Origin of the sequence: Bradyrhizobium cajani, assembly GCF_009759665.1 — a bacterium.
GTDB lineage: Bacteria > Pseudomonadota > Alphaproteobacteria > Rhizobiales > Xanthobacteraceae > Bradyrhizobium > Bradyrhizobium cajani.
In genome coordinates this window covers 168,871-213,122 of the sequence record NZ_WQNE01000008.1, presented here as the reverse complement: position 1 = coordinate 213,122, position 44,252 = coordinate 168,871, and the positions used below count along the sequence as shown (strand labels likewise).

The 44,252-nt window shown below is 64.7% G+C and carries 43 protein-coding genes, 1 tRNA gene, 3 pseudogenes and 1 riboswitch; of the genes and pseudogenes, 21 read left to right on the top strand and 26 right to left on the bottom strand.

Features of this window, described 5'->3' with window-relative positions:
- Positions 1-155: 155 nt before the first annotated feature.
- Both crcB and GPL20_RS13250 read right to left on the bottom strand, forming a co-directional pair.
- Positions 156-542, bottom strand: a complete 387-nt coding sequence (gene crcB, locus GPL20_RS13255; RefSeq protein ID WP_157329902.1) for a fluoride efflux transporter CrcB — start codon at positions 540-542, stop codon at positions 156-158.
- 19 nt (positions 543-561) lie between these two features.
- Positions 562-1,773, bottom strand: coding sequence for an MFS transporter (locus GPL20_RS13250; RefSeq protein ID WP_254125447.1), 1,212 nt, complete (start codon positions 1,771-1,773; stop codon positions 562-564).
- A gap of 96 nt (positions 1,774-1,869) precedes the next feature.
- Positions 1,870-1,947, bottom strand: a riboswitch (Fluoride riboswitch).
- A 314-nt stretch (positions 1,948-2,261) separates the two neighbouring features.
- Here GPL20_RS13250 and GPL20_RS13245 point away from each other — a divergent pair.
- The gene (locus GPL20_RS13245) at positions 2,262-3,125 is read left to right on the top strand and encodes a DUF1194 domain-containing protein (RefSeq protein WP_157329900.1); all 864 of its coding nucleotides are present in this window, start codon (positions 2,262-2,264) and stop codon (positions 3,123-3,125) included.
- A gap of 83 nt (positions 3,126-3,208) precedes the next feature.
- Here GPL20_RS13245 and GPL20_RS13240 read toward each other — a convergent pair whose 3' ends face one another.
- Complete coding sequence (locus tag GPL20_RS13240) at positions 3,209-4,054, bottom strand: nucleotidyltransferase domain-containing protein (RefSeq protein ID WP_157329899.1); 846 nt, start codon at positions 4,052-4,054, stop codon at positions 3,209-3,211.
- 95 nt (positions 4,055-4,149) lie between these two features.
- Here GPL20_RS13240 and GPL20_RS13235 point away from each other — a divergent pair, with 95 nt between their 5' ends.
- Positions 4,150-4,533 (top strand): bleomycin resistance protein, encoded by a 384-nt coding sequence (locus GPL20_RS13235; RefSeq protein WP_157329898.1) that lies wholly within the window; start codon positions 4,150-4,152, stop codon positions 4,531-4,533.
- A 72-nt stretch (positions 4,534-4,605) separates the two neighbouring features.
- Positions 4,606-5,208 (top strand): hypothetical protein, encoded by a 603-nt coding sequence (locus GPL20_RS13230; RefSeq protein WP_157329897.1) that lies wholly within the window; start codon positions 4,606-4,608, stop codon positions 5,206-5,208.
- 27 nt (positions 5,209-5,235) lie between these two features.
- Here the strand turns inward: GPL20_RS13230 and GPL20_RS13225 are convergent, their stop codons facing one another.
- Positions 5,236-6,144 (bottom strand): GntR family transcriptional regulator, encoded by a 909-nt coding sequence (locus tag GPL20_RS13225; RefSeq protein ID WP_246250450.1) that lies wholly within the window; start codon positions 6,142-6,144, stop codon positions 5,236-5,238.
- A 90-nt stretch (positions 6,145-6,234) separates the two neighbouring features.
- Here GPL20_RS13225 and GPL20_RS13220 point away from each other — a divergent pair, with 90 nt between their 5' ends.
- The 5 genes from GPL20_RS13220 to GPL20_RS13200 are packed head-to-tail and all read left to right on the top strand — an operon-like array spanning position 6,235 to position 11,167.
- On the top strand, positions 6,235-7,170 hold the full coding sequence (locus GPL20_RS13220; protein WP_157329896.1) for a hydroxymethylglutaryl-CoA lyase: 936 nt from the start codon (positions 6,235-6,237) through the stop codon (positions 7,168-7,170).
- On the top strand, positions 7,167-8,381 hold the full coding sequence (locus GPL20_RS13215) for a CaiB/BaiF CoA transferase family protein (protein ID WP_157329895.1): 1,215 nt from the start codon (positions 7,167-7,169) through the stop codon (positions 8,379-8,381). Before GPL20_RS13220 ends, GPL20_RS13215 begins: the two co-directional genes overlap by 4 nt.
- A 40-nt stretch (positions 8,382-8,421) precedes the next feature.
- The gene (locus tag GPL20_RS13210; RefSeq protein ID WP_157329894.1) at positions 8,422-9,468 is read left to right on the top strand and encodes an ABC transporter substrate-binding protein; all 1,047 of its coding nucleotides are present in this window, start codon (positions 8,422-8,424) and stop codon (positions 9,466-9,468) included.
- On the top strand, positions 9,465-10,313 hold the full coding sequence (locus tag GPL20_RS13205) for an ABC transporter ATP-binding protein (protein ID WP_157329893.1): 849 nt from the start codon (positions 9,465-9,467) through the stop codon (positions 10,311-10,313). Before GPL20_RS13210 ends, GPL20_RS13205 begins: the two co-directional genes overlap by 4 nt.
- A gap of 2 nt (positions 10,314-10,315) precedes the next feature.
- Positions 10,316-11,167: an ABC transporter permease gene (locus GPL20_RS13200; RefSeq protein WP_157329892.1), complete on the top strand. Its 852-nt coding sequence runs from the start codon at positions 10,316-10,318 to the stop codon at positions 11,165-11,167.
- Positions 11,168-11,278: 111 nt separating this feature from the next.
- Here the strand turns inward: GPL20_RS13200 and GPL20_RS13195 are convergent, their stop codons facing one another.
- The 8 genes from GPL20_RS13195 to GPL20_RS13160 all read right to left on the bottom strand — a co-directional run bounded on the left by GPL20_RS13195 (position 11,279) and on the right by GPL20_RS13160 (position 20,386).
- The gene (locus GPL20_RS13195; RefSeq protein WP_254125446.1) at positions 11,279-12,526 is read right to left on the bottom strand and encodes a class I SAM-dependent RNA methyltransferase; all 1,248 of its coding nucleotides are present in this window, start codon (positions 12,524-12,526) and stop codon (positions 11,279-11,281) included.
- Positions 12,519-13,253 (bottom strand): TlyA family RNA methyltransferase, encoded by a 735-nt coding sequence (locus GPL20_RS13190; protein ID WP_157329891.1) that lies wholly within the window; start codon positions 13,251-13,253, stop codon positions 12,519-12,521. The genes GPL20_RS13195 and GPL20_RS13190 overlap by 8 nt, the downstream gene beginning before the upstream one ends.
- Positions 13,254-13,281: 28 nt before the next feature.
- Positions 13,282-13,836: a nucleoside 2-deoxyribosyltransferase gene (locus tag GPL20_RS13185; RefSeq protein WP_157329890.1), complete on the bottom strand. Its 555-nt coding sequence runs from the start codon at positions 13,834-13,836 to the stop codon at positions 13,282-13,284.
- 80 nt (positions 13,837-13,916) lie between these two features.
- Positions 13,917-15,845: a 1-deoxy-D-xylulose-5-phosphate synthase gene (gene dxs / locus GPL20_RS13180; RefSeq protein ID WP_254125445.1), complete on the bottom strand. Its 1,929-nt coding sequence runs from the start codon at positions 15,843-15,845 to the stop codon at positions 13,917-13,919.
- 587 nt (positions 15,846-16,432) lie between these two features.
- Complete coding sequence (locus GPL20_RS13175; protein ID WP_008132970.1) at positions 16,433-16,684, bottom strand: exodeoxyribonuclease VII small subunit; 252 nt, start codon at positions 16,682-16,684, stop codon at positions 16,433-16,435.
- Positions 16,685-16,757: 73 nt separating this feature from the next.
- Positions 16,758-17,687: a histone deacetylase family protein gene (locus GPL20_RS13170; RefSeq protein ID WP_008551228.1), complete on the bottom strand. Its 930-nt coding sequence runs from the start codon at positions 17,685-17,687 to the stop codon at positions 16,758-16,760.
- A gap of 134 nt (positions 17,688-17,821) precedes the next feature.
- Positions 17,822-19,474, bottom strand: a complete 1,653-nt coding sequence (locus GPL20_RS13165; RefSeq protein WP_157329888.1) for a bifunctional metallophosphatase/5'-nucleotidase — start codon at positions 19,472-19,474, stop codon at positions 17,822-17,824.
- Positions 19,475-19,627: 153 nt separating this feature from the next.
- Positions 19,628-20,386, bottom strand: a complete 759-nt coding sequence (locus GPL20_RS13160) for an enoyl-CoA hydratase-related protein (protein WP_157329887.1) — start codon at positions 20,384-20,386, stop codon at positions 19,628-19,630.
- Positions 20,387-20,650: 264 nt separating this feature from the next.
- Between GPL20_RS13160 and GPL20_RS13155 the strand changes: the two genes are divergently transcribed.
- On the top strand, positions 20,651-21,889 hold the full coding sequence (locus GPL20_RS13155; protein ID WP_157329886.1) for an MFS transporter: 1,239 nt from the start codon (positions 20,651-20,653) through the stop codon (positions 21,887-21,889).
- 104 nt (positions 21,890-21,993) lie between these two features.
- On the opposite strand, the gene GPL20_RS13150 is transcribed toward GPL20_RS13155, so the two are convergent.
- Positions 21,994-23,772: an acyl-CoA dehydrogenase family protein gene (locus GPL20_RS13150; RefSeq protein WP_157329885.1), complete on the bottom strand. Its 1,779-nt coding sequence runs from the start codon at positions 23,770-23,772 to the stop codon at positions 21,994-21,996.
- A gap of 257 nt (positions 23,773-24,029) precedes the next feature.
- Between GPL20_RS13150 and GPL20_RS13145 the strand changes: the two genes are divergently transcribed.
- Positions 24,030-24,104 (top strand) — tRNA-Gln (locus tag GPL20_RS13145).
- A gap of 155 nt (positions 24,105-24,259) precedes the next feature.
- On the opposite strand, the pseudogene GPL20_RS13140 reads toward GPL20_RS13145, so the two are convergent.
- The 4 genes and pseudogenes from GPL20_RS13140 to GPL20_RS13125 all read right to left on the bottom strand — a co-directional run.
- Positions 24,260-24,523: pseudogene (locus GPL20_RS13140) on the bottom strand (alpha/beta fold hydrolase); the annotation flags it as partial.
- Between the two features lie 44 nt (positions 24,524-24,567).
- Entirely contained in the window at positions 24,568-25,023 is a 456-nt protein-coding gene (locus GPL20_RS13135) for a carboxymuconolactone decarboxylase family protein (RefSeq protein ID WP_157329884.1), read from the bottom strand.
- Between the two features lie 128 nt (positions 25,024-25,151).
- The gene (locus GPL20_RS13130) at positions 25,152-25,685 is read right to left on the bottom strand and encodes a YkgB family protein (protein ID WP_157329883.1); all 534 of its coding nucleotides are present in this window, start codon (positions 25,683-25,685) and stop codon (positions 25,152-25,154) included.
- A gap of 62 nt (positions 25,686-25,747) precedes the next feature.
- On the bottom strand, positions 25,748-26,548 hold the full coding sequence (locus GPL20_RS13125; RefSeq protein WP_157329882.1) for an SDR family NAD(P)-dependent oxidoreductase: 801 nt from the start codon (positions 26,546-26,548) through the stop codon (positions 25,748-25,750).
- On the opposite strand from GPL20_RS13125, the gene GPL20_RS13120 reads away from it, so the two are divergent.
- Complete coding sequence (locus tag GPL20_RS13120; RefSeq protein WP_309143220.1) at positions 26,535-27,596, top strand: LysR family transcriptional regulator; 1,062 nt, start codon at positions 26,535-26,537, stop codon at positions 27,594-27,596. The two genes, GPL20_RS13125 and GPL20_RS13120, sit on opposite strands and share 14 nt — an antisense overlap.
- A gap of 203 nt (positions 27,597-27,799) precedes the next feature.
- On the top strand, positions 27,800-28,285 hold the full coding sequence (locus tag GPL20_RS13115) for an arsenate reductase/protein-tyrosine-phosphatase family protein (RefSeq protein WP_157329881.1): 486 nt from the start codon (positions 27,800-27,802) through the stop codon (positions 28,283-28,285).
- Between the two features lie 339 nt (positions 28,286-28,624).
- On the opposite strand, the gene GPL20_RS13110 is transcribed toward GPL20_RS13115, so the two are convergent.
- Positions 28,625-29,458 carry an AraC family transcriptional regulator gene (locus tag GPL20_RS13110; protein WP_157329880.1) on the bottom strand — a complete coding sequence of 278 codons (834 nt, stop codon included), beginning with the start codon at positions 29,456-29,458 and terminating at the stop codon, positions 28,625-28,627.
- A 194-nt stretch (positions 29,459-29,652) separates the two neighbouring features.
- Here GPL20_RS13110 and GPL20_RS13105 point away from each other — a divergent pair, with 194 nt between their 5' ends.
- From GPL20_RS13105 to acdA, 5 genes and pseudogenes are all read left to right on the top strand, one after another.
- Positions 29,653-30,876 carry an MFS transporter gene (locus GPL20_RS13105; RefSeq protein ID WP_157329879.1) on the top strand — a complete coding sequence of 408 codons (1,224 nt, stop codon included), beginning with the start codon at positions 29,653-29,655 and terminating at the stop codon, positions 30,874-30,876.
- Positions 30,877-30,957: 81 nt separating this feature from the next.
- A pseudogene (locus tag GPL20_RS39530) lies at positions 30,958-31,122 on the top strand (alcohol dehydrogenase); the annotation flags it as partial.
- Positions 31,109-31,786, top strand: coding sequence for a cupin domain-containing protein (locus GPL20_RS13095; RefSeq protein ID WP_157329878.1), 678 nt, complete (start codon positions 31,109-31,111; stop codon positions 31,784-31,786). The pseudogene GPL20_RS39530 and the gene GPL20_RS13095, both read left to right, overlap by 14 nt.
- 94 nt (positions 31,787-31,880) lie before the next feature.
- Entirely contained in the window at positions 31,881-32,456 is a 576-nt protein-coding gene (locus GPL20_RS13090; RefSeq protein ID WP_157329877.1) for a peroxidase-related enzyme, read from the top strand.
- 16 nt (positions 32,457-32,472) lie between these two features.
- Positions 32,473-33,693: a 3-sulfinopropanoyl-CoA desulfinase gene (acdA, locus tag GPL20_RS13085; protein ID WP_157329876.1), complete on the top strand. Its 1,221-nt coding sequence runs from the start codon at positions 32,473-32,475 to the stop codon at positions 33,691-33,693.
- 29 nt (positions 33,694-33,722) lie between these two features.
- Here the strand turns inward: acdA and GPL20_RS13080 are convergent, their stop codons facing one another.
- Entirely contained in the window at positions 33,723-34,610 is an 888-nt protein-coding gene (locus GPL20_RS13080) for a VOC family protein (RefSeq protein ID WP_157329875.1), read from the bottom strand.
- A gap of 264 nt (positions 34,611-34,874) precedes the next feature.
- Between GPL20_RS13080 and GPL20_RS13075 the strand changes: the two genes are divergently transcribed.
- Both GPL20_RS13075 and GPL20_RS13070 read left to right on the top strand, forming a co-directional pair.
- Positions 34,875-36,062 carry a CaiB/BaiF CoA transferase family protein gene (locus tag GPL20_RS13075; RefSeq protein WP_157329874.1) on the top strand — a complete coding sequence of 396 codons (1,188 nt, stop codon included), beginning with the start codon at positions 34,875-34,877 and terminating at the stop codon, positions 36,060-36,062.
- Positions 36,063-36,156: 94 nt separating this feature from the next.
- Positions 36,157-37,191 carry an adenylate/guanylate cyclase domain-containing protein gene (locus GPL20_RS13070; RefSeq protein WP_157329873.1) on the top strand — a complete coding sequence of 345 codons (1,035 nt, stop codon included), beginning with the start codon at positions 36,157-36,159 and terminating at the stop codon, positions 37,189-37,191.
- A gap of 25 nt (positions 37,192-37,216) precedes the next feature.
- Here the strand turns inward: GPL20_RS13070 and GPL20_RS13065 are convergent, their stop codons facing one another.
- From GPL20_RS13065 to GPL20_RS13055, 3 genes and pseudogenes are all read right to left on the bottom strand, one after another.
- Positions 37,217-37,492, bottom strand: a complete 276-nt coding sequence (locus GPL20_RS13065) for a hypothetical protein (RefSeq protein WP_157329872.1) — start codon at positions 37,490-37,492, stop codon at positions 37,217-37,219.
- 454 nt (positions 37,493-37,946) lie between these two features.
- Positions 37,947-38,264, bottom strand: coding sequence for a hypothetical protein (locus tag GPL20_RS13060; protein WP_157329871.1), 318 nt, complete (start codon positions 38,262-38,264; stop codon positions 37,947-37,949).
- 201 nt (positions 38,265-38,465) lie between these two features.
- Positions 38,466-38,624, bottom strand: a pseudogene (locus GPL20_RS13055) (transposase); the annotation flags it as partial.
- Between the two features lie 354 nt (positions 38,625-38,978).
- Between GPL20_RS13055 and GPL20_RS13050 the strand changes: the two are divergent.
- Positions 38,979-39,437 carry a cache domain-containing protein gene (locus tag GPL20_RS13050; RefSeq protein WP_157329870.1) on the top strand — a complete coding sequence of 153 codons (459 nt, stop codon included), beginning with the start codon at positions 38,979-38,981 and terminating at the stop codon, positions 39,435-39,437.
- Between the two features lie 210 nt (positions 39,438-39,647).
- Here the strand turns inward: GPL20_RS13050 and GPL20_RS13045 are convergent, their stop codons facing one another.
- Both GPL20_RS13045 and GPL20_RS13040 read right to left on the bottom strand, forming a co-directional pair.
- Positions 39,648-41,255 (bottom strand): MASE4 domain-containing protein, encoded by a 1,608-nt coding sequence (locus GPL20_RS13045; RefSeq protein WP_157329869.1) that lies wholly within the window; start codon positions 41,253-41,255, stop codon positions 39,648-39,650.
- Positions 41,256-41,442: 187 nt separating this feature from the next.
- Positions 41,443-42,147, bottom strand: a complete 705-nt coding sequence (locus GPL20_RS13040) for an L-2-amino-thiazoline-4-carboxylic acid hydrolase (protein WP_157329868.1) — start codon at positions 42,145-42,147, stop codon at positions 41,443-41,445.
- Between the two features lie 139 nt (positions 42,148-42,286).
- Here GPL20_RS13040 and GPL20_RS13035 point away from each other — a divergent pair, with 139 nt between their 5' ends.
- Positions 42,287-42,913, top strand: a complete 627-nt coding sequence (locus GPL20_RS13035) for a LysR family transcriptional regulator (protein ID WP_157329922.1) — start codon at positions 42,287-42,289, stop codon at positions 42,911-42,913.
- A gap of 58 nt (positions 42,914-42,971) precedes the next feature.
- On the opposite strand, the gene GPL20_RS39525 is transcribed toward GPL20_RS13035, so the two are convergent.
- Both GPL20_RS39525 and GPL20_RS13025 read right to left on the bottom strand, forming a co-directional pair.
- Positions 42,972-43,466, bottom strand: coding sequence for a hypothetical protein (locus GPL20_RS39525; protein WP_246250448.1), 495 nt, complete (start codon positions 43,464-43,466; stop codon positions 42,972-42,974).
- A gap of 103 nt (positions 43,467-43,569) precedes the next feature.
- Positions 43,570-44,025 (bottom strand): Hsp20 family protein, encoded by a 456-nt coding sequence (locus tag GPL20_RS13025; protein WP_157329867.1) that lies wholly within the window; start codon positions 44,023-44,025, stop codon positions 43,570-43,572.
- Positions 44,026-44,252: the final 227 nt, after the last annotated feature.

The following is a 44,252-nucleotide window of genomic DNA, read 5'->3' as shown; positions in this document are numbered from 1 at the left end:
GGGTGAGGGGGGCTCTCCGCGAGGGCGGTGGCAGTTGGGCTCGCGGAGAGTCCCCCTCACCCGGAATCTGCGTTTCACGCAGATTCCGACCTCTCCCCGCAAGCGGGGCGAGGTCAAGCTGCGGCACGGCCAACACTTCTGCAAATCCCATCGCGCTAGCCTCCAAAACTGTCCGCGAGGAGGAAGCCGCAACTGACGGCGGCGAGGCACAGCCCGACCGAGAACACGACATTGCCAAGTGCGGAGAGCGGCTCGCCGCTGCGCGCCAGCGTCAGCGTTTGCAGGCTGAACGAAGACACCGTGGTGTAGCAGCCGAGGAATCCGGTCACGGCGAACAGCCACGGATTGGGCGCGGCGAACACCGAGCCCGGATGGGTCGCCAGCGCGCCAAGGATGCCGATCAGGAAGGCGCCGGTGACGTTGATGGTCATGGTGCCCCAGGGAAACGTCTCGCCCAGCCGCCGCGCGATCGCGCCGGAGACGAAATAGCGCGCGCAGCCGCCGAGCACGCTGCCGATCATGATCGCAATCGCTCCGCTCATCACGACGGACGGCCTCCCCTCATCGCTCGTGCTCCGCCGCCAGCCCGTTGCCGACGGCGAGCAGGCCCACGAGCGAGATCAGCGCAAAGCCAAGCCCCGCCAGGAACGTGCCTGCCGGACCATAGGCGTCCCACAGCGCGCCGGCGATGACACTCGCTGCCAGCAGGGCCAGCCCCGTGAACAGGTTGAAATAGCCGAACGCGGTGCCGCGCAAGCTCGGCGGTGCCGCATCGGCGACGAGGGCCGAGAGCAATCCTTGCGTCAATCCCATGTGCAACCCCCACAGCACGACCCCGAGTGCCAGACCCGCAAGGCTTCCCAGCAGCGCGAGCGCGAGGTCGGCCGCGGCGAGGAAGACGAGACCGAGCGCGAGCAGGCTGATGCGGTTGATCCGGTCCGATAGCACGCCGGCCGGATAGGCCGACAGCGCGTAAGCGACGTTCATCAGCACCAGCACCGCCGGCACCCACATTGCGTTGAGGCCGATGTTCTGCGCGCGGAGGATCAGGAAGGCCTCGCTGAAGCGCGCCAGCGTGAAGACGACACCGACCGCCACGACCCGCCAGTAGACCGCTCCGAGCTGCCGCATTGCGGCGAGATTGAGCGGATTCCTTGCAGGCTCCCGGTTCGGGTCCGGCTCCGGCTCGTTCACCGCAAGCGAGATCAGGCCAAAGGACAGAAAGGCCGGCAGCACCGCCACCCAGAACACGATCGTGAAATTGTCCGCCGTCCACCACATCAGGCCGATCGCCACGAGCGGGCCGGCAAAGGCGCCGATGGTGTCGAGCGACTGCCGGAGGCCGAAACTTGCACCGCGCAGGCCGACGGGGGCGATATCGGCGATCAGCGCATCGCGGGGCGCGCCGCGGATGCCCTTGCCGACACGGTCGATGAAGCGGGCCGCGACCAGCCAGCCGATGCTGGGCGCGAGCGGGAATAGCGGTTTTGTCAGCGCGGCCAGCCCATAGCCGAGCGCGGCGAGCAGCTTGCGGCGGCCGAGCCAGTCCGACAGCGCGCCGGAAAAGATCTTCGTGATCGAGGCCGTCGCCTCCGCAATGCCCTCGATGAAGCCGACCGTGAGTGTGGAGGCGCCGAGCACGGTGACGAGATAGAGCGGGAGCAGGGCGTGGATCATCTCGGAGGAGATGTCCATCAGCATCGAGACGAAGCCGAGCACCCAGATTCCCCTGGGCAGCTTGGTGCGCACAACATTCGGTGTCGTCGTGGTCACGTCCTCGCTTTCTCCTTGGCCTTCAGGCAACAAAAAACCCGCCATCGGCGGGTTGTCCATGCTCCCGCCAAAGGCAGAGGCTCAAAGATTGCCCCACCTCAAGCAGGAGTCATCAGCCCACGATGGTCATCGACCGCGGGGCGGTTGTCGGGGGACTCCATCCCCATCTGTGCGTCCAGCCTAGCATGGAAATCGCGCCGGACAAGTGGTCGGGGTGCGTGTGTCCACCAGCAGCTGTCGTTCCGGGGCTCGGAGGCGAGAACCTGGTGCGCCTTGCGCGCCTGAGAATCTCGGGATTCCGGGTTCGATGCTGCGCATCGCCCCGGAATCACAGTGCTGGTGTTGAGCGCATGTTCTCGTGTCAGCGCTATGGCCAAACGACGGCAACGCTTGGCAGCGATGCACTCGAATGTGAAGCGCAAGCGATCTTCGTGCTTTGCGGCAAGGCGATTGCATGTCACCATCGCGTCATACGACGGGAGGCCGCGATGCGCTTGCTGTTCTCGATCGGGGCTGTGCTGGTGGCCGGCGTGCTCGCCGGAGGGGATGTCGCGGGCATCGCGGCGCCAGGGCCAAAGTTTGAGCCGTCCACGCATCAGCCACAGCGGCTGGCCGCCGACCGGGACGCACAGACGGTCGATGTCGAGCTGGTCCTCGCGGTCGATGTCTCCTACTCCATGGACATGGACGAGCTCGCGATCCAGCGCGAAGGTTATGCGCAGGCGATCCAGTCGAAGGAATTCTTGCAGGCGTTGAAGCTCGGGCCGAACGGCCGGATCGCGGTGACCTATTTCGAGTGGGCCGCCTCCAGCGACCAGAAGATCATCATCCCCTGGCGGCTGATCGATGGCCCCGAGACCGCGGACGCGGTCGCCGCCGAGATCATGAAGACGCCGATCCGTCGCGCCTCGCGCACCTCGATCTCCGGTGCGATCACCTTTGCGATGCCGCTGTTCGACGAGGATCCCTATCGGGGCCTGCGCCGCGTCATCGATATCTCCGGCGACGGTCCCAACAACAACGGCAGCCCGGTCACGGTGGCGCGCGATGCGGCGCTCGAGAAGGGCATCGTCATCAACGGCCTTCCGATCATGATCAAGGAGCCGTCCTACTCGACCATGGATATCGACAATCTCGACTATTATTACGAGGACTGCGTCATCGGCGGCCCCGGGTCCTTCGTCATCACGATCAAGGACCGCGACAAGTTCAAGGAAGCGATCCGCACCAAGCTGCTGATGGAAGTCGCCGGCCGCACGCCGGAGCGCCCCGTGATGCGGGTCGCCGACAAGGAGCCGCGTGTCAGCTGCCTGATCGGGGAGAAGATCTGGTCGGACCGCTGGGGGCGCTAAGGCGCCTTGGAAGTCAAATCAATCTGCGGTCTCCTATCCGCCGGCCGACGCGTCGTCCTCGGTGGATAAGACGGCGTAGCCGCTCACGACCGCGTTTCATTCGTTTGCGTCAGCGCCTTCACCTGCCGTTCGATGTCGCGCAGGATTTCGCAGGCTGGCGTCACGGCGCCGGCACCGATCAGCTGCCAGACCTCGTTCGCCTGCTCCGCCAGACGCGGAATCGTCAGCGGCAGGTGGGCCGCTTCCTGGAGCGCGCCCTTTTCGTTGATGAGGTAGCGTTCGTTCAGCGCGAACAGAACCTGCGCGACGCAGGCGAGTGACCGGTAGGCGCATCCGGCGATATGGGTCCGTTCGTCACGCGCGATGGCAAGCTCGGCATTCTCGATGCCGAACAGGATTTCCCATTGGAAGCGCCGGATCAACGCCTCGCGCAGCGGCTGCGGATAGGGCAGCGCGACCGATTTCAACCGGCCGATCAGCGCCTGCGGATCGTGCAGTGGCCGGCACCAGGCGATCTCGCCCGTCCAGATCGCCGAGCAGAAGCCATGCGGATGGCCGGGCTGATAGTCCATGGTGACGACGCCTGCGCGACAGGACTCCATCACGGCTTCGACCGCGTCGGCATTGCGGTAGAGCAGGTCGACCTTGCGGCCTTGCACCGAAAGCCAGGCGCCGCCGACGATCCACGGTCCCCATTCGCCGACGGACGTCACGTCCGTGGCGGCGGGCTCGTCGGCGATCTCCTTCGCGCATCCCAATAGCCGATCCGTATCGAGCGGGGCCTTCGCGGAGAAGTACAGTCCGATGTCGTAGTCGGAGGAGGGATGCGCATTGCCCCGCGCGCGCGAGCCTCCGAGCACGATGGCCGCGACCCCCGGCACGTCGGCAAAGGCGGATGTCAGGCGCGTGAGCAGCGGATCGTGCGGCATCGAGAGCGGAGCATATGGTGTGGTGTGAACCGTGCAAGAGCTCGGCAATGCATGTAGGCTGCGCGCCGGAGATCGCTTGCGACGGAGAGCACCCGATGACCGACGAACCCCCCATGCTGGTCGGTTCCGCCACCGTTTTCGTCGTCTCCGACATAGTTGCGAGCCTCGCCTACTACCGCGACGTCCTCGGCTTCGCGGTCACCTTCGAATACGGGACACCCTTGTCCTACGTCTGCCTCTGCCGCGACGACGTTGCCCTGCACCTGCTCGCGGCAGCCGGGACGAAACGCCTGCCCGGGCATGGCGGCCTCTGCGTCTTCGTCCGGGACGTCGACCGGCTCTACGCCGAGCTGACCCGACGCGGCGCCAGGCCCGTCAATCAGCCGCAGGACCGTGATTACGGCATGCGCGATTTCGACATCGTCGATGCCGACGGCAATCAGGTCACGTTCGGGATGGGCATTCCTGGAACCGAATGAAGCAAGACCAGCCTTGCTGGCATTCGCGACGGCTGGAGAGTATAATTCGGGAACTCATTGACGGTAACCGGAATGTCCAGCTTCGCAGCTTCACGTGCTTTCGCAATTCCTCTCGCGGTGCTCTGCCTCGCCGGAGCACCGGCTCATGCGCAGGTCGCGCCGCTGCAATACTGGATCCCGGGCGGACCTTTCGGCCTTGGCGGCAGTACCGGCCAGAGCTCCGACACCTACGGCAATTTTCCGAGCTTCAATGCCGGCGATGCAGACCGAGGCTACGGTTTTCGCTCCGGCTTCTTTGTCGGAAGCCAGCATGGCAATCTCGGCTTGAGCGGCCTGAGCCAACCTGCGCCAGCCGGCAATTTCAGCGCGCTGTCCTATGATGGCACGCAGTTCGGCTACAACACCAAGACTGCGGGCGGCATGCCGGTCACGTTCTTTGCCGGCTTCGATACGCTGAAATACAGTGGCGGCATCGGCAGCTCGCTTGCCCCGCTCACCTCCAGCGCCTCGCCCGGTTACGGCGCGTTCGCCGGTGTCGAGCTCAAGCCGACCTCCAACCTCAGCCTGTCGTTCGGCGCCGGTTTCGTCCAGCAGCAATCGGGACGCATGGACAGCGACATCAACTCGTCGATGCTGCCCGGCGAGTCGCCGGCGTTGAGCGGCCTTCGCCGCTGAGATATTCTCGGCCGCGTTGGCCAGGCTTCACGACAAGCCTGCCACCAGCGGGCGTTGCAGATGCTTGGCCATCAGTTCCGCCGCCTCGGTGTAGCGCCGCGTTTCCAGGACGTCGAGCAGGCGCAAATGCTCGCGCACGTGCCGGCGCATGCCGTCGCGGTCGGCAAAGCTGCGGTAGGCGAACAGGCGTCTGATCGAGTTCACACGCTTGAGTGCTTCCAGGAAAAAGGGGTTGCCCGCTCCGCGGATGATCTCTTCGTGGAATTCGCAGCCGGAGTGAAAGATCTCGCCGATCGTCATCCTCTCGAGCTCGCCTTCGAAGACACGCTGTTGGCGCTCGCGCAGGCGTACGATCACCTCCTGCGGCAGCGCAAAGCCGGGTTGCGCGATTGCCGCCGGCTCGATCACCGCGCGAAACGCCTTGGCCTGTGCTTGAGCTTCGGGACTCGAGATCGTCTCTGCGAAGCGCCAGCCATAGCCGGGCAGGCGTGCGATCCAGCCCTCGGCGGCGATCCGGTCCAGCAGCCGCTGTAGCTCGGCCCGGCTGAGACCATAGCGGCGCATCAGCTCCGCCTCGGTGATGTCGGCCGGGAGTCGGCTCGCGAGCACGTCGCCTGCGATGGTCGCATAGACTTGCTCGTTGCGCCTGACGGCCGCGAGCGCCGGCTGGGCTGCGCCGCTGGTGGGATTCTTTGCCAGCACAAAGCCGCGGTGCGGCTCGCCGCGCGCCAGCCCCGCCGCTTCCAGAGCCTTCAGCCCGAGCCGGATCGGTGCGCGCGAAAGGTCCAGCGCGTCCGCAAGCCTTTGTTCGATCAAGCGGTCTCCGGCCCTCATGCCTTCGCGGCGGGCCAGCGCCATGATCAGGCCGGCGAGATGTTCGGCGCGCTCGGAACCGTTTTTGATGCTGCGCTGTCGGGAACTGTCGGATGCGATCATTGCAGTGCACGCGAGTTTTAGAGCTTGACAGACTGTCCCATGGATTGTTCTTTTATGCAACAATATACAATCGATCAGGGAGAGCCCAAGATGGCGCGTGCGCCCGATGTCCACATCTGCGAGGTTGCTCCTCGCGATGGTCTCCAGAACCTGGACATTTTCGTTCCGACCGAAGCCAAATGCGCGCTGATCGACACGATCGCCGCCGCCGGCGTAACCGAGATCGATGCGGGATCGTTCGTCCCGCCAAAGGTCGTGCCGCAATTCGCCGACGTCGATGCGGTGATCGCGCATGCGCTCACACACAAGTCTGCGACCATCGGCGCGCTGGTGCCGAACCCGAAGGGCGCCGAGCGCGCCATCGGCGCCGGGGTCAACGCCGTCTATTTCGTCATCTCGGCCAGCGAGACGCACAACCGCGCCAACGTGCGTCGCTCGGTCGACGAGCAGATCGAGGGGTTTCGCGCGGTCCGCGCCGCGATCGACGCCCGTCCGGCGGACCAGCGGCCGTTCCTGATGGGCGCGATCTCCACGTCCTTCGGCTGCTCGCTGGAAGGCGAGGTGAGCGAGGCTGCCGTGTGCCGGGTTGCGCGCGCCTTTGCCGAGGCTCGCGCCGACGAGATCGGGCTTGCAGACACCGTCGGATATGCGACCCCCAAATCGATCGGGCAGATCGTCACATCCGTGCGCCGCGAGGTCGGGCCGCGAATGCCGCTGCGACTGCACCTGCATGACACGCTCGGTGCGGGCCTTGCCAATGCCGTCGCCGGCCTCGAAGCGGATATCCGCCGTTTCGACGCCGCGGTGTCCGGCCTCGGTGGCTGTCCCTTTGCTCCCGGTGCGCGCGGCAACATCGTCACCGAGGATCTCGTGTTCATGCTGGAGCGCATGGGGCTCTCCACCGGCATCGACCTCGACCGCCTGATGCAGACGCGCGAGATTCTCGCCCGCCATATCCCGGCGAAACATCTGACCGGGCATTTGCACGAGGCCGGCGTCCCCAAGGTCCTGCGGAGCGCGGCATGACCATGGCCGTGCGTGAGACCGCATCGGAGCTTCGCCCGCTGGCCGGCCTTCGTGTCGTCGAGTTCAGCCAGATGGTGATGGGGCCGAGCTGCGGCCTGATCCTCGCCGATCTCGGCGCCGACGTGATCAAGGTCGAGCCGCCCAAGGGCGACCGCACCCGGTACTTCAAGGGGCCCGCCGCCGGCTTTTTCGCGACCTACAGCCGCAACAAGCGCAGCATCGCGCTGGATACGTCGACCGCGCAAGGCCAGGCCATCGCACGCAGGCTGATCGAGAGCAGCGACGTCCTGATCGAGAACTTCCGGCCGGGCCTGCTGAAGCGGATCGGCCTCGACTATGAGAGCGTCGCGGCCTTTGCGCCGCGTCTGATCTATTGCTCGCTCAAGGGCTATTTGCCTGGCCCCTACGAGAACCGTCTCGCGCTCGACGAGGTCGTGCAGATGATGGGAGGCCTTGCCTACATGACCGGTCTGCCCGACCGTCCCATGCGCGCCGGCGCCTCGGTCAACGATGTCATGGGCGGCATGTTCGGCGTGATTGCGATCCAGGCTGCACTCGCCGAGCGGCAGCGGACTGGCCGCGGCCGCTACATCCAGAGTGCGCTCTACGAGAACAACGTGTTCCTGATGGCGCAGGCCATGATGTGCGAGGTGGTCAGCGGCCAGCCCTCGGTCCCGTATTCGATCAAGGACAGCCCGTGGCCGGTCTACGATCTCTTCGACACCAGGGACGGCTCGAAGCTGTTCGTCACCATCGTCGGTGAGGAGCAATGGGAGGCGTTCTGCCGTGCCTTCGATCGCGAAGCCTGGCTTGGCGATCCCCGCTTTGCGACGAGCAACGACCGCGTCGACCATCGCGGCTGGTTGATCCCCGAGATCGCGAAGATCTTCAGGCAATGGGACAAGGCCGATCTCGCCGCGCGCCTCGAGCAGCTCGATCTGCCCTATGCGCCCGTGAACAAGCCCGGTGATCTCTTCGATGATCCGCATCTCAACCAGTCGGGCGGCCTCACCGATATCAGGCTGCCCGACGGCGGCGAGGCCAGGACACCGCTGTTGCCGATCTCCATGGACGGAAGGCGCCTGCCCAATCGCTACGATCCTCCGGAGATCGGTGAGCACAGCGGCGAGATCCTGCGCGAGATCGGCATGTCAACGACGGAAATCGAAACGCTGCGACAGGCAGGGACGATCAAGGTCGCGCCGTCCTGACCGACCGGCGCAATCGAACAAAGAAACAAGGGAGGAGCATATGAGCATTACCAGGCGCCGGGCGCTGATCGCGGGCTCCGCATGGGCGGGCGCATCGCTGCTGCCCGGGCAGTTGCGCGCCGAGACCAAGCAGGTCTCGCTCGCCTTCGGGCCGGTGTCGCCGGTCTATGCCATCGGCATGATCGCGGAGCTGAAGGGGTACTTCAGGGATGAAGGGCTCGATTCCAAGCTCGTCACCGGCAATGCCGGCACATTCGGTCGCCAGACGCTGGCGGCGGGGCAAGCGCTGTTCGCGCATGGCGATGCCAGCCATCCGCTTCAGCTCGGTGCGCGCGGCAAGCCCTGCAAGATCCTGCTCGCGACCGAGATGGTGTGCTCCTACGCCAACATCATGGTCCGGCAGGACCTCTACGACGGCGGCATCAATTCGGTCGAGAAGCTCGCGGACTACAAGCGGGCGGACGGCGCCAAGCCGATCGTCGCCGCGACCGCCATCGGATCGGGCACCTGGGTGTTCGGCACTTATGTGTTCGAAGCGCGCGGGCTCGGCGCCAAGGTGAACTGGGTCGCGGGCGGCGGGACCAACACGATGTTCCCCTCGCTCCAGACCAAGCAGTTCGACGCCATCATGGCGCCGCCGAGCTGGATCGTCGAGGTCGAGAAAAAGGGCTTTGGCAGGACGATCTACGACACGTCAAAACCCGGCGTGTTCGAGCAGGATTTCGGCGGGACGCTGCCCGTGCTCGTCATCTACACGCTTCAGGATACGGTCGAGCAGGACAAGGCGATGGTGCAGGCCTATGTTAACGCGATCTACCGCGCGATGGCTTATGTGAAGGCGACACCGCTCGCGGAGGTGCAGGCGCTGGTCACGCCGAAATATTTCTCGGGCATCGACCCCGATGCAGTCAGTGCCGAGCTCGGCTTCGACAAATCGACCTGGGCCTATGACGGCGTCATCGACAAGCCCGCGTTCGAACGCGGCGCCAAGCCCTGGTACCGCAAGGGAACCGACATTCCCGAGACCAGATACGAGGACGTCGTCGACATGAGCTTCCTCCAGGCGGCCAGGGCGAAATACAAATGATCGCCGCGCCAGGCCAGGGCCTCGCGCTCGCGCGCGACGAGGGTGAAACGGCAGCGGCGCGCACGCGCATTGCCGTGCAGGGTCTTGCCAAGCGCTTCAACGCGTCCGGCCGCGAGTTCGTGGCGGTGGATGACGTGTCCTTCGAGGTCAAGCAGGGCGAATTCGTCGCGCTGCTCGGTCCATCCGGCTGCGGCAAGAGCACCATCCTCAACATGGTCGCGGGGCTGTTGCCGCGCTCGGGCGGACGTATCCTGATCGATGAGGACACGGTCGAGACCGGCAAGGTCAACCCCAGGGTCGGCTATGTCTTCCAGCGCGATACGCTGTTCCCGTGGCGAACGGTGGAGCAGAACATCGGCTATGGGCTGGAGATCGCGGGACTGCCTAGGGCAGAGCGCGCCGGGCGCGTCGCGTCGGCCGTCGAGAAGGCCGGGCTCTCGGGCTTTGCGCAGAGTTTTCCACGCATGCTGTCCGGCGGCATGCGCCAGCGCGTCGCCTTGATGCGCACGCTGATCCTGGAGCCCGAGATCCTGCTGATGGACGAGCCCTTCGGCGCGCTCGACACCCACACCAAGCTCGAGATGCACAAGACGCTGCTGGAGATCTGGGAACGCGAGCGGCAGACCGTGCTGTTCGTGACGCACGATCTCGGCGAAGCCCTGACGCTGGCGAGCCGCATCATCCTGCTCTCGGCGCGGCCCGGGCGTCTCAAGGAAGATTTCGACGTCGCCATCCCGCGTCCGCGCGATCCCGTCGCCGTGCGCGAGACCGCGGAGTTCGGTCGCCTTTATTCCCACATCTGGCATTCCCTCGGCGAAGAATTCCGCCGCACCAGGGCCGACTGACCATGTCCAACAGCCGCGCCGTCATCCTCTTCTGGCAACTGGCCATTCTCGCGGCCGTTCTCGTCATCTGGCAGTGGGGCTTCGACTGGAGCAAGGCGCTGCTGCCGAAGGCCTACGTGCCGAAGATCCTCGATCCTTATTTCGTCGCCAAGCCCACGCTGATCTGGCAGAGCTTTCTCCGGCTCGGCTGCTTTGCCGATGCCGGTGGATTCACCGCCTGCGTCACGGGCAACGACAACAATCTGTGGCTCGCCACGCTCGTCACCCTGAAGAACACCTGGTGGGGCTTTCTGTTCGGCTCGGCGAGCGGCATCGCGGCTGGCCTGATCCTCGGCCGTTCGGATTTCCTGGCCCGCGTGTTCGGGCCCTACATCGTGGCGCTCAATTCGATCCCGCGCATCGCGCTGGTGCCGCTCGTCATCCTGATCTTCGGCCTCGGCGATCTCTCCAAGATCGCCACGGCCTGGCTTGTTGTCTTCTTCGTGGTGTTCTTCAACACTTTCGAGGGAACGCGCGCGGTCGACCGCGACCAGATCGCCGCCGCCCGTCTGCTCGGCGCCAGCGAATTCACCGTGCTGCGCACGGTCGTGATCCCGTCCGCGCTCGCCTGGGTGTTCGCCTCGCTGCTGCCGGCCGTATCCTTTGCGCTGATCGGCGTCATCGTCGGTGAATTCATCGGCGCCGAGCGGGGGCTCGGCAAGCTCATCATCGAAGCCGAGGCACGCGCCAATGCCAGCGAGATGATGGTCGCCATCTTCGTCATGATGTTCGTCGGGATCCTGCTCGCGATCGCGGTGCGCTCGCTGCAATCCTACCTGCTGCGGTGGCAGCCGCAATTCGAGCCGTCGGCGTAGAGCATGATCCGGAAAAGTGTGCAGCGGTTTTCCGAAAAGATCATGCTCAAACAATAACCGAAAGCGCGATGACGATTCATCCTGATCTCATCGCGCTTTAACGGCCCGACGTCACCGGCTGAACCGCGCCACCAGCTCCACATGCGGCGTATGCCGGAACTGATCGACCGGCACCACCGCCTCCAGGCGATAGCCGCCATCAATCAGCAGCCGCGCGTCGCGGGCAAAGGTTGCGACGTTGCAGGAGACCGCGATCACGACGGGCACCTTGCTTGCGGCAAGCTTCAGCGCCTGCGCCTGCGCGCCCTGGTGCGGGGGATCGAACACCACGGCGTCGAAGTCGCGTAGCTCCTGCGGCACGAGCGGGCGGCGGAACAGGTCGCGCGGTTCGGCCTTGATCGGCTTCAAGCCCGGTGTGCGCGCGGCTTTCACGAGCGCGGCGATGGCAGCGGCGTCGCTGTCATAGGCGGTGACGCGCACCTTCTCGGCGAGCCTCAATGCAAATGGTCCGACGCCGCAGAAGAGGTCGGCAACGTGCTTGGCCTTGCCGATGCGCTCGGCGACCAGCGAAGCCAGTGTCTCTTCGCCTGCGACGGTTGCCTGCAGGAACGAGCCCGGCGGCAGCGTCACCTCAGCGCGGCCCATCCGCACGGTCGGCGGCAGGCGCTGCAGCACCAGCTCGCCATGCCGCGTCAACCGCGCCAGGCGGTGCTGCTCGGCGACGCGCGACAGCGCCGTGACGAGCGGCGTCGGCAGCGGCCCGGAGCCGCGCACGTCGACGTCGAGGCCGTTGGTGGTGGCGGTGACCTGAATGTCCAGCGGCTTGGTTACCGGCATCCGGGTCGTCAGCGGCTCGGCGAGCGCCCAGGCGGCATCGAGCGCGCCATCGAGCGCGGGATCGAGGATCGGGCAGCGATGAATCGGGATGACGTCGTGCGAACTCGTTGCGGAGAAGCCGACCTTGAGAACGTCATGCGTTCCGAACCGGCCGTGCAGCGTGACGCGCCTGCGCCCGGCGCCATGTGCATCGACCAGCGGCGCGACCTCGCAATCGACGCCGGCCTGCGCCAGCGTCTCCACCACGAGGCCGCGCTTCCAGGCGTGATACGGCGCTGCCGCCCAGTGCTGGATCGCGCAGCCGCCGCATACGCCGAAATGCGGACAGAACGGGTCGATGCGCTCGGGGCTTGCGACGTCCACCGCGAGCAGCTTGCGGCGGTCGGGATGGTTGCCCGCAACATGGTCGACCTCGACGGTCTCGCCGCCGAGCGCATAGGGCACGTAGATGGCGTCGCCAGCGTCGAGGCAGACGCCGTCGCCGCGATGGCCGACATGGTCGATCGTCAGGCGCTCAACCACGGCGCGCGCCCAGGAAGAATTCGACGTTGCCGTCGCCGCCCGTGATCGATGACGGAAACACCTCGATGTCGGTGCAGCCGAGCGAGGCCGCGAACGCCGCGATGTCGTCGCAGATCTCCCGGTGCACGGCGGCGTCGCGGATGATGCCCTTCTTGTTGTGCTTTCGGTCGGCCTCGAATTGCGGCTTGATCAGCGCCAGCAGGCTCATCGGCGCGGCAGCCAGCGACAGCGCCACGGGCAGCACGTTCTTGAGCGAGATGAAGCTGACGTCGATGACGACGACGTCGGGGCGCGCCGGCAGCCGCTTGCCGTCATAGGAGCGGATGTCGGTCTCCTCCATCGACACGATCTTGGGATGACCGCGCAGCGAGGGATGCAACTGGCTGGTGCCGACATCGATGGCGAACACCAGGCTGGCGCCGTTCGCCAGCAGCACCTCGGTAAAGCCGCCGGTGGAGGCGCCGACGTCGAGGCAGACATGATCCTCGATCTCGATCGGGTAGCGCTCCAGCGCGCCGGCGAGCTTGACGCCGCCACGCGAGACATAGGGATGCGCGGGCTCGGCCCGGATCACCGCGTCCTCGGCGATCGTCTCAGACGGTTTGGCGACCGGCTTGTCATCGGCGGTGACGAGGCCGGCTTCGATGGCCGCGCGCGCCCGGGCCCGGCTCTCGAACAGGCCGCGCTCGACCAGCAGAACATCCGCGCGCTTGCGGGGAGGGGACATCACGCTCTCATGGGCACGACTGTCGTGCTTATGTAGCGATCAATCGCGCAGCCGCCATCCGGACGCAAGCCTCGAACGCGGCCAGATCGTGCCAGATGTCGACGGGCATCGTGGCCGGTGTCACCAGCGGGCAGCCGTGCAGCTCCAGTGCATGGATCATCATGAGGTTGTCGGGGAGGCCAAAGTCCTCGACGGTGAGCCCCTGTGGATCGACCAGCCGCCCGTCCTCGGACCTGACGTCCATGGAACGACTGAGACGGTCGGCATAGACGGCGCCGTCGTTGGAGTAGGCGAGACAAAACTTGCCGCGGCCGGCCATGTAGCCGAGTTCGTAGACGGTGCCGGGATCGGCGCCGGCGCCGCGGAACGGGGTGAGGTTGGCGATGATGGCATCGGCCGCCTCCATCATCGCCTCGTTGCCGCAAAAGATCTGCCGCGAAGCATCGGGCACGGTGAGGTCGATGGCGTTGTCGAGGGGGTAGAGGCCGGTGAGCCCGTGAGCGGCGCAGATCGCGGCCTTCCGCCGGCCGACCTCGACCGCATCCGGCAGGAACACGTCGGGGCCTGCCAGATAGATTTTCATGGAGTGACCTGCTGAACGCCAAGCGCGGTGCAACACCTCTCCCTATGGGAGAGGTGGAGTTCGGCGTGTGCCGCGATAGATCAGGCCAGCTTGACCGTCTCGGCCTTCACGTCCTTGCCGAGTGCCTCGAACACCTTGGCGACGATGCCCTTGGCGTCGAGACCGGCGCGGCCGTACATCGCGGCGGGCGTGTCGTGATCCTGGAACACGTCGGGCAGCACCATGGTGCGGAACTTGACCATGCCGGTGTCGAGCACGCCCTGGTCGGTCAGGAACTGCGCGACATGGGAGCCGAAGCCGCCGACCGAGCCTTCCTCGATCGTGATCAGGATCTCGTGGTCGCGGGCGAGCTTGAGCACCAGCTCGGTGTCGAGCGGCTTCATGAAGCGCGCGTCCGCGATCGTGGTCGAAAGGCCGTGGGCGGCCAGCTCGTCAGCCGCCTTCTCGCATTCGGCCAGACGCGTGCCGAACGAGAGCAGGGCGATCTTGCTGCCCTGACGGATCATGCGGCCCTTGCCGATCTCGAGCGGAACGCCGACTTCGGGCATCTCGATGCCGCGGCCTTCGCCGCGCGGGTAGCGCAGCGAGCTCGGACGGTCGTCGATCGCGACCTGGGTCGCCACCATGTGCACGAGCTCGGCTTCGTCGGCCGCCGCCATGATCACCATGTTCGGCAGACAGCCGAGATAGGCATTGTCGAACGAGCCGGCATGCGTCGCGCCGTCGGCGCCGACGAGCCCGGCGCGGTCGATGGCGAAGCGGACGGGCAGGTTCTGGATCGCGACGTCATGCACGATCTGGTCATAGCCGCGCTGGAGGAAGGTCGAGTAGATCGCGCAGAACGGCTTGTAGCCTTCGCTGGCAAGACCGGCGGCGAAGGTCACCGCGTGCTGCTCGGCGATGCCGACGTCGAAGGTGCGGTCCGGAAACGCCTTGTTGAAGATGTCGACGCCGGTGCCGGATGGCATCGCCGCGGTGATGGCGACGATCTTGTCGTCCTTCTCAGCTTCCTTGACGAGGCTCTGGCCAAACACGTTCTGGTAGGCCGGCGCGTTCGGCTTGGCCTTGGCCTGGGTGCCGGTCGCGACGTCGAACTTGACGACGGCGTGGTACTTGTCGGCGGAGGCTTCCGCCGGACCGTAGCCCTTGCCCTTCTGCGTCACGACGTGGACCAGGATCGGGCCGGTCTCCATGTCGCGGACGTTCTTCAGCACGGGCAGGAGATGGTCGAGGTTATGGCCGTCGATCGGGCCGACATAGTAGAAGCCGAGCTCCTCGAACAGCGTGCCGCCGTCCATCATGAAGCCGCGGGAATATTCCTCGACGCGGTTGGCGCGGTTGGCGATGATCTTGGGCAGGCGCTTGTTGATCTGCTTGGCGGCATCGCGCAGCGTGCGATAGGTCTTGCCGGAGTAGAGTCGCGACAGATAGGCGCTCATGGCGCCGACCGGCGGCGCGATCGACATGTCGTTGTCGTTGAGGATGACGATCAGGCGCGAGTTCATCGCACCCGCATTGTTCATGGCCTCATAGGCCATGCCCGCCGACATCGCGCCGTCACCGATCACTGCGATAACGTTGTTCTTGCCGCCGGAGAGGTCGCGCGCGACGGCCATGCCGAGGCCGGCGGAGATCGAGGTCGAGGAATGCGCCGCGCCGAACGGATCGTAGTCGCTTTCGCTGCGCTTGGTGAAGCCGGACAGGCCGCCACCGGTGCGCAGCGTGCGGATGCGGTCGCGCCGGCCGGTGAGAATCTTGTGCGGATAGGCCTGGTGGCCGACGTCCCAGATCAGCCGGTCGCGCGGCGTATCGAAGACGTAGTGGATCGCGGTGGTGAGCTCGACGACGCCGAGACCCGCGCCGAAGTGACCGCCGGTCACCGAGACGGCATCGATGGTCTCCTGCCGCAGCTCGTCGGCAACCTGACGGACCTGCTCGATCTTGAGCTTGCGCAGGTCTTCCGGCGTTCGGATGGTGTCGAGAAGCGGCGTCTTACTGTATGCGTTCACGGCGATTTCCAATTTGTCAGCGCCGGAAGGTCATTCCGGCGCGCGATGGGTTTGCACAATATCGGCGCAGCGCGAGTCCTCAAACCGTCGGAGCCACCTGCATGGGGCAGGGCCCCGTCTTCAAGCTTAGGTGAGCTTAGGTGCGCTCCGGTTCAGTCTCTGTGATCCCTGTCACTTAGATCGGCTTCGTCCGTCCCAACCAATTTCATCAGCGATTTGAAGCGCTTGCCGTCGGGAATCGGTGCCCACGCAAGGCTTGCAAAAAGCCACACTCCGCGCAGCTTTACACCAAACCTTTGGCCAAAGCCAACCCGCCGGGCCGATTCCGGGTATGCAGGTGCAACTGGCGGGCCAGGGTGGTTAATCGTGGCGCCGGCGGAAGGGTTCCAGACTTGCCGAATTCCTCGCCGGGATTTTGGGCCAGAGGGAGGCCATTTTGGCCGGATTCGCGAGGCGAGAGGCCCTCGCGCGGGAAAATTCTCGATCCCGTCCCTGGCGAGCCGGCCTCGGAGCCTGAGATCGCCGTGCGATCATGAAAAAATTGCGACCGTGTGATGCCTGAAACGGGCGGCTCTGAAGCGCGGTCCTTACTGGACGTCGAGCGGCGCCGTGCCGGTGGCCTGGCCGCTGGCATCGGTGGTGATCTTGTCGACGCGTGCCTCGGCCTGGCGCAGCAGTTCCTCGCACCGGCGCTTCAGGGCTTCGCCGCGCTCGTAGATCGTCACGGACTCCTCGAGCGGCACCTTGCCGTCCTCGAGCCGCTTCACGATCGTCTCGAGTTCCTCGATCGCGCGCTCGAAGGTGAGCCTGGAGACGTCGACTTGGGTATTTTCGGCCATATCCGTTTCCGATTGCCCGATTCGCTTCATATGCAGAAGAAGCAGAGTTTTGCGGGCGTAATGTGGCGGGCGTTCAAGCGCCCATCAGGGCGCCGACATGCGCCGTAACAGATTCTTTCAGTCCTTGCAGATCGTAACCGCCCTCGAGCACAGAAACAACGCGCCCTCCGGCGCTCTTGTCGGCAAGGTCCATCAGCTTGCGCGTCACCCAGGCATAGTCTTCGGCGCGCAGGTTCAGCGAGGCCAGCGGGTCGCGATAATGCGCGTCGAAGCCGGCCGAGATGATCAGCAGCTCGGGACTGAATTTTTCGAGCTGCGGCAGGATCAGATTCTCGAACGCGGAGCGGAATTCCGGTCCGCCGTCCTCGGAGGCGAGCGGCGCGTTGACGATGGTGTCGTGGTCGCCGCGCTCGCTCTTCGCGCCGGTGCCCGGAAACAGCGGCATCTGGTGGGTCGAGCAGTACATCACGGTCGGGTCCGACCAGAAGATGTCCTGCGTGCCGTTGCCGTGATGCACGTCGAAATCGACGATGGCCGCACGCTTGATGCCGTACTTGCGCTGCGCGTGGCGCGCGGCGATCGCGACATTGTCGAAGAAGCAGAAGCCCATCGGCTTGCCGATCTCCGCATGATGCCCGGGCGGGCGCACCGCGACGAAGGCATTGCGATGCTCGCCCGCCATCACCGCTTCGGTCGCCGCGACCGCACCGCCGACGCCGCGCATCACTGCTTCCCAGGTGCCCGGCGACATCGAGGTGTCGCCGTCGATATAGACCTGGCCGCTGGTCGGCGCGATGTGGCGCAGCTCGGTGACGTAATGCTCGTTGTGGCAGAGCGTGACGAGGTCGAGATCGCCCTCCGGCGCCTGATCGCGCACCAGGAACTGGAAGCGCTCATGCGACAGCGCCTCCTCCACCGCGCGCAGGCGATCCGGCCTTTCCGGATGTCCCGGCGGCGTGACGTGGTCGAGGCAGGCCTTGTGGGAGAGGAGAAGCGTGCTCATCAGGTCGGCCTCATGGGATGCGGGCTCTCGACGTCGTTGGCGCATCCGGCGCCAAAACGCAATGCAAATTCCAATCTATGCGTTGGGACGGGAATGGCAAAGGGTTGGTCCCGTTCCGGTCCGTTTGCGCTGGATCAATTGACGCGAAGGATGCGGGTGGGCGGCAGCGGACCGATTGGTCCGTGCGCGCGAAAGAAGGCAAACAGCGCGTCCGCGTCGTAGCCGCCATATTGCTGCGCCGTGCCCTGCTTGGCGATCGTGAAGCCGTCGCCGCCGACGGCAAGGTAATCGTTGAGGGTGACGCGGTAGCCGCTCCCGGCTTCAATAGGCCTGCCGTTGAGCGTCATCTTTTCGGCGATGACGCGTTCGCCGTATGGCTTCGCCGCGTCCCAGGCATAGCTGAACCCGTGCGACACCTGGAGGATCCGCGGTCGCTTCGGATCGAGCCATTGCTGCTCCAGCATGTCCTTGAGCTGGCTTCCGGTGAGCGTCATGGTGACGAGACGGTTGCGGAACGGCTGGCTTGCGAAGACATCGCCGAAGGAGATCGCGCCGTTCTCCTTCGGAACGATGTCGGTGCGGATGCCGCCGGGATTGGTGAGCGCGATGACGGCGTTGCCATTTCCGGGGTCCCTGGTCGCGGCAAGCTGGGCGTCGGCGATGACGTCGCCGAGCGCGCTCTCGCCGGCCTCGTTCGGCACGCGCGACAGCGTCTGCGTCACCGATCCCGCCGGCCGGTTGGCGATCGGCGCTGAAAGCTTGTCGTAGGCCTCGATCAGCGCGGTCTGTTCGGCATCTCTGGCCAGCGAGGCATTGGCGACGATGACGTTCTCGCCCCTGGCGCTGACGATGTCGCGCGTTGCCGGATCGAGCTTGAGATCGATCGCGGTGACCAGCGTGCCGTATTTGTCGGCGCTGGTGACGAGCCGTCCGTCGATGTTGCACACATAGGCGCGATGGGTATGACCGCTGACGACGACGTCGACGGCGCGGTCGAACTTCTTCACGATCTCGACGATCGGGCCCGAAATCCCCGGGCATTCGTTGTAGTCGCCGGCGGGCTCGCCGCCTTCGTGGATCAGCACGACGATCGCTTCCACCCCGCGCGCCTTCAATTGCGGCACGAGCGCATTCACCGTCTCCGCCTCGTCGCGGAATTCGAGGCCGGCAATGCCGGTGGGCGACACGATGCCCGCGGTGCCCTTCAACGTCAGCCCGATGAAGCCGACGGGGATGCCATCGAACTCCCTGATCTCGTAGGGCGGCAGCACGCTCTTGCCGGTCGAGGTCTCGATGGTGGACGCCGCCAGATAGTGGAATTTGGCACCCAGGAAGGGATGCGGTCCCTGGCAGCCGTCGACCGGATGGCAGCCGCCGTTCTGCATGCGCAAGAGCTCGGTCTTGCCTTCGTCGAACTCGTGATTGCCGACCGAGCTGATCGCAAGCCCCATCATCGAGAGCGCTTCGACCGACGGCTCGTCGTGGAACATCGCCGACAGGAACGGGCTCGCCCCGATCAAATCGCCGGCGGCGACGAAGATCGTGTTCCTGTGCCCCTCGCGCAGCTGCTTCACCAGCGTCGCCATGTATTCGGCCCCGCCGGCCGCCACCATCACCTTCTTCGTCTTGTCCTCGGGATCGCCGATGCGGATACCGCCCGGCGGCGGCCGCAGATTGCCGTGGAAATCATTGATCGCAAGCATGCGCAGCTCGACCGGCGCGGCGGTCTGGGCCGAGGCGGGGAGAGCGAAGGTGAGGGCGGCTAGGATGAGGAAGGCATATCGCATGGAACAAGACTAGACGCACCACGCGAAAATTTCACGAAGTTCTCGCCGTCATTCCGGGGCGCGACGAAGTCGCGAGCCCGGAATCCATCGGGCGGCAGCGTTGGAGGATGAATGGATTCCGGGCTCGCGCTGCGCGCGCCCCGGAATTACGGGCTACCGCTTCTGTCTGTTCGCGAACGCATTGAACGCGGCGATCGCTTCGTCCGATTTCAACCGATCGCCGAACAGATGGCTTTCCTGGTCGATGCGGCGGGTGAGTTCCTCCGGCGGGGCACGCAGCAGCTTGCGCGAGGTCGCGACCGCCTCGGCCGGCAGGCGGCAGATCTCGCGCGCCACCTTGCGTGCCTCGATCTCGGTATGTCCGGGTGAGACCACGGTGTTGACGAAGCCGGCGGCGTGCGCCTCCTCGGCCGAGAAGGTGCGGCCCATCACCAGCATCGCGAAGGCGCGCTGATAGCCCATCGTGTTCGGCATCAGGAGGCTGGCCGCACCGACCGGCACGAGCCCGAGATGGATGTAGGGCGCCGAAAAGGTCGCCGCGGTCGAAGCCAGCACGTAGTCGCAGTGGAACAGCATCACGGTGCCCATGCCGATCGACGCGCCGTCGACGGCGGCGATGACCGGCTTGACGTTGAGGGCGAGCGAATAGAGAAACTTGGCGCCATTCGACAGCATCTCGGGACGCGAGGCGTCGGCCTTCAGGAAATCGTCGATGTCGTCGCCCGCGGTGAACACGCCGGAGCCGCCGGTGATGATCATGCAGCGGATGTCGGGATTGTTCTGCGCGGTGTCGATCGCGTGGCTCATCTCCCGATACATGTCCTGCGTGATCGCGTTCTTCTTGCTCGGGCGGCGCAGCGTGACCACGCGCGTTCCACGCTCCTCGCTGACGACGATATTGCCATTCGGCATGACAGCCCCCTGCGGTCGCGGCGACGCTTGCCGTTGGCCGGTACCGCAAGCGTCAGCCTACATCATCCTGCAGGCGTGCCAATGCGCTGGCTCAACGTTTTTCGGTGCCGATCCCGTGACTCAGACGGCACGACGCATGACCACATCGTGCGTCATGCGCTGTTGCGCGCTGCAACAATTGGCTACAATGTTTCAATTGAAAAACCGTGGGTTGTGGTGCACGATCACACTTGGTACCGTTTCCTTTGGCCGATTGCCCGACCGATGATTGCCGCAACGGGTGTTGACGAATCCTCGCTGCACTACCGGGGCTGGCGCGTCGTGCTGGCCTGCTTCCTGATGGCGTTCTTCATGTTCGGCTTTGGCCTCTACGGTCAGGGCGTCTACCTCGTCGAGCTCCAGCGCGCCCATGGCTGGTCGGGCACGCTGGTCTCCGCGGCCAGCACCTTCTCGTTTCTGCTGACCTCCGTCCTCGTCATCTTCACCGACGATCTGCTCACCCGCATCGGGCTGCGGTCGCTGATCCTGTGCGGCCTGTCAGCGCTCGGCGCTTCGACTGTGCTGCTGGCGCTGATGCAGACGCCTTGGCAGCTCTATCTCGCCTATGCGCTGATGTCGGTCGGCTGGACCGGCATGGGCACCGTGGTGATCGCGACCGTGTTGAACTCCTGGTTCGACCGGCGCCGCGGGCTCGCGCTCAGCCTCGCCTTCAACGGCGCGACCTGCGGCGGCATCATCCTCGTTCCGCTGCTGCTGTCGCTGACCGGCAGCATCGGCTTCCGGTCGGCCATGCTGGCGGCGACTGTGGCGATGATGGTGCTGGTGCTGCCGGTGGTCGTGACGTTCATCGGCTGGCCCGCCGGGCGGTCGCTGGCCTCAAGCGGACGTCCGTCCGGTGACGGCACGGCCGCGCCGGCGCATTCCCGCAAGGCGCTGCTCGCCAACGCGGCGTTCTGGACCATGGTGCTGCCGATCGCGGTTGCGCTGCTTGCGCAGATGGGATTCATCATCCACCAGGTGACGTTCCTCGAACCGCTGATCGGCCGTTCCGCCGCAGGGCTCGCCGTCACCATCATGGCGGCGATGGCGGTGGTCGGCCGGCTGTCGCTCGGCCTGTTCGTCGACCGGCTCGATCCGCGGCTCGCCTGCGCGGCGTCGATGACGAGCCAGGCGGCGGCGCTGTTCGTGCTCCTGCAGAGCACCAGCCCGATGGTGCTGCTGGCGTGCTGCGCCGTCTACGGCTTCTCGATCGGCAACATGATCACGTTCCCGCCCTTGATCATCCAGCGCGAGATCGGCAGCGCCGCGTTCGCAGCCGCGATGGGATTGGGCACGTCGATCAGCGGCATCGTCAGCGCCTTCGGTCCCGGCCTCGTCGGCCTGGTGCGAAGTCTTACCGGCAATTACACGACGGCGTTTGCGATGTGCGTGGTGCTGGATCTCGTGGCTGCGGGTGTCGTGCTGTGGCGGCCGGGGAGACGGGTGAAAGTCGTCGCCCCGTAGCCCGGATGGAGCGCAGCGTAATCCGGGAGCACTGTTTCCGCGGCGAGGCTTTCCCGGATTTCGCTACGCTCCATCCGGGCTACGATGTCGCGACGCTCCCAGCCTTACCCCAGCAGCACCGCGTCCGCCGCGGCAACCGACTCCGCGCTCTCCGTCACGGTGCGCTCGAGCGCGCCCGCCTGCACCGTGATGTTCTCGGCGAAGAACCGCGCGAGCGAGACATAGCGCGCGGCGTCCGTGGTGCCGACCGCCTTCGCGGCGAGCGCTTCGGAGGCCAGCATGCAGCCGCCGAGCGTCGCGCCAAACTGCTGGAGATACGGCGTCGCGCCCGCAAGCGCCTCGTTCGGTGCCGACGTCACGCGCTCCAGCAGCCATTTGCTGGTGCGCGTCAGCGCCTCCAGCGCCTCGCGCAATTTCGTGCCCGTGGTGCCGAAAGCGGGATCGTTGGAGGCTTCGACCTGCTTGACGGTTGCCGACAGCTCGTCGAGCAGCGCCCACACCGCAGCGCCGCCGTTCGCCGCAAGCTTGCGCGTCACCAGATCGATCGCCTGGATGCCGTTGGTGCCCTCGTAGATCGCCGTGATGCGCGCATCGCGATAATATTGCGCAGCGCCGGTCTCCTCGATGAAGCCCATGCCGCCATGGACCTGCACGCCGAGATAGGCAACCTCGTTGCCGACATCGGTGGAATAGGCTTTCGCCATCGGCGTCAGCAGCGCCGCGCGCGCGGCCGCGTCAGCCCGCACCTTGGAATCCTTGGCGCGTATGGAGACGTCGAGCGCAACCGCGGTCGCATAGCAGATGGTGCGTGCGGCAGCGGTTTGCGCCCGCATCCGCATCAGCATGCGCTTGACGTCGGGATGGACGAAGATCACGTCCGAGCCGTCGCCCTTGTTGCCGACGGCGCGGCCCTGCCTGCGCTCCTGTGCATAGGAGAGGGCCTGTTGATAGGCGCGGTCGGCGACGCCGACGCCTTCGAGGCCGACGCCGAGGCGGGCCTGGTTCATCATCGTGAACATGCAGCGCATGCCCTGGTTCTCTTCGCCGATCAGAAATCCGATCGCGCCGCCATGGTCGCCCATGGTCATGGTGCAGGTGGGGGAGGCGTGCATGCCGAGCTTGTGCTCGACGCCGCTCGCATGGATGTCATTGCGTGCGCCGAGCGAGCCGTCTTCGTTCACCATGAATTTCGGCACGAGGAACAGCGAGATTCCCTTGGTACCGGCCGGCGCATCAGGCAGGCGCGCCAGCACGAAATGCACGATGTTGTCGGTCATGTCGTGCTCGCCATAGGTGATGAAGATCTTCGTCCCCTTGATGCGATAGCTGCCGTCGGCCTGCTTTTCGGCGCGGGTGCGCAGCGCGCCGACGTCCGAGCCGGCCTGCGGCTCGGTGAGCTGCATCGTGCCGGTCCATTCGCCGGTGACGAGCTTTTCCAGATAGATTTTCTTCAGTTCGTCGCTGCCATGCGCCTCCAGCGCTTCCATCGCCGAGGCCGTCAGCAGCGGGCAAAGGCCGAAGGCGACGTTGGCGGCGCTCCAGATCTCGGTGCAGGCGGCGTTGATCGCGAGCGGCAGGCCCTGGCCGCCAAAATCTTCCGGCCCGGACACCGCATTCCAGCCGCCATCGGTCCAGCGCTTGTAGGCGTCCGGCCAGCCCGGCGCGGTGGTGACCTTGCCGTCGTCGAGCTTGATGCCGTGCTCGTCGCCGACCTTGTTGAGCGGCGCCAGCACGTCGGAAGCGAACTTGCCGGCTTCCTCCAGCACGGCGGCCGCGATATCGGCGTCGAAATCGCCGTAATGGCCGGCCTCCACCGCGGCTTTCAGGCCGGCGCCGTGGTTGAGCGACAGCAGCATGTCAGAGATCGGCGCGCGGTAGGTCATGGCTCACTCCCGTAAACAAATATTGGCGCCGTATTCCCATGAAACGGCGGAGGTCTCAACCGTCCGGGCGCCGGGACAGCCCCGGCCCGGAACGGGGCCTTCACCCGGTCCTATAATAGAGTGAGGTGCGGCCGGTCCCCGGGCTGTGGTATTTTGTCCCTCCAGCGGTTGAAATGCCGGGCCGCACCCTATAGACCGGCAGCGACCTGAGGGAATCCGCGGTAGCCGGTTCTTCCGCCATCCCGTCAGTCGCCTGTTGGGGCGTAGCCAAGCGGTAAGGCAGCGGATTTTGATTCCGCCATTCGGAGGTTCGATCCCTCCCGCCCCAGCCAGACGGCCCGCTCAGCCTGAAATACCTCACGAAACCGGCCTGGCTGGGGAGCTGCTGCACAGCTCTGCGACACACTGCTGCTGCACAGGGTGTGTTTCGAGATGGCTGTCCACATCTTTCGCCGGGAGGAACGCGGCACGAACCTCATCGACGGCCAGCCTTGGGTTCTGGCGCATAGGAAAACTTGTCGACCGTTGGCCTCGATGAGAGGCCGTAACCTGGCCAGTCGAAAGCGTGGACCTCGTAATCATCAGCCAGAGTCTTGGCAATGTCCTTCCAGGCATACAGGGTCTCCGGAAATCCATGCAGGAAGAGAACGGTCCCCTTCGCGTTCGAATTGCTCAGGACCATTCGTCTGAGCGTGATATCTTCGTCGATCTCGAAGAAGTCGATCGCGTCGTCGTTCACTGGATGTGACATGGTGCATATCCTTTCGACGTTGTTACCATCCTGCGTGTCTGGATTTACTTCTCGATTGCAGCTTGCGGCGTGTTCCGGAAGCTGATTGCCATGCGGTTGTAGGCGTTCATCAGGCCGACCGCGATCGTGAGGTCCACGAGCTCGCGCTCTTCGAATACGGTGCGGGCGGCCTGATATGCTTCATCCGGCACGTTGGTCTCCGCGACGCGCGTCACCGTCTCGGCCCATGCGAGCGCGCCGCGTTCGCGCGCGTCGAAAAGATTGCCGGCTTCCCGCCACGCCTGCACCAGCGCGAGCTTCTCAATCTTCACTCCCTTCTTGAGCAGGTCGCGTGTGTGCGTGTCGAGGCAGTAGGCGCAATTGTTGATCTGCGACACGCGTAGATAAACCAGGTCGACCAGTATCGCAGGGAGATTGCTCTGCATGACGTAGCCGTAGACGCCGCCCAGGGCTTTCACACCTGCCGGGGCGATCTGGTTGTAGTCGAGGCGCTTGCTCATTTCCGTGCTCCTTGATGACGATTGTTACTTCACCGGGGTGGTCACACCGCCAGCTGCTTTGCAGGCTTGCCGCGCATTGCGGCTGGCGGCGTGGAACGAATCTGGCCGCTCGCAGGATGCTGTTCGGCTCACTTGCGAACGACGGTCTTCAGCGAGTCGACGAAGACCCAGAAGGAGGCGGCGAACAGGCCGACATCCTTGAGGAGGAACTGGCCCGGCGCGACCGTGATTGCTGGCACCCCGAGTTCCGGCACCACGACACCCGGCGTCGAGAACATGAAGCTCAAGGTCGTGACGAAGAGTCCGGCCGAGAGAAAACCGCCGGCGACGGAGAAGACCGGGCTTGCCAATCTGAGGGCGATCAGCAGTCCGATGCTCAGTTCCAGGAAGCCGAGGAAAGTGGCGAAGCCGCGGACCGAAAACAGGGCGTAGAACCAGCTCAGCAGCGGGCTGTTCTGCACCAGTGGCACCAGCCCCTGGGCCTCGTAGTCGGTGAATTTCATCCCGCCGAACCAGGCGTAGATGATCGCGAGCGACACGTAGAGGCCGACCCGGCTGACCGGCTCTGCGTAAGTGAGCAGGCGTTCGGCGTGATCGTGCCACCGCACGCCGGTACCAGGTAGGAGGAACGGTTCGGGGGGCTGAGTGATGATGCGTGACATGGTCATCTCCCTTTCGTGGTCATGGTTTCAATTGGATATGCGGTTCGATGGGTCTCACGCATTCACGCGCGAGCGAGGTTGTAGCGGGAGGCCGGAATGGCGCTCGAGAGCCTGTTCGTCATGGCAAGGCGAGCGGTCTCGTGACGGTCCCATTCGGCCTTGTCCGGCAGCGACGGGATGGTCACGGTCTCACCGAGATCGAGACCCGCGAGCGCCGCATCGACCAGATCGTCGGCCGACATCACGGTTTGCGCCGGAAGCTGATGCACCGGCGTGCCGGCGACATCCCAGAACTCGGTGGCGGTGGCGCCAGGCAGCACGGCCTGCACGCGGATGCCCTTGCCGGCGAGCTCGTGAACGAGCGAGTGACTGAATGCGAGCACGAAGGCTTTCGAGCCGCCGTAGACGCCGTTCAGCACCTCCGGTGCGATCGCGACAACCGACGCAATGTTGATGATCGTGCCGTTGCCGCGGGCGACAAATCCAGGGACTGCGGCATAGGTTAGCCGCGTCAGCGCGGTAACGTTCAGGTTGATCATGTCTTCCATCTTCTCGACGTCGGAGGCGATCAGCGGAGCCGCTGCGCCGACACCCGCGTTGTTGACCAGCACCGAGATGCCGATATTGGTCTTGAGAATGTCCTCGACGCGCCGCAGGTCCGCCGGAGACGTGAGATCGGCTTCGACCGTCTCCACTTTCCGGCCCGTCTCGTTGGCGAGGCGGCGCGCCAGCGACGCGAGCCGCTGCCTGTTGCGGGCAACAAGAATGAGATCATGGCCGCGCCTGGCCAAACGATCGGCGTAGATCGCGCCGATGCCGGCTGATGCGCCGGTAATGAGGGCAGTGCCTTTGGTCTGGGTCATTTCCATCTCCGTTGGTCGGCCGGGTTCGTGGCCTCGCGGTGATGGATATGTCCTTCCGAAATTGATTGGTATCTGGCAAAATAGAGATGCATCCTTCCAAAAATGGAAAAATCCCATGGGCCGTTTCGAAAGCATGGTGATCGTGTTGGCAGTAGCGGAGACCGGTAGCCTGTCGGCTGCGGCCCGCCGCCAGAAAATCCCGCTGGCGACAGTGAGCCGAAAAATTTCCGAGCTCGAAGCGGACCTGCGCACCAAGCTGTTCAACCGGTCGACCCGCGCGCTTGCCCCGACGGAGGCAGGGCTCTCATACGCGGCCGCGGCCAAGCGCATTCTCGCCGATGTCGCCGAGGCCGAGCGCGCCGCATCCGGCGAATACGCAACGCCGCGCGGGGAATTGAGCATTACGACCCTTGTCGCGCTCGGCCGGTTGTGTCTGCAGCCAATTCTGGCGGAGTTCCTGGTGGCGTTCCCGGAGATCGACGTTCAACTCAATCTACAGGATCGAACCCTCAATCTCCTGGACGAGCACATCGACGTTGCGCTGCGCGTCGGCGATCTCGCCGACAGCAACTTGATCGCCGTGCGGGTCGGGGAAATTCACCGCCTGGCTTGCGCCAGCCCGGCCTATCTGAAATCCCGCGGCACGCCGAAAACGCCTGACGATCTCTGTGCGCACGACTGCATCAGCTATCCTCCAATGCAGTCGCCAACCGTGTGGCGATTCAAGCGGGAGCAGACCGACTACGAGGTGCCCGTGCGGTCCCGCTTCGTTGCGAGCAATCTGGAGGCGGCCTGCGATGCCGCGCGCGCGGGCATCGGAATCACCGTGACGTTCTCATATCTCGTCGCCGACTCGATCAAATCCAGAGAACTGATCCCGCTGCTCCAGGATTTTCAGCCGCCGCCGCAGCCTGTCAGCTTCGTGTATTCGCCCAATCGTTTCATGCCGGCCAAATTGCGCGCCTTTCTCGACTTCACGGTGCCACGCCTCAGGGCGCGCATCGCCAACCTGCCAAAAGGCGTAGCTCCGCCGAAACAGCCCGCGTGACCGTGTCGACGTCGACAATGTTATTCAGCGTCCGACTCGGATCAGAGCCGACCAACCCAGGTCCGCACTTCACCTGAGAGCAGCCATGTGCGCTGAGGCGCCAAAGGACCAATGGACGAGTGAAGAGACGGCCAAGCTGAGGCGGCCTGGAACTCGAAGACACTTTCCCGATTTTAACTTTCGTACCCAGATGGAGCCTTGGCATGTCAGATGGCCACTACAATGTGCTCTTTCTCTCAAATCGGAACTCGGCGCGTAGCATTTTTGCCGAAGCGGCGTTGAACCGCATTGGGCGCGAACGCTTCATGGGTTTTAGCGCGGGGTTGCGCCCGGCCAGCCAACTTGATGAGTTGGCAGTCGACGTTTTGACGGTCGCGGAATACCCCACGGAGGGACTGCATCCCAAGCATTGGAAAGAGTTCGCGAAAGCCGACGCCCCGCCTTTGGATTTTGTGTTCACGCTGTGCGATATCGAGGCCGGAGAGCCGCTGCCGCATTGGCCGGGCCGCCCCGTAACCGGCGATTGGCGTTATCCCGATCCCCTGAAGCTGGACGACAAGCGGGAGCGGCGTAGTGCGCTCGCCGCCACGCTCGGTGGTCTTGAACGGCAGATCCTGGCCTTCATGCAACTACCTCTTCGGTCACTCGATGAGATCAGCCTGCGCGAGCGATTGAAGGAACTTGGCTAAGGTGTCGGCATGTTTGCGCCAACGCCCGAACGCGACTTCGCTACAGGGAGTGCGGCCAGCGCATTGGGGCTACTTCTACAAAACGCCAACATGAGCACAACGAGTTCGCTGTCGCTCCGAAAGACGTCCAGCCATCGCGCGGTCCGCCGGATCATGTCCGCGACCGCGACCCACCCATAGCCACTCTCGGCAAGCTCAAATGGCCGCGTGCAGCAGGAACGCGTCGATAGAGACCGGGCATTGGCTGCCCGACGAGAATCCGGGCTTCGTCTCGCATCAGCTCCTTGCGTTCTTTGCCGACACGACGGGCCGGGCTCGCTGAAACGCGTCGGTTTCGCATCAAGCGTTCTGACCGCGCGCTTTCGGCGGCCTTGCGGATGAAGCCTCGCGCCTGCCGGCCGCTCTTCGCATGTAGGCGTGGGGGCTCGCCCCCATTTCCGTCCGGAACGCGAAGACGAAAGCGGAGGCGGATCCGTAGCCCAGTTGCATCGCGGTCTCCGTCACGCCCGTGCCCCGGCTCAACAGCTCGATGGCGCGCAGCAGCCGCACCCGGCGCCGCCATGATCGCAGGCTCGAGCCCATTTCCGCTTCGAACTGGCGCGTCAGCGTCCGCGTCGACATGCCGAGCGCCTTGGCCCAATCGTCCGAACTGCGGGAATCGGCGGGATCGACGTAGAGCGCTTCGCAGAGACGCAGCAGGCGTTCGCCGCGCGGCCACGGCAATCCCGCCGTCAGCGCGCGAGCCCTGCCGAGCTGATCGAGAATGAGCGTCGCGACGCGGCCGGGATAGCCGTCGGCGTCCCGGCGTCCTTCGATGGCTGCGGCCTCCACGATCAACTCCTTCAGCAGGGGAGAGACGGCGAGCACCGTCGGAGCCGACGGCAGATTCCTGCCGGCGTCGACGGCGATCCAGAGGCTGCGAAACGCGGCGCCGAGCAGTGAGCCGACCCGATGGCGAACGCCGCTCGGCAGCCACACGGCCTGCTCGGGCGAGATGACGAAGGAACGGTTCTCCGCGGTCACCATGAGCACGCCGTCGACGGCGTAGACCACCTGGTGCCAGTCGTGCGCGTGCTCCGGAAATTCGTGCCGCGCGGGGATCGACTGGGCACGCATGGTGATGGGGCGCGGGGGCAGGGCATCCGGCGGAGTCGATAGTGCGCTCCAGGTCATGGCGTCTCCGATTGGCCGATACTCTATATAAATTGGCAAAACGTCGAAAGACAGCCGCTTTTCGCTCTGCTAGCGCTCCAGTTCAGGGACGGCCACAGCCACAAAGCTCGTTGGCCGGACCGTCTCGTCCCTCGCGCCTTCACCGCCGTCCGTCGCAGCGCGATGCGCGCTGGCGCCATCAGATCGAGGTTTGAATGTCGGAAGTTGCCGTGCAAGCGCGGGTGGAGGCTCCGCCCGCGTTGCGTTTCGAGCGCAGCAATGTCGCAAGGCTCGCGGTCGCGCAGGCATTGGCCGGCGCGAATTCGACGATCGTCTACGCCACCGGTGCCGTGATCGGCGACATGCTCGCGCCCAGCAAGGCGCTGGCGACCCTACCGATCTCGATCTTCGTGGTCGGAATGGCCGCCTGCACCTTGCCCGCCGGCGCGGTCGCGCAGCGTTACGGGCGACGCGCGACCTTCATGATCGGCACCGGCTGCGGCGTCCTTTCCGGTCTGATCGGCTCGCTCGCGGTTCTCTACGCTTCGTTCGGCCTGTTCTGTGCGGCGACGTTTCTCGGCGGCGTCTACGCCGCGGTGGTGCTGTCCTTTCGCTTCGCTGCCGCCGATTGCGCGGCGCCGGAGCGGCGGCCGCGCGCGCTGTCGGCGGTGATGGCAGGCGGTGTCTTCGCCGGCGTGATCGGGCCGCAACTCGTCACGCACACGATGGATCTGTGGCCACCGCATCTCTTCGCGGCCACCTATCTGGCGCAGGGCGCGGTCGCCGCGATCTCCCTGGCTGTCCTCGCCGGCGTCCGTCTGCCGATGCCGATCGCGGCTGGCAGAGACAGAGGTCGTCCGCTTTCCGTGATCGCGCGCCAGCCGCACTTCATTGCCGCGGTCATCTGCGGTGTCGTCTCGTATCTGCTGATGAACTTCCTGATGACGGCAGCGCCGCTCGCGATGAAGTTCTGCAATCTGTCGCAGGAGTCCGCCAATCTCGGCCTGCAATGGCACGTGATCGCGATGTACGGACCGAGCTTCTGGACCGGCAGGCTGATCACCAGGTTCGGCGCATCGCGGGTGGTCGCGGCGGGACTGCTGCTCACCGCCGCCTCTTCGGCCGTCGGTCTTCTCGGCATCCAGGTCGGGCATTTCTGGGCAACGCTGATCCTGCTCGGTGTCGGCTGGAATTTTGGCTTCGTCGGCGCCTCCGCGATGGTCCTGGAGTGTCATCACGCGGAGGAGAAGGCGCGCGTCCAGTCGCTGAACGACTTCATCGTATTCGGCACGATGACCTTCGGCTCGTTCCTGTCGGGTGGACTGCTCTCCGCCTATGGCTGGGATACAGTGCTGTGGGTCTCGTTTCCGCCGCTCTTCCTGGCCGTCGCCGCACTGGTGCTGGCGTCTCCTCGATCGCACCGCAGCGATGCGGCGTGATGTCCGGCATCGGAGGTGACGACATGACACGGTCCCATCGCGTGGCGCAGGTCTCGAAGGCCGGCACGCTCGAACTCGCGGAAAGAACGAAAGACACTCGATTTCAGCGTGCTTGCGGGTGTACGTCCGCGCATCGAAACCATGCCGCTGGAGCGCGCCGCCGAGGCGGTCGCACGGATGCGGTCCGGCCAGGCCAGGTTCAGAATGGTATTGACCATGACGGAGAAGAGCCATGCGCATCAATGACAACTTTACGGTTCCCGTGATCGTCCAGGCCGGGCAGCTGCCGTGGGCGCCAAGCCCGGCGGCCGGCGTCGACCGGCGCATGCTGTTTCGCATCGGCGACGAGGTCGCGCGCGCCACCTCGATCGTGCGCTACGCCCCGAACAGCGCGTTCCCGCGCCATACGCATGGTGGCGGCGAAGAGATCGTTGTTCTCGACGGCGTCTTCCAGGACGAGCACGGCGATTACCCGGCCGGCAGCTATTTCCGCAATCCGCCCGGGACCTCGCACGTCCCCGCATCGCAGGACGGCTGCACGATCTTCGTGCGCCTCTGGCAATTCCGGGACGGCGATCGCGACCAGATCGTGCGACGGCCGGCGGAAGGTCGTCAGCTCGCGCCGCGATTGGGAGCGGCGAGCGCGGTCGAGTTGTTCGACGACGGATTCGAGAACGTGCGTTTCGAGAGCTGGATGCCCGGCAGTCCCGTCACGGTCGAGAACGCACGCGGCCTCGAAATGCTCGTTCTCGCCGGAAGCCTGTCGATTGGCGACCAGACGCTGCTTCCGCAAGGCTGGGCGCGCTTGCCGGCAGGGCAGCCCCTGCGCGCCGTCTGCGGTGCGGACGGCGCGAAAGTCTGGCTGAAGGATGCTCCGCTGCTTCATCCGGACGTCCGCCAACTGCCGTGAACCCGCGCGCGTCCCGCACGTCGTTGAAGGCTGCCGGGGCGAAGCCGTATGATCGTGCCAATCTCCAACGAACAATAACCCGGGAGCCCAACTCATGACCGAAGCACGCGCCGTCAGCCGCTTTCCTGTCCCCGATCTCGCCGATATGCCGGACGACATCCGCAGCCGCATCCTGGCCGTGCAGGAGAAGTCCGGCTTCATTCCGAATGTCTTTCTCGTGCTCGCGCATCGGCCGGACGAGTTCCGCGCGTTCTTTGCCTATCATGACGCGCTGATGGACAAGCCCGGCAACCTGACCAAGGCCGAGCGCGAGATGATCGTGGTTGCGACCAGCAACCTCAATCAATGCCAGTATTGCGTGGTGGCGCACGGCGCGATCCTGCGGATCCGTGCCAAGGACCCGCTGATTGCCGATCAGGTCGCGGTCAACTACCGCAAGGCCGACATCACCGATCGTCAGAAGGCGATGCTGGACTTCGCCGTTCGCGTCTCGACAGAGGCGCAAAAGGTGTCTGAAAGCGACTTCGCGACGCTGAAGGCGCATGGATTCACCGAAGAGGACATCTGGGACATCGCGGCGATCTCGGCCTTCTTCGGCCTGTCGAACCGGCTCGCCAACGTGACCAGCATGCGTCCGAATGCCGAGTTCTATTCCATGGGCCGCGGCTGAGACAAGGAACGACGCCATGGAGCTCTCATCCCGGCAATTGGCCCTGAAGGAAAGAGCCGCCGCCTTCTCGAACGGGCTCTTGCGCAAACGCGGCGCCGAGATCGACCAGTCGCGTGAATATCCCTGGGACGTCGTCGAGGCGCTGAAAGCCGAGCGCTTCATGGGCATGACCATTCCGGAGCAATATGGCGGGCAGGGAGGGAGCTTCCTCGACACGGTGCTGGTGATCGAGGAGATGGCGCGCGCCTGCACGGTCTCGGCGCGCATCGTCGTCGAGGCCAACATGGGCGCGATCTCGACCGTCATGGCCTACGGCACCGATGCGCAGCGCCGGCGCGCGGCCGAGCTCGTCCTGGCGGGCGACAAGCCGGCGATCTGCATCACCGAGCCCGACGCGGGCAGCGACGCGAGCGGCATGAAGACCCGGGCCGACAAGCGCGGCAATCGCTACGTGCTCAACGGCCGGAAGCATTGGATCACCGGCGCCGGCGTGTCGCGCCTGCACCTGATCTTCGCGCGGGTCTTCGATGAGGGCGGCGAGGAGCTCGGCATCGGCGGCTTCCTGGCCGTGCGCGGCGAGGCCGAAGGGCTGCGCATGAGCAAGCGCGAAACGACGATGGGGCTGTGCGGCATGCCCGAGGGCGAGCTCGTGTTCGAGGACCTGGAGATCACGCCGGACATGGTGCTGCTGCCTCCGTCGGGCTTCCGGCGCGGCTTTGCCGACCTCATCAATGCCTATAACAGCCAGCGTGTCGGCGCGGGCACCGTCGCGATGGGGATCGCTGCGGGCGCGCTGGAGCACGCCATTGGCTGGGTCAAGACGCGCGAGCAGTTCGGACGGCCGATCGGCGAGTTCCAGGGACTGCAATGGATGCTCGCCGACATGCAGACGCAGCTCACGGCATCGCGCCTGATGCTGCATGCGGCAGCCGCGTCGCGAGGCCCCGGCGGCAGCGCGTTTCCCGATCCGACCCTGGCGGCCCAGGCGAAGATCTTCGCGTCGGAGGCGGCGATCAAGATCGTCAACGACGCGCTGCAGATGTTCGGCGCCCGCGGCTATTCGCGCGACTTCCCGCTCGAGCGCATGGCGCGCGACGTGCGCATGTTCACGATCGGCGGCGGCACGGCCCAGGTGCTGCGCACGCTCGTCGCGAGCAAGGTGCTGGGCTGGAAGCTGCCGCAGACCCGCGACGGCTACGTGATGCCGGCGCCCGACGGGGATCGAGACCAGCGCTGAGGGCGTGAACGCCGCGGTGTTGCCGCGCGCTACCCCTCGTACTGATCCGGCCCCATGGCCCAGTGCGCCTGATCGTGGCCGAACGCGTAGTTGCGGTTGGTCAGGGCCGGATTGCGATTGACCATCGGCCGCATGAACATCGGGTGGGTCGCGCTGCGCACCTCGTGCTCGACCGTGAAGAGCGGCCTGCAACTGCCGGGATCGACGATGTCGCAGAACCGGTACTGATACTGATTGTCCTCGCGGGAGATCAGGTTGCGCGCCAGCAGCTTGCGATAGGGACCGGAGAAGTCGGTGATGTACATCTGCACATGGTGGCCGTCATAGTCGCCCTGGGGACGATTGGTCTCGCGGAACAGCAGGTGCTGGCCGCGGCCGGTCTTCACGGCGGCAACCCTGCCGCCGCCGTTGCGCAATTCCGCCGGCATTCCCATGATCTCGGGATAGAAGGCGCAGATGCCGGCTGCGGATCCCGCCGGCACGTCGAACTCGACATAGGGGATGCCGAGCGCGATGCGCCCGAAGCGCGCGGCGTCCGGCTCGTAACAGCGCAGGCGATTGCCCCACGGACAAATCGCCTCGACATGGTCGTTGCGCTCGGCGAACGCGAACGCCGTGTCCTCGAGCGTCTTGGCGACCGACGCCAATCGCGCCAGCAGCGCCTCGCGCCCCGCGATCACCAGCCCGACATGGCCGCGCAGCACCTGCGGCCGGCCGCTCGGCAAATGAAACTGGCTCTTGCCGGCATTGATCCACATGTTGGTGTCGGACACCATCAGGTAGGGATCGCGGGTGAGCCCAAGTCCTGCGACGTAGAACAGGGTTGCGAGCCGCTGGTCCGGAACCTGGATGTTGACGTGCTCGAGATGGATCGCGTTGCCGAGATCTTCTGCGGATCGATCGAATTGTTGCGGCATGGATGTGCTCTGGCTGGGGACGGAGGTGTCCATACTAGAGCGTTTTCGAGCGAAGTGGATACCGCTTCGCGTGAAGAAAACGCGTCAAAACAGGAGACCGGAGCTTCGGTCCTGATTCATTCAGAACCGAAGCTCCAGAGCAGAATTTCCGCGCCCCGAAACTGCCGGCCGATCACATCTTGCGGGTAGGGCAGCATTCCCGTTGCCCGCCTTGCCGTGATGGCCAGTCCCTGTAAGCTGTGCAAAACACGAGGGAAGGGATCGATGGGAGGAGTTCTGGAGGGCGTGCGCGTGCTCGACTTCGGGCGCTATATCGCAGGGCCCTATTGCGCGACCTTGCTGGCCGAGTTCGGCGCCGAGGTCATCCGCGTGGAGAAGCGCGACGGCAGCGAGGATCGCTTCGTGGCGCCGGTCGGCGAAGGCGGCGAAGGCGCGCTGTTTCTCCAGATCAACCGCAACAAGAAGTGCATCACGCTCGATCCGATGAAGCCGGAGGGGCAGGAGGTGATGCGCCGCCTGGTTGCGACCGCCGACGTGGTCGTCGCCAATCTGCCGCCGCAGACCCTGCGCGCGATGAAGCTCGACTACGACGCGCTCAAGGCGATCAAGGCCGACATCATCCTGACCACGGCCACCGCGTTCGGCGGGCCGGGGCCCTGGTCCGACCGGGTCGGCTTCGACGGTGTCGGGCAGGTCATGTCGGGCTCGGTCTACATGACCGGCGCAGGCGATCCGCCTTATCGGGCCGCGGTGAACTGGGTCGATTTCGGCACCGCGCTGCATTGCGCGTTCGGAACACTCGCTGCGCTGATCGAGCGCGGCAAGTCCGGGCGCGGACAGATCGTCGAGGGTGCGCTGCTGGCAACCGCCTTGTCCTTCACCAATGCCACGCTGATCGAGCAGGCCGTCATCAACGTCAATCGCGTGCCATCAGGCAATCTCGGCCAGACCGCCGCGCCGGCCGACATCTATCGCACGAAGGACGGCTGGGTGCTGTGCCAGGTCACGGGCCAGCCGCTGTTCAAGCGATGGGCGAGGCTGATGGGCGAGGAGCAGCAGTGGCTGAACGATCCGCGCTTCGCCGACGACATCAGCCGCGGCAACAGCGGCGCCATCATCAGCGCGCGGATGGCGCGCTGGTGCGCCGAGCGCACCACGCAGGAGGCCGTCGACACGCTCGGAAGCGCGATGATTCCGACCGGGCCCGTGCTGAGCCCGCAGCAGGCGCTGGATCATCCGCACATCCGCGCCGCCGGCTTCATGCAGGACGTCGACTATCCCGGCTTGCCGAAGCCGGCACCGGTGACGCGCGCCGCCGTCCGCCTGTCGGAAACGCCGGGCAAGATCGCAGCCCGTCCGCCGACGCTCGGCGAGCATACCGACCTCGTCCTCGCCGAGCTCGGTTACGACAACGCCGCGATCGCGGCGCTTCGGAAGGATGGCGTCATCTAGGGCGTATACTCCTGCTTTGAGGCTCGGATTGGTATAGGCTGCACGGCGCGAAGTGCCGTGTTGCTTATTCTGCTCCGCTGGTTGTGGAGGGGACATGCGGCGATCGTTGGCGCCTACGATCGTATTGGCTGGAATAGGATTGCTCGCGGGCAGCCTCTATCGTTACGTTGTCGACGACCCGAGCGAAGCTACGCTTGCGAACTACCTGCGAAGCGGCCTGCATGGCACGGGTGTCGCACTCTCGGGTTGGGTGGTTCATCTCTATTTCACCTCGCGCAGCAGCGCGTGGGTGACGAAATGGCCGCTCGTCGGCGAACTCCTCGTCAAATCTGTCGTCATGGCCGTCGTGGTCACGGCGGTTGCGATTGGGCTGCAAGTCGCACTCTATGGACGCTGGATCGACACCAATTGGCTCGCGGCCGGCTTGCCTCGCATCGTCGGTCTCGCTTTTGTGATGTCCATGCTGATCAGCTCGGCCTACGAGCTGATACGGCTCATTGGCGGCCGTGTTCTCCTCAGCGTCGTTCTTGGCCGATATCGCCGACCGGTGCGCGAGCAGCGCGCGCTATTGTTTCTCGATCTTGTAGGCTCGACGTCCCTCGCCGAGTCGATGGGGGAGTTGCGAATACAGGAGCTTCTCACCCGCGTTTTTTTCGACATAGACGAGATCATCCTCGCTCATGGCGGCGAGGTGCACGCCTATGTCGGGGACGAGGTCATCGTAACATGGCGGGTGACTGCGAGACCGTCGTCGCGGCGCTATATCGGTTGCTTCTTCGCCATCCAGGACAGGATTGCCGCTCGTGGCGATCTGTATCTTCGCGAATTCGGCCTGCTGCCACGTTTTCGCGGAGGAATGCATGCCGGTTCGGTGGCGATCAGCGAATGCGGCGATTCACGCCGACAGGTTGCCTATTTTGGCGACACCGTGAATGTCGCGGCGCGGCTGCAGGAGCATTGCAAGGAGGTGGATCGACCCCTGCTTGTTTCAGCCGACCTGTTACGCTTGGCGAGTCCTGCCGCCGACCTCGTGGTCGAAGCATTGGGACCAACGCCGCTGCGCGGACGCCGGGCGCCAATCGATGTGTACGCCGTCGAGCGCCGCGTCGCACAAGCTGACGCTCGGTAGCAAATACCAGGCATTCACGTGTGTTCTAGCTCTCCGGCCGCCTGACGAAGCCAAAATAGAGGCAGACCAGGAAGAGAATGAAATGGACGACGGAACGGCCGCCGCTGACCCGCGGTGTCGCGACAAGCTCTGTCCCCAACAGAGGCACCGAAACATCGGCGAGATAGATATAGAACAAGATGCCAGATGATACGAAGAATGCGCCTGCCAGGAATTTGCGAAAGTCCCTGCTGCGCCAGGCGAAATAGAGGCTCCCGACGGCCATGAGGAGGCCGGCGGCGGCATAGAGGACAATGGTCATGTTTTCCTCACCGGATCCGGCTCCGCGCGGGCAGGAGCTGCGAAAGGGCGGGACCGTCGGGCCAATTTAGCCCAAAGCGCCAATTCGGTCCTCGCCTGGCCGGCTGCGCGCGGGTGCGGCAGCGGCCCCGCCAACGCTGTTGCACTTGGCGAGGCCGCCTGCACTCCGGGCGGGGGGCGGGGCAGCTTGAGCCCGAAGGCCAATGAACTGTACGCCCGTGAACTGTGAATGATGATGGCGCGAAAGGGGCACTCCTTTCGAAGCGTTCCTTCTGCGGATGATCTCCAAAAAGTTGGCCCCATGCTTGAGAAGCTGAGGCCCAGTTGCTGGACCGGCCAAGGCTTCCGCCGGCCCAGGCCGATCAGCATGCATGAGCGCCGTCCGGGATGCGATGGGGCAACCGGTGTAACTCGGATTTTCCGGAGTGCCGTCCTGATGGACGATGCGACCGGCTCTATTTCGATGCGCCGGGTTGACGACCCGAACCCGTCGTCTGCTCACTCTCCGGTCGGCCCGGAGGATGCGCAGACGCGCCCGGCTTGTCTTGATCGGCCACGTACCCGGACGCTCCTGAATTGCGTGTCTTGGCCCCCTTGTCCGCGTCGCGCTGCATTTGCTCGTTGGGCTCGTTAGCCTTGAGCCCTCTGTCCACATCGCGGTGCATCTCCTCCTTGTTTTGCTCGCTAGGTGCAGCCTTTTGCTGTTGCGCCGTTGCTTGGAAGGCAATGACGCTTCCGGCAACGACAATCATCGCGAGAGTTGCGGTTCGCATGCTTCTTCTCCAGTGCGCTGCCCCATTCCCGCTAAACGCGCCACCTTTCCCGACGTTCGCGGTTCCCCTTTATTTTCGAGAAGGCACCTCGCGGTCAGATGGGGAATGGCTAGGACGTTGCCTGCCCCCTAATACACGGTGACGGCGCGCCAAGAGACTTCCTCGCGGGCCGTCAGACCTGATGACGGGCAAGCTTCCATCAAACGTCTCGGGCAGATCACGCCAAGGTGCTCCAGAGCGCAAGACCCAGAAGATGCCATTGAGGACACGACGGTCGTTAACCCGAGGAACGCCACGCGGCTTGTTCGGCAGCATGGCCTTGATGGCAATCCATTCATAATCGGCAAGTTCGTAGCGCATGATTCGAGCCCCTTGAATCACAGGGGTCTGGCCAAACGCAACGATTCCGGGCAGGCCCCGGTTGGACGCTTACGGGGAAGAAGCGGACATCAGCCAGCCGACAATCACCGCTGAAGCCGTCGAAGATGACCCCGAGCGGGCATTTTGGATCTTCCAGCACTTGCGACAAAGATGTAATTTAGCGGCAGAAAGACAGGTGCATTGACGCTGGTAGCGCAGCGCGTCGTCAACGCTCGTTTCCACCAGCGCAGACCAACTCGAAAGCTGTGCATAGAAAACCGAAGTAGGAGAGCAGCCAGCGTGAACCGTCGTTCCTGCCGACGGTTTACACATCCTGTCTTGGGAGGGATTTCGATGAAAGCGTCGGCCCCTCGTTTCGCGTTAGCAGCGATGTCACTGATTGCGGGCATTGGACCTGGTATCGCGGCTGAACCGTTGGAAGCACGAGACATGCTTGAGCTTGCGGTCTTGGCCTTGAAAGGGGATGAGGCGACAGCGCTCGAGATGTTCAATAGGGGCCATCCCGCGTTCAGGCGCGGCGACCTCTACGTCTATTGTGCGGACGCGAACGGCAAAATCCTCGCCCACGGCCTGCCGGACTTGATCGGCCGCGATCTTGCGGCGCTGAAGGACAAGACCGGCAAGGAGTTTGGCCTCCAGCTGCTGAACGAAGCGCGCTGGGAGCGGATTAAGGTTATCGGCTACTATCTGCCCAAGCCCAACGCCAGTAAAGAAGTGTACAAAGAAGACTACTTCACCAAGGTAGGGAAGCTCACTTGTGGTGTCGGTTACTACAGCACCAAGGACGAATAGTCAGGGTCATTGCGGGCCGCTGGGCCCGAGACGGTCGACTAGGCGCATAGACGAGCACACATCCTGAAATTTCAGCTGACGCTGCGAGATAGAATGTCCGCTTGTGGCCCATCGCGACATACTGCGCTGCCGCACGAATTTGGTCGCTATAGGAGCAAAGCGGACGTAGTCACCGGTCACATGACGCCGCCAGGTTTATAGGTACACGGCCTAGTCAGCGCGCTGCAAAGCCAGTTCAAAAATTGATCCCTGCGGACCTGAGTCCGCGAGACGCAGTGTCCCGCCGTGGCTCTCCACGATTGCTCGACTGATCGCGAGCCCCAATCCCATCCCCGAGCGCTTGGTCGTGAAGAACGCGTCGAAGATGCGGTTACGTTCTTCATCGGGAATGCCGCCGCCTGTGTCGTGAATTGAAAGCAGGACGGTCGAATCGTTGGTGACTTTCGTCGAGAGCATCAGTCGGCGCGCGTCAGGCGGGATCGATGCCATCGCTTCCAAGGCGTTTCTGATCAGGTTCAAAAGCACTTGCTGCAATTGTACGGGGTCGGTGTGCACCGGAACCTGATCGTCCGCGAAATCGGTCGTTACCGAGACCTGGCTGCGCAGCAAGTCCGGGGCAGAGAGGGCCAGTGCATGCAAGGCAATCTGCTGTACCGTTGCCGGTGTTGGATTGGCCGTTCTGGCCTTGAACAGGGCGCGGACGCCGGAAAGCACGTCGTTTGCCCGCATCGCATCGCTCTCGATGTCTTTCATGATCGCGGCCAATTCCTGCAGCGCGGGTGGCTTGGAGCGAAGTTGCGCGAGGGCGGTGTTGGCATTGAGCGCAATTGCGCCAAGCGGCCCCCGTATCTCATGCGCGATTGCGCCGGTCGCGGCATCGATGCTCATGAGCCGGTTGGCGCGTTCGCGCCGCAAGAGAGAGAACGCGTTGGCAAGACGGGAATACAAGACGATCATCTCTGTCAGCAGAATGCTGAGGAGAATGAAACTGGCGACAAGGGCAAAGCCGCGCGCCGCGTACCAGCCGAGCGAAAATCTGACGGAGCTTGCGAGTGCAGCCACCAGGAAGTTCGGCATCCAGGCGATCAGGATTACAAGGAGCCAGATGTCCAGAATCGTGCGGGCTCGCGCGAGCAGCACGACAAGCGCAGTGGCGTACCAGAGCAAAAGGGCGACATTGACCTGGTTTCCAAGATTGGTTTGCCGGATGAAGCTGCCGGCATAGAACGCCGGCAGCATTTCGGCCCTGGTGGTGACGAACCAGGCCAGGACGGCGACCGCGCCTGATACGCAGAGTACCGTGAGACCGATCGTCGTTGCGGAAGATCTGCCTGGTTGAATGGCGGGTTGGCCTCCATCCTTCAGAAGGGTGTAGGCGATGATTCCCAGCGGAAATGTCGCGTGCCACAACACGAAGAACCAGGCCGGAGTGTTGAACCCGTCGCCCATCAAGCCTGCAGGAGCATATGAGCCCGGGAAACTCAGCGTCTGCAGAAACGCGAACGATGCGCTGCAAAGGTATGCGCTTGCCGCGGCCAGCAGGGCCCGTTGCTGCAAGACCGGGTACTGCGCGAACAGCAGCAGGGCCGTCATGAGGTCAGCAACAGCAAGGACGGTCTGAAGTACCGGGACAAACGCGTCTATCTTGGGGAGCGGGATATCGGCGAACGGCGCGATGGCGGCCGCTATGGCTCCCAGGACGATCACAACCCCAATTGCGGTTCGCCGTTGTGCTGCCGAGGCTGGAATGGCTGCCATTCCGAGCGGAAAGTCTCGCGCCAGTTCTCGATCGAGGTGGTCGTCGTCTGTCCTCTGCATGGTGCCCCGCGCTGCCCAGCTGATCACCTGCTCCGACCTCTGGTTACCACTCCTTGTATTTCAGGGCGAAAAAATCGGCCTTGGTCAGGCCTGAAGTCTTAGCCCGCAGCGGCGATTTGGGAATGTCCGCTCTCGCGCCGCTGTTCGGGGCTGGACAGATGTGAGCCCCGAAGGGGTCTCGTTGCTTTCACGAGGACGCGTCCTGGTCCGGCGGCAGCGGCGAGAAGCGGAAATTGCAGTGGCTCGCGCCGCCGGCCAGCGTTTGAGTCCTTTCCAGGCGGATGCCTCGCGTCGCATAGGCATCGAAGTCGAGCCCGCAGATATTCGGCAGGATCTCCTTGTCTCCATGGCGCGCCGCGAATTTGCAGAAGCCGCAGGCCTTGTAGTTGATGCCGAATTCGAAGCTGTCGCCCGGGCCCGGCTCGACGAAGTCGTAGACGAAATCACCCGGGAACTCCTCTTGATGTTTCTTTGTAACACTCTTTGCCGCCTGCTCGCGCAGCAAGGCCTGATTCTCTGACGACATGAATTGGCGCCCCGAGGCGAGGCGTTCCGCTTCGGGCAGGGTGAGCAATTGCGCCTTGTAGGTTTCCCGCTCGATGTCGCCGATCACGGCCAGCGGCACGCCGTGTCGTCGGAGCACGCGGCTGATGGCCATGAAGCCCATGAGACGCATGAAGAAATCGCTCATGCGGCTGGCCGCGCCGCCGACATAGGGCACCTGGGCGAGCACGATTTCGAATTCGTCCATCACCTCCTGCCGGATGCGATCGATATCGGATAGCTGCGCGCGCTCGCACAACATCGCTTCGGCAAGGTCGAGGCGATGGCGCATGGCGGCCTCCATTGCACCGCGATGCGACTCGTAAAACGGATGGACGGTCTCAGGCATTGGACACCCATGAGTTCTGCGGATGCTGCAACCCGACCGTAACCGGGGACACCGGCTCGGCGCAAAGCATGGTTCCTTCGCTCAAGCCGTAGAAAATCTATTGCAAGGCCGCGGCCGGTCGGTGTCAAACTGCGGCGCGATGACCTACACCCTTCCACCACTCAACGCGCTCCGCGCATTCGAAGCCGCTGCGCGGCATCTCAGCTTCAAGCTGGCCGCGCACGAGCTGCACGTGACACCCGCCGCCGTGGGGCAGCAGGTGAAAGCGCTGGAGGCGCGCCTCGGCGTACGCCTGTTCGAGCGGCTGCATAAGCAGCTCATCCTGACCGCGGCCGGGCAGGCCTATCTGCCCGGGATATCCGATGGTTTTCGTCGCATTGCCGAGGCGACCTCGGAATTGAAGCCGGCAGGTGCGGTGCTGCTGCAGGTGGGGGTCCATGGCAGCTTCGACCTGCGCCGCCTCGAATTGGCGGAGTTTCGCAGCGCGCATGCTGAGATCGGTCTGCGGGTGCTGCAGCCCGCCGGTCTGCACGAGCTGGTCGAGGGCAAGGTCGACCTGCTGATAGCCCGCGGTCTCGGCCACCATCCGGGCTATCGCTGCGACCGGATCACCGAGGGATCAGGCCTGGGCGATTGGCTGATTGCGCCTGAAGGCACCGCCGATTGTCCCGAGGTCGTCAGCTTCCGCGCATGGCTGCGCGCCCTGGCGGCCGAGAACCCGCTGGCAAACCGCCGCCCTCGTCTGGTCGGCGTGATCGGAAGTTGAGGGAGACCGCGCGAGCGCGGTCTCAGCGTCCGTTCGATCCCGTCGACGATGCCGCCCTTTACCGCGCCGCCATGACGTCGCACCGCGATCCAAGCGGATCACGACAGGTCCGCCGATCGGGCTCGGCGCGCAGCCGCCGTCGATCGTGCGGGGCGAGAGCGCGCCGGTATCGTGCGAACCGGCGCTGCGCGCCGCGATCGATTGCATTGCGCTGGCCAGACGGCCGGTCCTCATCGTCGCTTTCCGTTTCAGGTGCGGCATGGCGTAGCCGCATCGGCACGCCGCCGCGGGGCGGCGGGTCGTCGTCATCATCCAGTTTGCGCATCGCGGCGAGGATGTCCGCGAGCCGGATGGGGTGATCCATGCCGGGAATGTCGCGCAGCGCGGGATGGGATTCGACTGCGAACATGTCCGAAGCCCACGACGACAGGATGATCCGCTTCTCCGCTGTCGAGAGATCGCGGTCGGCGAGGACGGCGTTCGGGGATGGATAGTGTGCGGCGGGATGAAACAGCGGGTCGGGGCCGCCGGCGCTCGTATTGGCGTTGGTCATCGGTCGTCTCCCTCTACACTCCTTTCGAAGGGATGGTTCTCGATCGGCGGACGGCGACACCGGTCGCCGTCCGCCACACTGCTCGCGGGCAGGGTGCGTTCGCCTAGGCCGCCTTCTTCTGCTCGATCTGCGGCGACGTAGCGTTCGCGATCTGGATCCGGCGCGGCTTCATGGCTTCCGGAATCTCGCGCACGAGATCGATGACCAACAGACCGTCCTGGAAGGCGGCTTGCTTCACCTGGACGTAGTCGGCGAGATTGAATACGCGGCGGAAGGGGCGTGCAGCGATACCCTGGTAGAGATATTCGCGCGTGCCGCCTTCGGGCTTCCCGCCCTCGATGGTGAGCGCGTTCTGTTCGGCGGTCACCGTGATGTCGTTGACGCCGAAGCCCGCCACGGCCAGCGTGATCCGGTAATTGTCTTCGCCGGAACGCTCGATGTTGTAAGGGGGATAGTTGTCCTCGGTCGCCTGGCGCAGCGTGCTGTCGACGAGGTCGGCCAGGTGATCGAAGCCGATGGTGGAGCGCCACAGCGGCGCGAAGTCAAAGGTGGTCCTCATAACCAAGTCCTCCAAAGAGCAAGATGGATACGAAGGAGCGCAAGGCAGGGATTCAGACGGGTCCGAAACGACCAGCCCGGCGCCCGCGCCGGACCCGATTCTGGCATCCGGCACACCGCTCTCGCGGCGAAAAACGACTTAGAGCGGCGGAAAGATCTTGCAAGAGGGGGTCGAAAAAAATTTTGGCCGGGAGGCCGGACCCAGGGGGAGGGCACGGGGAGCGGCGA

What these genes read in the sequence shown, in the direction of transcription:
- crcB (WP_157329902.1), bottom strand. Translation starts at nt 542, where the DNA reads ATGAGCGGAGCGATTGCGATCATGATCGGCAGCGTGCTCGGCGGCTGC.
- GPL20_RS13245 (WP_157329900.1), top strand. Translation starts at nt 2,262, where the DNA reads ATGCGCTTGCTGTTCTCGATCGGGGCTGTGCTGGTGGCCGGCGTGCTC.
- GPL20_RS13240 (WP_157329899.1), bottom strand. Translation starts at nt 4,054, where the DNA reads ATGCCGCACGATCCGCTGCTCACGCGCCTGACATCCGCCTTTGCCGAC.
- GPL20_RS13235 (WP_157329898.1), top strand. Translation starts at nt 4,150, where the DNA reads ATGACCGACGAACCCCCCATGCTGGTCGGTTCCGCCACCGTTTTCGTC.
- GPL20_RS13230 (WP_157329897.1), top strand. Translation starts at nt 4,606, where the DNA reads ATGTCCAGCTTCGCAGCTTCACGTGCTTTCGCAATTCCTCTCGCGGTG.
- GPL20_RS13225 (WP_246250450.1), bottom strand. Translation starts at nt 6,144, where the DNA reads ATGATCGCATCCGACAGTTCCCGACAGCGCAGCATCAAAAACGGTTCC.
- GPL20_RS13220 (WP_157329896.1), top strand. Translation starts at nt 6,235, where the DNA reads ATGGCGCGTGCGCCCGATGTCCACATCTGCGAGGTTGCTCCTCGCGAT.
- GPL20_RS13215 (WP_157329895.1), top strand. Translation starts at nt 7,167, where the DNA reads ATGACCATGGCCGTGCGTGAGACCGCATCGGAGCTTCGCCCGCTGGCC.
- GPL20_RS13210 (WP_157329894.1), top strand. Translation starts at nt 8,422, where the DNA reads ATGAGCATTACCAGGCGCCGGGCGCTGATCGCGGGCTCCGCATGGGCG.
- GPL20_RS13205 (WP_157329893.1), top strand. Translation starts at nt 9,465, where the DNA reads ATGATCGCCGCGCCAGGCCAGGGCCTCGCGCTCGCGCGCGACGAGGGT.
- GPL20_RS13200 (WP_157329892.1), top strand. Translation starts at nt 10,316, where the DNA reads ATGTCCAACAGCCGCGCCGTCATCCTCTTCTGGCAACTGGCCATTCTC.
- GPL20_RS13190 (WP_157329891.1), bottom strand. Translation starts at nt 13,253, where the DNA reads ATGTCCCCTCCCCGCAAGCGCGCGGATGTTCTGCTGGTCGAGCGCGGC.
- GPL20_RS13185 (WP_157329890.1), bottom strand. Translation starts at nt 13,836, where the DNA reads ATGAAAATCTATCTGGCAGGCCCCGACGTGTTCCTGCCGGATGCGGTC.
- GPL20_RS13175 (WP_008132970.1), bottom strand. Translation starts at nt 16,684, where the DNA reads ATGGCCGAAAATACCCAAGTCGACGTCTCCAGGCTCACCTTCGAGCGC.
- GPL20_RS13170 (WP_008551228.1), bottom strand. Translation starts at nt 17,687, where the DNA reads ATGAGCACGCTTCTCCTCTCCCACAAGGCCTGCCTCGACCACGTCACG.
- GPL20_RS13165 (WP_157329888.1), bottom strand. Translation starts at nt 19,474, where the DNA reads ATGCGATATGCCTTCCTCATCCTAGCCGCCCTCACCTTCGCTCTCCCC.
- GPL20_RS13160 (WP_157329887.1), bottom strand. Translation starts at nt 20,386, where the DNA reads ATGCCGAATGGCAATATCGTCGTCAGCGAGGAGCGTGGAACGCGCGTG.
- GPL20_RS13155 (WP_157329886.1), top strand. Translation starts at nt 20,651, where the DNA reads ATGATTGCCGCAACGGGTGTTGACGAATCCTCGCTGCACTACCGGGGC.
- GPL20_RS13150 (WP_157329885.1), bottom strand. Translation starts at nt 23,772, where the DNA reads ATGACCTACCGCGCGCCGATCTCTGACATGCTGCTGTCGCTCAACCAC.
- GPL20_RS13135 (WP_157329884.1), bottom strand. Translation starts at nt 25,023, where the DNA reads ATGAGCAAGCGCCTCGACTACAACCAGATCGCCCCGGCAGGTGTGAAA.
- GPL20_RS13130 (WP_157329883.1), bottom strand. Translation starts at nt 25,685, where the DNA reads ATGTCACGCATCATCACTCAGCCCCCCGAACCGTTCCTCCTACCTGGT.
- GPL20_RS13125 (WP_157329882.1), bottom strand. Translation starts at nt 26,548, where the DNA reads ATGACCCAGACCAAAGGCACTGCCCTCATTACCGGCGCATCAGCCGGC.
- GPL20_RS13115 (WP_157329881.1), top strand. Translation starts at nt 27,800, where the DNA reads ATGTCAGATGGCCACTACAATGTGCTCTTTCTCTCAAATCGGAACTCG.
- GPL20_RS13110 (WP_157329880.1), bottom strand. Translation starts at nt 29,458, where the DNA reads ATGACCTGGAGCGCACTATCGACTCCGCCGGATGCCCTGCCCCCGCGC.
- GPL20_RS13105 (WP_157329879.1), top strand. Translation starts at nt 29,653, where the DNA reads ATGTCGGAAGTTGCCGTGCAAGCGCGGGTGGAGGCTCCGCCCGCGTTG.
- GPL20_RS13095 (WP_157329878.1), top strand. Translation starts at nt 31,109, where the DNA reads ATGCGCATCAATGACAACTTTACGGTTCCCGTGATCGTCCAGGCCGGG.
- GPL20_RS13090 (WP_157329877.1), top strand. Translation starts at nt 31,881, where the DNA reads ATGACCGAAGCACGCGCCGTCAGCCGCTTTCCTGTCCCCGATCTCGCC.
- acdA (WP_157329876.1), top strand. Translation starts at nt 32,473, where the DNA reads ATGGAGCTCTCATCCCGGCAATTGGCCCTGAAGGAAAGAGCCGCCGCC.
- GPL20_RS13080 (WP_157329875.1), bottom strand. Translation starts at nt 34,610, where the DNA reads ATGCCGCAACAATTCGATCGATCCGCAGAAGATCTCGGCAACGCGATC.
- GPL20_RS13075 (WP_157329874.1), top strand. Translation starts at nt 34,875, where the DNA reads ATGGGAGGAGTTCTGGAGGGCGTGCGCGTGCTCGACTTCGGGCGCTAT.
- GPL20_RS13070 (WP_157329873.1), top strand. Translation starts at nt 36,157, where the DNA reads ATGCGGCGATCGTTGGCGCCTACGATCGTATTGGCTGGAATAGGATTG.
- GPL20_RS13065 (WP_157329872.1), bottom strand. Translation starts at nt 37,492, where the DNA reads ATGACCATTGTCCTCTATGCCGCCGCCGGCCTCCTCATGGCCGTCGGG.
- GPL20_RS13060 (WP_157329871.1), bottom strand. Translation starts at nt 38,264, where the DNA reads ATGCGAACCGCAACTCTCGCGATGATTGTCGTTGCCGGAAGCGTCATT.
- GPL20_RS13050 (WP_157329870.1), top strand. Translation starts at nt 38,979, where the DNA reads ATGAAAGCGTCGGCCCCTCGTTTCGCGTTAGCAGCGATGTCACTGATT.
- GPL20_RS13045 (WP_157329869.1), bottom strand. Translation starts at nt 41,255, where the DNA reads ATGCAGAGGACAGACGACGACCACCTCGATCGAGAACTGGCGCGAGAC.
- GPL20_RS13040 (WP_157329868.1), bottom strand. Translation starts at nt 42,147, where the DNA reads ATGCCTGAGACCGTCCATCCGTTTTACGAGTCGCATCGCGGTGCAATG.
- GPL20_RS13035 (WP_157329922.1), top strand. Translation starts at nt 42,287, where the DNA reads ATGACCTACACCCTTCCACCACTCAACGCGCTCCGCGCATTCGAAGCC.
- GPL20_RS39525 (WP_246250448.1), bottom strand. Translation starts at nt 43,466, where the DNA reads ATGACCAACGCCAATACGAGCGCCGGCGGCCCCGACCCGCTGTTTCAT.
- GPL20_RS13025 (WP_157329867.1), bottom strand. Translation starts at nt 44,025, where the DNA reads ATGAGGACCACCTTTGACTTCGCGCCGCTGTGGCGCTCCACCATCGGC.